At 69.9% G+C, this 54,884-nt stretch carries 49 protein-coding genes; 17 read left to right on the forward strand and 32 right to left on the reverse strand.

What is annotated here, in order from left to right; genetic code table 11:
• Positions 1-164: 164 nt before the first annotated feature.
• From ACP4E5_RS45560 to ACP4E5_RS45590, 7 genes are all read right to left on the reverse strand, one after another.
• Positions 165-950 carry a restriction endonuclease gene (locus ACP4E5_RS45560; protein ID WP_425842259.1) on the reverse strand — a complete coding sequence of 262 codons (786 nt, stop codon included), beginning with the start codon at positions 948-950 and terminating at the stop codon, positions 165-167.
• 1,440 nt (positions 951-2,390) lie between these two features.
• Positions 2,391-4,286, reverse strand: a complete 1,896-nt coding sequence (locus tag ACP4E5_RS45565) for a UvrD-helicase domain-containing protein (RefSeq protein ID WP_361471340.1) — start codon at positions 4,284-4,286, stop codon at positions 2,391-2,393.
• A 3-nt stretch (positions 4,287-4,289) separates the two neighbouring features.
• Positions 4,290-6,176, reverse strand: a complete 1,887-nt coding sequence (locus tag ACP4E5_RS45570) for an ATP-dependent nuclease (protein WP_361471342.1) — start codon at positions 6,174-6,176, stop codon at positions 4,290-4,292.
• Positions 6,177-6,614: 438 nt separating this feature from the next.
• Positions 6,615-6,773, reverse strand: coding sequence for a DUF6417 family protein (locus tag ACP4E5_RS45575; protein WP_425842264.1), 159 nt, complete (start codon positions 6,771-6,773; stop codon positions 6,615-6,617).
• 475 nt (positions 6,774-7,248) lie between these two features.
• The gene (locus ACP4E5_RS45580; RefSeq protein WP_425842268.1) at positions 7,249-7,914 is read right to left on the reverse strand and encodes a 3-oxoacid CoA-transferase subunit B; all 666 of its coding nucleotides are present in this window, start codon (positions 7,912-7,914) and stop codon (positions 7,249-7,251) included.
• On the reverse strand, positions 7,911-8,579 hold the full coding sequence (locus ACP4E5_RS45585; protein ID WP_425842271.1) for a 3-oxoacid CoA-transferase subunit A: 669 nt from the start codon (positions 8,577-8,579) through the stop codon (positions 7,911-7,913). Before ACP4E5_RS45585 ends, ACP4E5_RS45580 begins: the two co-directional genes overlap by 4 nt.
• Positions 8,576-9,775, reverse strand: coding sequence for a thiolase family protein (locus ACP4E5_RS45590; protein ID WP_425842274.1), 1,200 nt, complete (start codon positions 9,773-9,775; stop codon positions 8,576-8,578). Before ACP4E5_RS45590 ends, ACP4E5_RS45585 begins: the two co-directional genes overlap by 4 nt.
• Positions 9,776-9,858: 83 nt before the next feature.
• On the opposite strand from ACP4E5_RS45590, the gene ACP4E5_RS45595 reads away from it, so the two are divergent.
• Complete coding sequence (locus ACP4E5_RS45595) at positions 9,859-10,749, forward strand: LysR family transcriptional regulator (protein WP_425842277.1); 891 nt, start codon at positions 9,859-9,861, stop codon at positions 10,747-10,749.
• Between the two features lie 118 nt (positions 10,750-10,867).
• Here the strand turns inward: ACP4E5_RS45595 and ACP4E5_RS45600 are convergent, their stop codons facing one another.
• A complete protein-coding gene (locus tag ACP4E5_RS45600) occupies positions 10,868-12,973 on the reverse strand; it encodes an acetate--CoA ligase family protein (protein ID WP_425842279.1) in 2,106 nt (701 codons plus the stop codon).
• A gap of 90 nt (positions 12,974-13,063) precedes the next feature.
• On the opposite strand from ACP4E5_RS45600, the gene ACP4E5_RS45605 reads away from it, so the two are divergent.
• Positions 13,064-14,026 (forward strand): acyl-CoA thioesterase, encoded by a 963-nt coding sequence (locus ACP4E5_RS45605; RefSeq protein WP_425842282.1) that lies wholly within the window; start codon positions 13,064-13,066, stop codon positions 14,024-14,026.
• Positions 14,027-14,094: 68 nt separating this feature from the next.
• On the opposite strand, the gene ACP4E5_RS45610 is transcribed toward ACP4E5_RS45605, so the two are convergent.
• The 6 genes from ACP4E5_RS45610 to ACP4E5_RS45635 all read right to left on the reverse strand — a co-directional run bounded on the left by ACP4E5_RS45610 (position 14,095) and on the right by ACP4E5_RS45635 (position 22,925).
• Complete coding sequence (locus ACP4E5_RS45610; RefSeq protein WP_425842285.1) at positions 14,095-16,164, reverse strand: 3-hydroxyacyl-CoA dehydrogenase NAD-binding domain-containing protein; 2,070 nt, start codon at positions 16,162-16,164, stop codon at positions 14,095-14,097.
• A 14-nt stretch (positions 16,165-16,178) separates the two neighbouring features.
• Positions 16,179-17,315 carry an acyl-CoA dehydrogenase family protein gene (locus ACP4E5_RS45615; RefSeq protein ID WP_425842372.1) on the reverse strand — a complete coding sequence of 379 codons (1,137 nt, stop codon included), beginning with the start codon at positions 17,313-17,315 and terminating at the stop codon, positions 16,179-16,181.
• 105 nt (positions 17,316-17,420) lie between these two features.
• Positions 17,421-18,575 carry an ABC transporter substrate-binding protein gene (locus tag ACP4E5_RS45620; RefSeq protein WP_425842288.1) on the reverse strand — a complete coding sequence of 385 codons (1,155 nt, stop codon included), beginning with the start codon at positions 18,573-18,575 and terminating at the stop codon, positions 17,421-17,423.
• Positions 18,568-20,334: an ABC transporter permease gene (locus ACP4E5_RS45625; RefSeq protein ID WP_425842290.1), complete on the reverse strand. Its 1,767-nt coding sequence runs from the start codon at positions 20,332-20,334 to the stop codon at positions 18,568-18,570. The genes ACP4E5_RS45620 and ACP4E5_RS45625 overlap by 8 nt, the downstream gene beginning before the upstream one ends.
• Positions 20,331-21,464: an ABC transporter ATP-binding protein gene (locus ACP4E5_RS45630; protein WP_425842293.1), complete on the reverse strand. Its 1,134-nt coding sequence runs from the start codon at positions 21,462-21,464 to the stop codon at positions 20,331-20,333. Before ACP4E5_RS45630 ends, ACP4E5_RS45625 begins: the two co-directional genes overlap by 4 nt.
• A 27-nt stretch (positions 21,465-21,491) precedes the next feature.
• The gene (locus ACP4E5_RS45635; RefSeq protein ID WP_425842296.1) at positions 21,492-22,925 is read right to left on the reverse strand and encodes an MmgE/PrpD family protein; all 1,434 of its coding nucleotides are present in this window, start codon (positions 22,923-22,925) and stop codon (positions 21,492-21,494) included.
• A 303-nt stretch (positions 22,926-23,228) separates the two neighbouring features.
• On the opposite strand from ACP4E5_RS45635, the gene ACP4E5_RS45640 reads away from it, so the two are divergent.
• The 7 genes from ACP4E5_RS45640 (at position 23,229) to ACP4E5_RS45670 (ending at position 29,706) form a co-directional block, all read left to right on the forward strand.
• Positions 23,229-23,933 carry a GntR family transcriptional regulator gene (locus ACP4E5_RS45640; RefSeq protein WP_425842299.1) on the forward strand — a complete coding sequence of 235 codons (705 nt, stop codon included), beginning with the start codon at positions 23,229-23,231 and terminating at the stop codon, positions 23,931-23,933.
• A gap of 196 nt (positions 23,934-24,129) precedes the next feature.
• A complete protein-coding gene (locus ACP4E5_RS45645) occupies positions 24,130-25,491 on the forward strand; it encodes a cation:dicarboxylate symporter family transporter (RefSeq protein WP_425842302.1) in 1,362 nt (453 codons plus the stop codon).
• Positions 25,492-25,530: 39 nt separating this feature from the next.
• Positions 25,531-26,445 (forward strand): alpha/beta fold hydrolase, encoded by a 915-nt coding sequence (locus ACP4E5_RS45650; protein WP_425842305.1) that lies wholly within the window; start codon positions 25,531-25,533, stop codon positions 26,443-26,445.
• 46 nt (positions 26,446-26,491) lie between these two features.
• On the forward strand, positions 26,492-27,064 hold the full coding sequence (locus tag ACP4E5_RS45655) for a carboxymuconolactone decarboxylase family protein (protein WP_425842308.1): 573 nt from the start codon (positions 26,492-26,494) through the stop codon (positions 27,062-27,064).
• Positions 27,061-27,864 (forward strand): SDR family NAD(P)-dependent oxidoreductase, encoded by an 804-nt coding sequence (locus ACP4E5_RS45660; protein WP_425842311.1) that lies wholly within the window; start codon positions 27,061-27,063, stop codon positions 27,862-27,864. The genes ACP4E5_RS45655 and ACP4E5_RS45660 overlap by 4 nt, the downstream gene beginning before the upstream one ends.
• A 66-nt stretch (positions 27,865-27,930) precedes the next feature.
• Positions 27,931-28,809, forward strand: coding sequence for an amidohydrolase family protein (locus tag ACP4E5_RS45665; RefSeq protein ID WP_425842313.1), 879 nt, complete (start codon positions 27,931-27,933; stop codon positions 28,807-28,809).
• A 132-nt stretch (positions 28,810-28,941) separates the two neighbouring features.
• Positions 28,942-29,706, forward strand: a complete 765-nt coding sequence (locus tag ACP4E5_RS45670) for an IclR family transcriptional regulator domain-containing protein (protein WP_425842316.1) — start codon at positions 28,942-28,944, stop codon at positions 29,704-29,706.
• Between the two features lie 374 nt (positions 29,707-30,080).
• On the opposite strand, the gene ACP4E5_RS45675 is transcribed toward ACP4E5_RS45670, so the two are convergent.
• From ACP4E5_RS45675 to ACP4E5_RS45690, 4 genes are all read right to left on the reverse strand, one after another.
• Positions 30,081-31,556, reverse strand: a complete 1,476-nt coding sequence (locus ACP4E5_RS45675) for a UvrD-helicase domain-containing protein (protein ID WP_425842319.1) — start codon at positions 31,554-31,556, stop codon at positions 30,081-30,083.
• A complete protein-coding gene (locus ACP4E5_RS45680) occupies positions 31,553-32,032 on the reverse strand; it encodes a hypothetical protein (RefSeq protein ID WP_425842322.1) in 480 nt (159 codons plus the stop codon). The genes ACP4E5_RS45675 and ACP4E5_RS45680 overlap by 4 nt, the downstream gene beginning before the upstream one ends.
• Entirely contained in the window at positions 32,029-32,850 is an 822-nt protein-coding gene (locus ACP4E5_RS45685; RefSeq protein ID WP_425842325.1) for a DUF6083 domain-containing protein, read from the reverse strand. Before ACP4E5_RS45685 ends, ACP4E5_RS45680 begins: the two co-directional genes overlap by 4 nt.
• A gap of 169 nt (positions 32,851-33,019) precedes the next feature.
• The gene (locus ACP4E5_RS45690) at positions 33,020-33,283 is read right to left on the reverse strand and encodes a helix-turn-helix transcriptional regulator (RefSeq protein ID WP_425842328.1); all 264 of its coding nucleotides are present in this window, start codon (positions 33,281-33,283) and stop codon (positions 33,020-33,022) included.
• A 132-nt stretch (positions 33,284-33,415) separates the two neighbouring features.
• Between ACP4E5_RS45690 and ACP4E5_RS45695 the strand changes: the two genes are divergently transcribed.
• Positions 33,416-34,504 carry a hypothetical protein gene (locus tag ACP4E5_RS45695; RefSeq protein ID WP_425842331.1) on the forward strand — a complete coding sequence of 363 codons (1,089 nt, stop codon included), beginning with the start codon at positions 33,416-33,418 and terminating at the stop codon, positions 34,502-34,504.
• Positions 34,505-34,931: 427 nt separating this feature from the next.
• Here ACP4E5_RS45695 and ACP4E5_RS45700 read toward each other — a convergent pair whose 3' ends face one another.
• The 3 genes from ACP4E5_RS45700 to ACP4E5_RS45710 are packed head-to-tail and all read right to left on the reverse strand — an operon-like array spanning position 34,932 to position 38,500.
• Positions 34,932-35,696, reverse strand: coding sequence for a hypothetical protein (locus ACP4E5_RS45700; protein WP_425842334.1), 765 nt, complete (start codon positions 35,694-35,696; stop codon positions 34,932-34,934).
• Positions 35,680-37,917 carry a hypothetical protein gene (locus tag ACP4E5_RS45705; RefSeq protein ID WP_425842337.1) on the reverse strand — a complete coding sequence of 746 codons (2,238 nt, stop codon included), beginning with the start codon at positions 37,915-37,917 and terminating at the stop codon, positions 35,680-35,682. Before ACP4E5_RS45705 ends, ACP4E5_RS45700 begins: the two co-directional genes overlap by 17 nt.
• 43 nt (positions 37,918-37,960) lie before the next feature.
• Positions 37,961-38,500 (reverse strand): hypothetical protein, encoded by a 540-nt coding sequence (locus tag ACP4E5_RS45710; protein ID WP_026246429.1) that lies wholly within the window; start codon positions 38,498-38,500, stop codon positions 37,961-37,963.
• Between the two features lie 930 nt (positions 38,501-39,430).
• On the opposite strand from ACP4E5_RS45710, the gene ACP4E5_RS45715 reads away from it, so the two are divergent.
• Positions 39,431-39,733 (forward strand): hypothetical protein, encoded by a 303-nt coding sequence (locus ACP4E5_RS45715; RefSeq protein WP_425842339.1) that lies wholly within the window; start codon positions 39,431-39,433, stop codon positions 39,731-39,733.
• Between the two features lie 123 nt (positions 39,734-39,856).
• Here ACP4E5_RS45715 and ACP4E5_RS45720 read toward each other — a convergent pair whose 3' ends face one another.
• From ACP4E5_RS45720 to ACP4E5_RS45730, 3 genes are all read right to left on the reverse strand, one after another.
• Positions 39,857-40,219 carry a hypothetical protein gene (locus ACP4E5_RS45720; RefSeq protein WP_018533546.1) on the reverse strand — a complete coding sequence of 121 codons (363 nt, stop codon included), beginning with the start codon at positions 40,217-40,219 and terminating at the stop codon, positions 39,857-39,859.
• A 115-nt stretch (positions 40,220-40,334) separates the two neighbouring features.
• Entirely contained in the window at positions 40,335-40,637 is a 303-nt protein-coding gene (locus ACP4E5_RS45725; RefSeq protein WP_425842374.1) for a hypothetical protein, read from the reverse strand.
• 8 nt (positions 40,638-40,645) lie between these two features.
• Positions 40,646-41,026 (reverse strand): hypothetical protein, encoded by a 381-nt coding sequence (locus tag ACP4E5_RS45730; RefSeq protein ID WP_361471367.1) that lies wholly within the window; start codon positions 41,024-41,026, stop codon positions 40,646-40,648.
• Between the two features lie 164 nt (positions 41,027-41,190).
• Between ACP4E5_RS45730 and ACP4E5_RS45735 the strand changes: the two genes are divergently transcribed.
• Positions 41,191-42,441: a hypothetical protein gene (locus tag ACP4E5_RS45735; RefSeq protein ID WP_425842343.1), complete on the forward strand. Its 1,251-nt coding sequence runs from the start codon at positions 41,191-41,193 to the stop codon at positions 42,439-42,441.
• 150 nt (positions 42,442-42,591) lie between these two features.
• Here ACP4E5_RS45735 and ACP4E5_RS45740 read toward each other — a convergent pair whose 3' ends face one another.
• From ACP4E5_RS45740 to ACP4E5_RS45760, 5 genes are all read right to left on the reverse strand, one after another.
• Positions 42,592-43,167 carry a transcriptional regulator gene (locus ACP4E5_RS45740; protein ID WP_425842346.1) on the reverse strand — a complete coding sequence of 192 codons (576 nt, stop codon included), beginning with the start codon at positions 43,165-43,167 and terminating at the stop codon, positions 42,592-42,594.
• The gene (locus ACP4E5_RS45745; RefSeq protein WP_425842349.1) at positions 43,168-44,742 is read right to left on the reverse strand and encodes a helix-turn-helix domain-containing protein; all 1,575 of its coding nucleotides are present in this window, start codon (positions 44,740-44,742) and stop codon (positions 43,168-43,170) included.
• Complete coding sequence (locus ACP4E5_RS45750) at positions 44,739-44,996, reverse strand: hypothetical protein (RefSeq protein ID WP_425842352.1); 258 nt, start codon at positions 44,994-44,996, stop codon at positions 44,739-44,741. The genes ACP4E5_RS45745 and ACP4E5_RS45750 overlap by 4 nt, the downstream gene beginning before the upstream one ends.
• 182 nt (positions 44,997-45,178) lie before the next feature.
• Entirely contained in the window at positions 45,179-45,646 is a 468-nt protein-coding gene (locus ACP4E5_RS45755; RefSeq protein WP_425842355.1) for a DUF2267 domain-containing protein, read from the reverse strand.
• Positions 45,647-46,348: 702 nt separating this feature from the next.
• The gene (locus ACP4E5_RS45760) at positions 46,349-46,786 is read right to left on the reverse strand and encodes an Hsp20/alpha crystallin family protein (RefSeq protein ID WP_425842357.1); all 438 of its coding nucleotides are present in this window, start codon (positions 46,784-46,786) and stop codon (positions 46,349-46,351) included.
• A gap of 146 nt (positions 46,787-46,932) precedes the next feature.
• Here ACP4E5_RS45760 and ACP4E5_RS45765 point away from each other — a divergent pair, with 146 nt between their 5' ends.
• From ACP4E5_RS45765 to ACP4E5_RS45775, 3 genes are all read left to right on the forward strand, one after another.
• The gene (locus tag ACP4E5_RS45765; RefSeq protein ID WP_425842359.1) at positions 46,933-47,580 is read left to right on the forward strand and encodes a type III effector protein; all 648 of its coding nucleotides are present in this window, start codon (positions 46,933-46,935) and stop codon (positions 47,578-47,580) included.
• A gap of 496 nt (positions 47,581-48,076) precedes the next feature.
• The gene (locus ACP4E5_RS45770; RefSeq protein WP_160508150.1) at positions 48,077-48,280 is read left to right on the forward strand and encodes a cold-shock protein; all 204 of its coding nucleotides are present in this window, start codon (positions 48,077-48,079) and stop codon (positions 48,278-48,280) included.
• Positions 48,281-49,243: 963 nt separating this feature from the next.
• The gene (locus ACP4E5_RS45775; protein ID WP_425842362.1) at positions 49,244-50,029 is read left to right on the forward strand and encodes a zinc-binding dehydrogenase; all 786 of its coding nucleotides are present in this window, start codon (positions 49,244-49,246) and stop codon (positions 50,027-50,029) included.
• A 228-nt stretch (positions 50,030-50,257) separates the two neighbouring features.
• On the opposite strand, the gene ACP4E5_RS45780 is transcribed toward ACP4E5_RS45775, so the two are convergent.
• The 3 genes from ACP4E5_RS45780 to ACP4E5_RS45790 all read right to left on the reverse strand — a co-directional run bounded on the left by ACP4E5_RS45780 (position 50,258) and on the right by ACP4E5_RS45790 (position 53,069).
• Positions 50,258-50,749 carry an NAD(P)-dependent oxidoreductase gene (locus ACP4E5_RS45780; RefSeq protein WP_425842364.1) on the reverse strand — a complete coding sequence of 164 codons (492 nt, stop codon included), beginning with the start codon at positions 50,747-50,749 and terminating at the stop codon, positions 50,258-50,260.
• A 174-nt stretch (positions 50,750-50,923) separates the two neighbouring features.
• Positions 50,924-51,334: an EamA family transporter gene (locus tag ACP4E5_RS45785; RefSeq protein WP_425842366.1), complete on the reverse strand. Its 411-nt coding sequence runs from the start codon at positions 51,332-51,334 to the stop codon at positions 50,924-50,926.
• An 808-nt stretch (positions 51,335-52,142) separates the two neighbouring features.
• Positions 52,143-53,069 (reverse strand): DMT family transporter, encoded by a 927-nt coding sequence (locus tag ACP4E5_RS45790; protein WP_425842368.1) that lies wholly within the window; start codon positions 53,067-53,069, stop codon positions 52,143-52,145.
• Between the two features lie 597 nt (positions 53,070-53,666).
• Here ACP4E5_RS45790 and ACP4E5_RS45795 point away from each other — a divergent pair.
• A complete protein-coding gene (locus ACP4E5_RS45795) occupies positions 53,667-54,434 on the forward strand; it encodes an alpha/beta hydrolase family protein (RefSeq protein ID WP_425842370.1) in 768 nt (255 codons plus the stop codon).
• 182 nt (positions 54,435-54,616) lie between these two features.
• On the forward strand, positions 54,617-54,884 hold a 268-nt coding region (locus tag ACP4E5_RS45800), incomplete at its 3' end, for a transposase (RefSeq protein ID WP_483030486.1).

Consider the following 54,884-nt stretch of genomic DNA (forward strand, 5'->3'; position numbering starts at 1 on the left):
CTCCGCAGACACGCGCCGCCGCTACGCGGCGGTTACGGTGATCGCTCCGCAAGCGCGCACCCACGTCCCCAACGGCGCTGTTCACCTCATCCATCCGAACCGTCGCGTCGAGCGAGATAGGGGTGAGAGCCACGTGGTGCAGGAGTCAATGAACGCCGCGCCGGTCACAACAAGGGGACCTCGGGAACCCGACTCACCCGCCCGTCCGCAGGGTTGATCACGTACAGGTAGACGTCGTTCTTCCCCGCGTAGTTCACCGCGGTCTGTGCGTATCCGCTGGTGCTGTAGAAAAAGCGCAGAGGGCGCGGCCCGCCGCGCGGCGTTGGCCCCGCCGCGCCAACGAGGTTTTGTAGTGCCGGCCGCCCCACTGGCGTCTTCTGGTGCTTGACCTGAGCAACGGCCACCTGGGCGCGGGCATCGATGCCCTCATCGCCTGCGGCCTGGGTTACGGCGGCGTCCTTGAAGCCGAGGGCTCTCAGGTGATCTGCGGCCAGGTGCTCGCAGGCCCGCCAGTCGATGTTCTGCGGGGGCACGGTGGGCGTCCAGGCGTTGTGGTGGCCGTACCAGCCTGTGTGGCCCGCCCCTTGGTCCTGCACCCAGCGGCACGACTCGACAGCCAGGCGGGCGTTCACCTCGGCGAGCAGCGCTTTGTTGCGGAGCCTGCATATTTTTTGCTCTCTGTAGGCGGCCGAGTTGTTGCCGGGTCTCAGCGGCTCGTTCAGGGCGTCTTGGAGTGCCTGCTGTGTGTTGGCGATCGAGTTCGCGCAGCAGGCCGCCATGGCGGCCTCTTCAGGGGTTTTGGGGTCGAAGTAGGTGTCGCTCATGGCGTAGAAAATAATGGATGCTTGTGATCTATCGGATAGGTGGTGGGTAGTCAGGGCCTTGCCGGCGTCACGCGCTCGCTGGTCTTCGACGGCGGCAACGGCGCGCGATGGAATCACCTCGCTCATCCTTCCGTGGACCGTGTCTACGCGGCGTCCTTCTTCACGGAGGTCGATCCGTTCAGCACGCTGATAGCGATCGAGACTGCTGAGGGCCGGCTGCACTTCTGGGGAGGCGCAGGCGATGGCGAACCCGAGTCGCCCTCGGCGGGTGCTCCGGACATGGGGGTGCCCCGTCTGCGGGTTTGACGGCGACGCGAGTGAGGCCGAGCAGCGGGTTGGGGGGCTTCGGGTTCCGCGGCTGGTTCCTGTTGGGTTCGCCATAACATCCGTGCCGGATTACGACACAACACACTTGTAAGGCCGCATGTCGTGGCACGGCGCCGTGCCGGGCGGCTCTGTGCGCAGCAGGCAGCCCTTGCGCTCAAGAGCCATGTGATGACCCGCAGTTCGGCCTCAAGCAGGGTCGCGGGGGTTGGGCTGTCGAGTCTTGTCATCGTGCGGCTCGGCTGGAGTGGACATGCTCGGTGGCGGTTGTCCGCGCGGGAATCGAGGCGAGCCCTGTGCGGGCGGTACGCCGGTTCGTCCGTTGTCGCGCACGGCTCGCCGCTCGCTGCGGTTTGCGTCGGTGTCTCAGGCGTTCGACGCGCTGGAGGACTTCGGGGCCAGCGAGGCGCCACAGGGCGCTGGTGCAAGGGCCCGCACCCGCGGTTCAGCAGGATGCGACACAAGCAGCGCGTGCCGTTCACGGTGCTGCCTGTCCAACTACCGACAACGGAGGAACCGGTGATGATCGATACGAGCTCAGCGGGGGGAACCAGCGTGCGGAGTACGGCTACGGTGGATGCAGCTCCGGGCACCGCAGGCGGGGTGCCGAGAGGACGCCGATGGCGAGGCGTGTCATCCCGCGTGGACGCCACCAGGCAGATGGCCGCGCCCGTCATTTCATCTCCTGTCCGGAGCTTCAGTGTGAGACCTGAGCATCATTCGTCCGCTTCCCGGTCCCCCGAGGCTGCGCCTGTATCGCCGGAGCCGCTGCCCGTGCCTTCGCGCGGTAGCGCGGTGGCGCAGCAGACCCCGACCAGCCCGGCCTTGCGTCGCACGGGTATCGGTGGAAGTGCCATCGTGGGCGGGCTGGTGGTGGCGGGCGCCCCATGGTGGGTGATCGCCGTCGTTGGGCTCGTGGCGATCTTGTTGGCGGGTCTGGTCCTGTTGGCGCAGGTCCTTGTTCCGGCGGACTCTGAGCACAAGCGAGACCTGTGGCTGGCGATTCTGTGGTGCCGGGACCGGGGTTCTCGGCACAGAGAGGGCATCCGCAGACTCGGTTCCCGTAGGAGCCGGTGGGACAGACGCTCCCGTCGCACTCGGGCGTAGCTTCCGTGTGGGTCTGCAGTCGGCCCGAACCCGACTTTGATCGAGGCGGGTTCGGGCCGGGTCTTATGTGTTTTCCCCCGCCCAGGTGGCTCATCGTGGGCGCAGGGAGGCGGGCGTGGCTCTGGTGTGCGGGGCTCAGATGCTGGCGTCCACGGTGTGGATTTCCCAGCCGCGTGCCTCGAATGCGCTGAGGTAGGGCTGTGCGCGTGTGCGGTGCAGTGCCATGGCGAGGAAGTGCGTGGGTCGGGTGATGCCGACGAAGAGCAGCTGTGCTGCTTTGAGGACGGGCGGGGAGGCGTTCTTGGGGTCTTTGTTCTGTAGGAGGAGGGCGAGGGTTTCGTGGACGTCGTATTGCTGGCCCTTGCTGTTCAGGCATTCGAGGATCAAGGTGGCGGCGTGTGTTTCGCCCTTGGCCCGCTGGATGGACGAGGCCACGATGCCGTCTCCTGTCCCGCTGTCGGGCTGGATGAGCACGGGTGGTGCGGGTACGTGGCTGAGGTGTTCGTGGAGTCTGCTCGTGGCCCGCAACGGGGTGTTGGTGAGTTGCGGCAGCACGTTCTTGAGCCGGTCCATCAGGTGGTTCCACTGCTCGGCGCTGTCGATGTCGGCGGTGAGCAGGTCGTGCAGGAGGAGGCGGGCCTGGCCTCCGGGGGTTGCGGTGCTGCGTTCCAGGCGTGACAGAGCCGGGAGCGGCTGGTCCACGCTGCGGTTGCAGGCCCGGCGTACGGCATCCCAGGCCTGCCCCGTTGCGGTGGTGCGGTCGTCCTGAAGCCCGGCGCGCGCCAGGCGGAGTGCGTTGATCAGCTCTCGGGCGTTCTTGTCTCTGGTGGGTGTGGTGTGGCCTGGCAGGTAGCAGGAGATGGCCCGGGGGAACTTCTTGGCTTGTCCGGGGACTATCCGCGAGGCCAGCACGCGGGCTGGCTGGGCTGCGAGGATCTGGCTGGGGACTTTTTGGCGGGCCAGGCTCTCGAAGGCGGGGACGACGTGGGTGACGGAGTGGTCGTCGTAGAGGAGTACGGCGATGGTTCCTTCGGGGCCGGCTCCCTGGATGGTCTGACGGCGCCGCAGCGTGAGCTGGCTGGCGAGCTCGGCAATCTGGGTGCCGAAGCGCCTGCTGAGCGGCAGCTGCAGGGCGGTGGGCAGTGGGAAGGCTGACGGTCGCGACGAGGTGGAAGTTCCGTCGGTGAAGATCCCCTGGTTCAGGTCTCCGACGCGCTGCACCACGGATCCGCCGTGGCCGAAGACCAGGTCCAGCAAGTGCTGCTGGAGATCGCTGGTGTCCTGCATCTCGTCGAGCAGGACGAAGGGGAACCGGTGCGCGGTGGCGCGGGCGATCTCGGGGTGGCGGACGAGGTGGCGCTCCGCGATGGCGAACATGTCGCTGTAGCGGAAGCGGCCCCGGTGCGTGAGCTGATGCTTGAGGTGTGTCAGCTGCTGGGCGCTGGGTGAGGTGCTCTTCAAGGGCAGGGGGCCGTAGGGGCCGCTGACGGTGAGCTCGCCGGCGTCGCAGACGTAGGTGGCCCCGGCGACGAGGTCACGTCTGTCGTACGCCCTCTCGGTCCAGCTCTTCAGGGTCCGATAGCGGGGATGGTGGTCCAGGAGCCACAGGGCGTCCTCGGCGTGGGCGTCGTTGTCGATGGCCTGGATCTCGATGCCGAGGGATCGGAGTGCCGGGAGGGCGAGGAAGGTGTTGGTGAAGGTCTGGATGGTTCCGATGAAGTGAGGGAACGTCAGCAGGCGGCGTCCGGCCGGGGTGTCGCCGAGGCGGCGGGTGATCTCGTCCTTGGCCGTGTTGGTGTGGGACAGGACGCAGATTCCGCGGGTCGGCGAGGTCCAGCCCTGGGCCAGGAGGCTGAGCTTGAGGCCGATCAGGCTGGTCTTGCCCGATCCGGGGGCTGCCTGGAGGTCGAGGGTCTCGATGCTCTGCAGGAAGTCCCACTGCTCGCGCTGGGACAGCTCGAGGCCTTGTTGGGCCGCCAGGAGCTCGGCCTTGTCCTTGGCGAAGACGTCCGGGGCGAAGGGGGAGGTCATTGGTCAGGCCTCCGGAGTGCTCAGGTAGTCGAGCGCGGCGATGAGGTAGGGCGGGAGGTCTTTGTCCCCGATGGGGGTGTTCTGCAGGACGCGGGCGGCGTGCTGGGCCGTAATCGCCTTGCTGGTCCGCTCCGTGCGCAGCGGCTTGTAGATGTCGAGGGCGACGTCGGACAGGGAGCGGCCCTCGTTCCTCCAGTCCTGGACTTCCATCGCGGCCTGCTTGTCGCTCGTTTCGAGCTGCTCGGCGGTGGGCCAGGTGGACTTCCCGGCGGCGCACACGGCCTGGTGCATGAGGCCGGCCATGGTCCAGGAGACTGCGGCGAGGTCGTACTCGAAGGTCCAGTGGTCGGAGACGAAGGTGCGCACGTTGCCGTCGTCGTTCTTGCACAGGTTCGCGACGTGCTTGGCGATCTCCTGTTCGTTCATCTCGGCGGAGCACTTCAGCTGGCCACGCATGACCTTGGACGTGTTGGCCGGGACTAGGTCGCGGTCGCGGATGCAGGCAACCTGGACGGGGATCTGTCGGCCCTTGCGCTGGAAGATGCGGCTGTAGCGGAACAGGCCGACGCTGCCGACGTTCACGACGCTCACGCCGTTCTCGTTGAATGAGCGGCCGACGGCCCGGGCCAGCGCGGGCAGCAGGATGGCTTCGGCGTCGCCTTCGACGATGGCCACGCCCCGGGCGAAGAAGAGGTTGGCCTTGGTGACGTCCAGGAAGCGGGTCAGGAAGGCGTAGTCGTCGCGGTCTAGGCGGGTGTGCTCGGGGGCCAGGCTGAAGGTCGTGCCCCGGGACACCAGCGTGAGGTCCTTGACCGGGGTGGCGGAGGCGAGGTTGGGGCTGTGTGTCGTGCAGATGACCTGGACGGGAGCATCCGGTTGGACGGCGCTGGTGTCGCCAGCGCGTTCGCGCAGGAGGTCCATGATGCGGGTCTGGAGCTGTGGGTGCAGGTGTGCTTCGGGCTCCTCGATCAGCAGCAGCGGCGCGGGGGCGCTGTTGTTGAGCAGGAGGAGTTCGGCGGCCATGAACAGGGCGTTGCTGTAGCCGAGTCCGTGTTTGGTCCAGGCTTTGTCGCCGGCGAACAGGCGCAGTTCCAGGCGTTCGAGGGCGCGTATCAGGGTGGCGTCGCCGGCGACGCTGATCTTGCTGTGCAGTTTGTCCGTGCCGATGGAGAACTTCTGCAGGTAGTTGGCGTTGATGTCCTCGCGGGCCGTGCGGATGCCGTCGTTGTTTTCGATGTGGTGCTCGGTGCGCTTCAAGATGCCGACCAGGGTGCTGGCCTTGTCCCCGGTCTCATTGAAGTTGAAGTCGTTGTCCTTCTGCGGCTGCATGTCGGGATAGTCGGCGAGGATCTGCGACAGGCGTGATCCGCGTCCGGCGCGCAGTTCGGCCTCGGCGTCGCGCAGGGGGCGCAGGTAGGTCGCCTTGAGCAGTTCGCGGGCGGTGCCGTCCAGGGCGGGGCCCCGGCCGTCGCGGCCGGTGCGGGTGGTCAGCGACGTGCGGTGGGAGCGTCCGGGGTCGATCATCTGGGCTCGTACGGTGATGTACAGAGCGCAGGTGCCGTCGCTTTCGGTGGTCAAGTGCTCGAGGAAGACGCCGTGTTCGTGCGGGGTGAGGTCCTTGAAGGCGCAGGTGAGGGTGAAGGTGTCGGCCTGGACGCCCGCGTTGACGTGGAAGTCGTCGGTCGTGACGCGGTAGTAGTCGCCGGCCGTGGTCTGCAGGCACAGCCGGATGGCGTCGATGATCGCGGTCTTGCCGCTGCCGTTCTCCCCCACCAACACGTTGGCGGCCGGCCCGAACTCGGCCCGCGGAAGCGGGCCTGTTTCGTCTTCTCGCTGGGGCGCAGCCCCGAAGACGCGGAAGTTTTCGGCATACAGGCATGCCAGATACATGAAGCCCCCGTGTGTCTGTACCTGCGTCCCCCGTGGACACAGGCGATGCGGACTGCTCCTGGCTCCCCTGCCGTTGGGCACCCCGGGCGCATCATAAACACATTTACTTCACGCTTTGAACACATCTCTGGTTTCCTGGGGTGCGCGCTTCCCCGGAACAACCGGACGACTGCGGCCGGTCGCGCTTCTGGCGGCCGCCATGGAGCTGGCAGGCCGTCGTGGTCGTCGCCGTGGGGTTCCGTGTGGCGCTGGCCAGCGCGTTCACCGACCACTTCAAGTGTCAAGGTTCCGCCCAGGCGGAGAGCTTGACGGCCCTGTTGCGCAGCCTTGTCGACGCGAAGGGGCCGGATCCCGGCATCGGACGGAGGCCCCGGCAGGGCGCGCCCCTTCGGTCCCGCATGATGAGCTACCGACTGCCGAGGAACGGCTTGCGCCCGGTTAGCTCTCCGACGGAATACGTGCGGCGATCTCCCGGGCGAACCACTCCGCCTCCTCGGACAAATCGCCCACCCCCTCCGCGGCAACCAACTGCAGCAGACGCAGCAGGTCGTAGGGCCTCATCGAGGGCCAGCATCTCCAAGCGGCGAGCGGCCGCATCCTGGGCCGAGACGAGGTCGCTAATGTCTGCGCTCACTTCACACAGCATGCCCGGACGCTCGCCGCAGATGACGACAGTCTCTATCCCGAGCCCGCGCACACCATGACTGCGCAGGAGTCCCGTGACGGATTGGGCACGGACAAGAAGTTCTTCATCAAGTCACGCTTCGCCGTGTGCTCGGGTGCGTCGTTCACCCAGGAATGAATCAAGGCCAACAAGCCCGTCGCAGCCAGCGCGTTCAGCTTCCTGGCGATCGGCACGGCCGAGGTTCAACCAGGTCATCCTCGGCTTCCAGACCACCGCGATTCGGAGGGCAGCGGACGAGGTCTGAACAAGCCGTCCGAGCACCGGAGTTGGCTCCGAAGCCCAGACGGCTCTGCAGGCTTTCCCGGCAAGCCGTGTGCGGACGGCTTCGAGAGACGGGCCAGGGAATGGGTCTCTCCCATTGGCCGTGAGATCACCCGACGGGCGGACTCAGCCTTCCACCAGAGGCACTTCGACTCGCTCACTGAGCTCTTCGAACGTCATACCGGAAAGGTCACGAACGTACACCGGGCCGCCGTCTCGAGCCGCCGCCAGGTCGAAGGTTGCGATATCGGTGTAGACCCGGTCGACGCAGCCGGCGCCGGTCAGCGGGTACGTACAGGAGCCGACCAGTTTCGAGTCGCCGTTCTTGGCAAACAGCGACATCATCACCCAGATCTGCTTGGCGCCAATGGCCAGGTCCATGGCGCCTCCGACGGCCGGGATCGCGTCCGGCTTACCTGTGTGCCAGTTGGCCAGGTCACCGTTGGTGGCCACCTCGAACGCACCGAGCACGCACACGTCGAGGTGGCCGCCGCGCATCATGGCGAAGGAGTCGGCGTGGTGGAAGTAGGCGGCGCCGGGCAGTTCGGTCACCGGGATCTTGCCAGCATTGGTCAGGTCGGGGTCGATCTCGTCGCCGGACGCCGCAGGCCCCATGTTGAGCATGCCGTTCTCGGTGTGCAGTACGATCCCGGCATTGCGCGGGAGGTGGTCGGCGACCAGTGTCGGCTGTCCGATGCCCAAGTTCACGTAGGAGCCGGGCTCGATGTCCGCGGCGATGGCCGTGGCGATCGCGTGCCGGTCACGGGTAGTGCCGGGGGTGCTGGTGGTCATGCGTGCTCCTGGGGGACGACGCGGTCTACGTAGATGCTCGGGGTGACGACGGTCTCGGGGTCGAGTTCGCCGGCGTCGACGACGCGGTCCACTTGTGCGATCACCGTGCGTGCGGCCGTGGCCATCACGGGGCCGAAGTTGCGGGCGGTCTTGCGGTAGACGAGGTTGCCCATGGTGTCGGAGAGGTGCGCGCCGATGAGCGCGACGTCGCCCTTGATCGGGTATTCGAGGACGTAGGTGCGTCCGTCGATCTCACGGGTCTCCTTGCCCTCGGCGAGCGGCGTGCCAACTGCGGCCGGGCAGAAGAACGCCCCGATCCCCGCGCCCGCGGCCCGCATACGTTCGGCCAGGTTGCCCTGCGGGACGACTTCGAGGGCGATCTGGCCGGTGCGGTAGAGGTCGTCGAAGACCCAGGAGTCGGTTTGACGCGGGAATGAGCAGATCACTTTGCGGACACGCTTGGCCGCCAGCAGAGCGGCCAGCCCGGTGTCGCCGTTGCCGGCGTTGTTCGACACGACGGTCAGGTCGGTGGCTCCCTGCCGGATGAGTGCGTCGATGAGGTGCACGGGCATGCCGGCCATGCCGAACCCGCCGACCAGGACGGTGGAGCCGTCCGCGACGTCGGCCACGGCCTCGTCGTAGGAGTCCAGGACGCGCGCGTTCACTTGGTGGCCTCCGTGTTCTCCAGGACCACGGCGAGAGCCTGGCCCACACCGATGCAGATGGCGGCGACGCCCCAGCGCTGGCCGGACTCGGCGAGGCGCGCGGTGAGGGTGCCGATGAGCCGGCCGCCCGAGGCTCCCAGCGGGTGGCCGAGTGCGATGGCTCCGCCCTTGGCGTTGACGATCTCCGGGTCGATGTTCCAGGCGTCGACGCAGGCCAGGGACTGCACCGCGAAGGCCTCGTTGAGTTCGACGGCGGCCACGTCGTTCCAGGTGATGCCGGCCCTGGCCAAGGCGCGCTGGGCTGCCTCGACCGGGGCGAAGCCGAAGTCTTGCGGGTCGAGGGCGAAGGCAGCCCGGCCGGCGATGCGGGCCAAAGGTGCGGTTCCCAGACGGTCGGCGGCCGCTTCGGTGCCGATCAGCACGGCGGAGGCGCCGTCGTTGAGCGGGCTGGCGTTGCCCGCGGTGATGGTTCCGCCGTTGTCGAGGGAGCGGAAGGAGGTCTTGAGTTCGGCGAGCTTTTCGGCGGTGGTGGCGGGGCGGATGCTTTCGTCGCGCTCGAGGTCAACGTCCTCGACGGGCACGACCTGGTCGGTGTAGAAGCCGGCCTCCCAGGCCGCGGCCGCGAGGCGGTGGGAGCGTGCGGCGAACTCGTCCTGTCGCTGCCGGGAGATCCCGAACCGCTGCTGAAGCTGCTCGTTGCAGTCTCCGAGGGAGGCGGTCCACTCGTCTGGCATCCGGGAGTTGATCAGACGCCAACCGAGCGTCGTGGAGACGGCGGTGGCACTCGCGGCGGGGAAGGCTTTCGAGGGCTTGGGCAGTACCCACGGTGCGCGGGTCATCGATTCCACTCCCCCGGCGACCACCACGTCGGCGTCGCCGGATTCCACCGCACGCGAGGCGTGGATGAGGGCGTCCAGCGAGGAGCCGCACAGACGATTGACGGTGGTGGCGGGCACCGAGGTGGGCAGTCCGGCGAGGAGGGCCGCCATTCTGCCGACGTTGCGGTTGTCTTCACCGGCCTGGTTGGCGCAGCCCCAGATGATGTCGTCGATGCTCGCGGGGTCGAGGGCGGGGGCCTTGGCCAGGACTCCCGTGAGCGCCGTTGCGGCCAGGTCGTCGGGGCGGGTGTGGGCGAGTGCCCCGCCGAAGCGGCCGAACGGGGTGCGGGCTGTGGTGTAGACGAAGCTTGCGGTCATACCGGCACGGTAGGTAGGCAAGATTAATCACGTCCAATACTGTTTTGGCGTTCATATATAAGGCTGCCGATATAATTCAGGGCATGGAGATCCGCCATCTGCGGTCGTTTCTCGTGCTGGCCGAGGAGTGTCACTTCGGTCGCGCGGCAGAGCGTCTGCACATCGCCCAGCCGGCCCTTTCTCAGCAACTCAAGGCACTTGAGAGGGAGGTTGGGGTGTTGCTCTTGGAGCGTTCGACACGCCATGTCGGCCTGACGGAGGCCGGGCGCTTGTTGCAGGAGCGGGCTGCCCAGGTCGTGGCCACGCTGGAACGCACCCGCACCGACCTTGATCTGCTCGCGGCGGGGCAGGCGGGCAATGTCCGCCTGGGTTTTGTGGGCACCGCGACGTACGACGTGCTGCCCCGGGCGGCGCATCGTCTGCGGGCCGAACTGCCCGCGGTCCATCTCGACCTGCGTGGGGAGCTGTTGGGCCCCGACTTGCTTGACGCCGTCCGTGAGGGTGCGCTCGATCTCGCGGTGCTGCGGATGTCGGCCCCGCTGGGCGGTGACGGGCTGGAAGTCCACCACCTGCGCGATGAACCGCTGGTGGCGGTGCTGCCTGCCCATCACCCGCTGGCCGACGCCCCGGAAGTTGGCCTGGCTTCACTGGCGGGCGAGTCGTTCGTGACACATCCGGCCGGGCACCGCTCGACGATGCAGCCGCTCGTCCTCGACGCCTGCCGCCGGGCCGGCTTCGAGCCGGCCGACGTCGTCGAGGTCAGCGAGACGGGCACGCTGGTCGTGTTCGTCGCGGCGGGCATGGGCGTGGCCCTGGTCCCCGAACCCGTTCGCGCGCTGCGGCTGGACGGCGTCGCGTATGTGCCCCTGTCCGGCCCGCCGCAGTTGACCTCGCTCGTCCTCGCCCAGCGCCCGGGCGCGCCCACCATCGTGAGGAGGGTGGGCGACGTCGTGCGGTCGGTGACCTCGGCCTGACGCATCGTCGGGACCAGGCCGCATGCCCCCTCCCGGCTGGGAGGGGGCATGGCCTGCCGTGGGAGCTCAGCTCGAGACACTCCCCGCGCCCAGGTCCGTGTGCGGTCCGATCAGCGGCTCACCGTCCGTCGTGGGCACGGCGCACGAGGGCGTCCAGCGCCACGACTCCCTTGCCGACCATTCCGACCGAGACCGGGTTCGCCTCGGCCTCGAGGACTTCCGGGTGGTCGGTCGCCAGGCGGGAGAGGGCGACGATGGCCTCGGCGAGAGCGTCCGTGTCGCCGGCCGGGGCGCCGCGGTATCCGGTCAGCGGTGTCAGCCCCTTCACCTCGCGGATCATTTCGTGGGCGGTCTCCTGGGTTACGGGGGCCAGCCTGACCGCCGAGTCGGCGAAGACCTCGGCCAGGACGCCGCCGGTGGAGAGCACGATGACCGGGCCCACCTCGGGGCTCAGCCGGTAGCCGACCAGTGCCTCGCCCACTCCCCTGTCCGCCATGGGCTGGACGAGGACTCGGTCGATGGCGATCGCCTGGTCGTAGGCGGCGACGCTGGTGGCGATCGAGCGGGCGGCCGCGCGGACGCCGTCGGCGTCGCGCACGTTCAGAACGACGCCACCCGCGTCGCTCTTGTGGGGCAGCTTGTCCGACAGCGCCTTCACGACCACGGGGTAGTCGAACGGGAGCTCCAGCGGGCGGTCGAGGTCCGCCAGGGCGAGTGCGGTGGCCGGGGTGACGGGCACGCCCTGGCCGTCGAGCAGTTCGGCGGACTCGCGCTCGTCCAGGACCTGCGCGGCGGGCGGGGGTCCGGCCGCGAACCGGCCGTGGCCGTCGATGGTGGCGGGGCGGCGGGCGAACGCGGCGGCGACGACGTCGGCGCAGGACTCCGGGGTGCGGAACGCCGGGACGCCCGCGCTGTTGAGCAGGTGGGCGGCCTCGGCCGCCTCGGGCAGGGCGAAGCCCACCACGGGCACCTGGTGGCCGCCGCGCTCGGCGATGGCGTGGACGGCGAGTTCGGGGTTGAGCCGCGCCGAGGAGCCGATCACGAAGACGATGAGGTCGAACTCGCCGCTGTCCTGGAGGAGTTGGAGCGCGTTGGAGACGATGTCGTGCCGCGCGCCGGCCAGGCCGAGGTCGGCGATGAGGCTCGCAGGGACGGGCGCTCCGGCCTCGCGCATGCGCGCCACGAGCGCGGCACTGGGAGCCGCCACGCTCAGTCCACGCAGAGCGAGCTGGTCGACCATGATGGCGGCCCCGCCGCCGGTGGTGGTGACGACGCCGACGCGCGGCCGGGGCCGGTCGGCTACCGCCGATACCCGCTGCAGCAGGGCGGGCGCCTCCAGCAGCGACTCGAAATTGGCGACGCGGCTGAAGCCGCAGGCGGCGAAGAAGGCCTCCGCCTCGCTGTCCTCGCCCGCCAGCGCGCCCGTGTGAGAGACGGTCAAGGCGGCCGCCTCCTGGGACTTGCCCAGTTTGTACACGGCCACGGGCTTGCCGGCGCGGTGTGCGGCGGCCGCGAAGGAGGCCAGGTCGTCCGCGTGCCGCAGCGACTCCAGGAAAAGCGCGTAGGAGGTGATGCCCGGATCGTCCAGGGTGGCTTCGCAGATGGCACCCAGGGAGAGGTCGGCCTCGCCGCCGGTGGAGACGAGGCCGGCGAAGCCGATCCCGCGCCCGCGGGCCCGGCTCACCAGTGACCCGATGACGCTGCCGGACTGCGAGGCGACGAAGACGCCGCCCTGCGGGGTGTCGGGCTCACCAAAGGCGGCGTTGCCGGTGAGCATCACGCCGGCGCGGGGGTTGACGACGCCGAGGCTGCTCGGGCCGACCAGCCGCACCGGGCCCTTGGCCGCCTGTCCCCTGAGCCGGTTCTCGCGTTCGCGGCCCTCCTCGCCGTCTTCGGCGAATCCGGCCGAGAGGATCGTGGCCACCTGCACGCCGAGCCTGGCGCACTCGCCGACGGTCTCGATGGCGGCCTCGGCCCCGGTCATGATGTAGACGTGCTCGGGGACTTCGGGCAGCGCGCTGAGGCTCGGCCACGCCTTCTCCCCCTGGACGCTGTCGCGGGTGGGATTGATGAAGTAGGCGTTCCCGGCGAAGCCTTCCTGTGCGAGGAAGCGCTGCGGGCGTCCGGTGGTCTTCGCCGGATTGTCCGAAGCGCCCACGATGGCGACGCTGCGGGGATTCAGCAGCGCCTGGGCGAGCGCCTGCCGGGAAGCGGGGTTCTCCATGTCCGTCAACTCCTAGACGTCTCCACGCCGCTGTGTGGCATGGTCCTGCGAACTCTGCGCGATCGTTCCACACTCTATAGAGTGTTGTCTATGGACAAGTTGAGAGACAGTACGGCGGAGGAGACACCGGTCTCCCCGGAGCCGACACACGGCGACGAGTCGTCGCGCGGAGCGGAGGTCAACGACGAATCACTGATGCAGCGGCTCGCGTTGACACCCACAGGCCTGGAGGAGTTCACGGGCGTCCCGCCGCGCTCGTTCGACCAACGGGTCTTCGGCGGGCATCTGCTGGCCCAGGCACTGCTCGCGGCCGCCCACACCACCGGGGCCGACCGCGTCGCCAACTCCCTGCACGGGTTCTTCCTGCGGCCGGGCGTGCCAGACCGCGAGATCCGCTACACGGTCTCCGCCCTGCACGACGGACGCTCCTTCTGCTCGCGGTCGGTACGTGCGGAGCAGGCCGGACGCATCCTCCTGGCCGTCGACGCCTCTTTCGCCACGGCTCGTGACGGGGTCACCGACGCCCATGCCCTGCCGATGCCCGACGTCCCCGCGCCCGAGACACTGGCGCCCCTTCACGAACGCACCGAAGCGCACGGCCACGCCCCCGACGGCTTCAACTGGCGCAGCCGCAGGGACTGGTGGACCTCCTCTCGGCCACTGGACGTGCGCTACGTCGACCAGCACCACCTCGACGATCCCCGCGTGCGCTGTTTCTGGTTCCGGGCGGCGCCCGCGCTGCGGGCCGACCAGAACACGCAGCGGGCGATCCTGGCCTTCGCCTCCGACCGCTCGCTCCTGCCCGTCATCCACCAGTCGCGCGGCGAGCTCGACCGGCGCGGGCACCGCAGCGTGGCGAGCGTGGACCACGCCATGTGGTTCCACAGCGACGTCACAGCCGGCGACTGGCTGCTGTACGTGCAGGACAGCCCCTACAACACGGCCGGAATGGGGCTGGCGCGCGGACTGGTGTACCGGGCGGACGGGGCGCTGGCCGCGACGGTGACCCAGCAGGGGGTCGTGCCGGGCAGCCGGCCCGGGCAGCAGCCGTAGCAGCGCGAGGGGCGGACCGCTGCTGTCACGGTCCGCCCCTCGCGCTGTCCCCTGCTCCCGCCGGGGCTTCAGCCGTCGGTGAGCAGTGCGAGCTTCCCCTCCCGGAAGCCCCACCCGGTCGCCTCGCACAGACGGGCCTGCTCCTGGGCGAGCAGTGCCGGGTCCTGTCCCCGGGCCCAGAAGGTGATGCCGCCCGCGCGGTCGGGGAAGCCGTAGGCGAGCGTCAGCATGAGGTCGATGTCGCTCGCCCGCTCGGCGATGCCCTCCTCCAGCAGCAGGGCCGACTCGTTGGCCATCGCCATCAGGGCCCGGCGCACGATCTCGTCCGTCGTGAACGCCCGTGGTGTGATCTTCTTGCGCTGCCGTGACCGGCTGATGAGGTCTGCCACCCGGGCGTCTGGGATCGGCGTCCTGGAGCCGGGCTCGTAGTGGTACCAGCCGTCTCCGGTCTTCTGGCCCAGCCGGCCCAGCTCGCACAGCTGGTCCGCGACGTCCGGGTACCGTTCACGCGGATCCCGGTCGGCCGCGCGGTGCAGCCGCATCCGCCAGGCGATGTCGAGACCGGACATGTCGGCGACGGCGAACGGCCCCATGGCGAAGCCGAATTCCTCCTGGGCCCGGTCGATCTGCTCGGGGGAAGCACCCTCCTCGACCATCAGCTCGCACTGTCTGCGGTACGCGCTGTAGACGCGGTTGCCGATGAAGCCGTCGCACACCCCGGCAATGATCGGCTGTTTGCGCAGGAGCCGGGCCGTGGTGAGTGCCGCGTCCATCGCCTCGGACGAGGTGCGGGCGCCCCGCACGATCTCCAGGACCGCCGATCGGTGCGCGGGGTTGAAGAAGTGCATGCCCAGCAGGCGGGACGGGTCGTCGAGCCCTGCGGCCAGCACGTTGATGTCCAGGTAGGAGGTGTTGGTCGCCAGCGGGGTGTCCGGTGGCGTCAGGCTCTCCAGCTCCTTGAGGACGAGGGCCTTGATGCCCAGGTCCTCGAACACCGCCTCGATGATCAGGTCCGCCTCCGCGAGTTCGGCCAGGCCGGAGCCCGCCGACAGCAGGTCGCGGCGCTGCGCCGCGTCGGCCGAGGAGAGGCGTCCGGCAGTCACCGACCGCGTGCAGGCGTCGTGCAACGCGTCGACGGCGCGCCGGGCCGTCGCGGGGTCCCGGTCGACGACGGTGACCGCGATGCCGGCCTCGACGAGGGCGCGGGCGATTCCGGCCCCCATGGTTCCGGCGCCGACCACGCCGACGTGCCGGATGTCGGCCGTGCGGTCCGGGCGGTTCGCCTTGTTCGCGGCGGCCCTGGCGAAGAAGAGATGGCGCAGTGCCTCGGCTTGTCGTCCGGTGCGCAGCCGGTTGAACTCGGCGCGCTCATGGGCGAGTGCGCGCTCAGCGGATACGGCCACCCCGGTGAGGACGGCGCCGACGGCCGCCACGATTTCCGGACGGGCCCGGCCGGCGGCGATGACCCGGCGCGCGGCCTCCTCCAGCGCTCCCGGCGTCTCCGTGACGACGGACTGCTGTCGCAGCACCCGCTTGCCGTCCAGCGCGCGGGCGAAGCGGACCGCTTCCTCGCGCAGAGAGGCCGGCACCACCTCGTCCACGAGGCCCTCGTCCCGCGCCCGTTCGGCCGGGATCCGCTCGGCGGAGGCGGCGAGTTCCAGGGCGCGGGAGGGCGGCACGAGGCGGAGTGTGCGCTGGGTGCCGCCCGCACCGGGAATCATCCCGAGGCTCACTTCCGGGAGGCCGACCGTGCCGCCGGCGCGCGCGATCCGGCCGTCGCAGCCCAGCGCGAGCTCGAACCCGCCGCCCAGGGTCGCCCCGGACAGCGCGGCGACCACCGGCTTGGGGCACTGTTCGATCGCGGCGATCACCTGGGGCAGCTGCGGCTCGGGCAGCGGGCCCTCGAATTCGTGCAGGTCCGAGCCGGACACGAAGTGGCGTCCTGCACCGATCAGGACCAGCGCCGCGATCTGTTCGTCGCCGGCAGCCTGTGCGACGCCCGCCAGCAGCCCCGCCCGTACCTGTGCCGTGCTCGCGTTGACCGGCGGGTGGTCGATGACGAGCACCGCCACATCCTGCTCCACGGTGAGCGAGACGGGGCCCCAGCGGTGTGCGGCAGGCGGCTGCGTCGTGGCCATGTTCTCCCCCACGCTCATGCGGCGCGCTGGCTGAAGCGGCGTCCGAAGATCTCCTCGGCGATGCGGTTCTTCAGCATCTCGGTCGAGCCCCCGGCGATCATCCAGCCGCGGGTGCGCCGCATGCAGTACTCCACGAGGGACTCGGTGCTGAAGCCCATCGCGCCCATGGCCTGCATGGCCTCGTTCGCGGCGCGGAAACCCGCGTCGTTCGCCGCGTACTTGGCGACCGAGGTCTCGTAGGCGGAGGGCAGTCCGGCGGCAGCGTTGCGCACGGCGCGGTCCAGGAGCGCGTCGGCCGCGTCCAGGGCGACGGCCACCTCGGCGAACTTCCACTGCAGGCCCTGGAATTCGTTGAGTGTGCGGCCGAACTGCTCGCGGGTGCTGACGTGTTCCTTGGCGAGGTTGAAGGCGAGACGGCCAAGGGCCAGGGCGCGCGAGGCGTTGCCGATGCGCTCGACGTTGAAGCCGCTCATCTGCTTCTTGAAGCCGCCGGGGCCGAGCAGGATGTTCTCCTTGGGGATCCGGCAGTCCTCGAAGTACAGCTGGGCCCAGGTTTCGCCGCTCATGTAGGCGGAGGGGGTGCCGACGGTGAGGCCGGGGGTGCCCCGTTCGACCAGGACGGAGCCGATGTTGCGGGTGCCGGGGCCGAAGCGGACGTAGACGAGGAAGAGGGTCGCGTCGGCGCTGTGGGTGCCCCAGATCTTGGTGCCGTTGATGACCAGGTCGTCGCCGTCCTCGGTCGCGGTGGTCTTCAGTTCGGTGGCGGCCGAGCCTGCCTCCGGCTCGCTCATGCCCAGGGACAGCAGGGCGCGTCCGGCGAGCAGGTCGGGCAGGTACTTCTTCTTCTGCAGTTCGGTGCCGAATTCGGCGAAGGTGCGGATGGCGCCGAAGTTGCCGGCCTGCAGGACGTCCGCGCTCTTGGGGCAGAACTGGGCGATCTCCTGGATCACGGCGACGGCGTCGGCCAGTTCGGCGCCCTGCCCGCCGTCCTCGGCGGAAATGGTGAGCCCCAGCAGGCCCTGCCGGGACAGGAGTTCGGCGACGTCCCAGGGGTAGTTGGGGTCATGGGCCCGCTCGAGTGCGCCGTCGGCGAGGTGGCGGGCGGCGAACGAGCGGACCGATTCGATCAGGTCCTTGCGTTCGGTGGTCATGTCAGTCACTGGTGTCGTCCTTGGCTCGGTGGTGATGTGCGCAGGTGGAGTCCGCGCCCGGTCGAGTCGGGCGCGGCGGTCCGTTGCGTGGCAGGCGGGTCCGGGTCAGCCGATGAAGTGGAACGCCCGGCGCCAGGTCTTCTCGTCGGAGTCCGCGTAGTGCCGCATCTCGTCCTCGGTCAGCAGGTGCAGGCGCGGGGAGTCGGCGGCGGGCAGCTGGTACTCGCCGGACTTCACCGTGCCGATGTCGGTGCGGGCGGGGACGAATCCCTGGGCCGCGGCGAACCGTTGCCCCTCCTTGGACATCGACCAGTTCGCGAAGACCCGGGCGGCCGGGCTCTTGACGCCCCGGGCGGTGAGGCCCAGCGGTGAGGGGGCGGCGGAGACGCCCTCCTTGGGGACGAGCAGCTTGATCGGTGCGCCGGCCAGCTGAGCGGCGAAGGCGTTGTTGAAGCTGAGGGAGGCGATGGAGATCTCACCGCGGGCCAGGGCGTCGACCTCGGTGGAGGTGGAGTCGAAGATGCGCGCCTTCTGGCGTCCCTGGGCGGTGAGGAAGTCGGGGCCGAAGACCTCGAGCTGGAAGCGGGTGAGGGCGGCCAGGCTGCCGCCGGTGGTGATGGCGACGACGCCGAGCTTGCCGTTGTAGCGCGGGTCGGTGAGATCCTGCCATCCGGTGGGCGGGTCCTTGGTGACCACGGCCGAGTTGTAGCCCAACGCGTTGACGATGTTGTAGCCGCTCCAGTAGCTGTCGCTGGTGAGCGCCGTTCCCTTGGCCAGCTTGTCGTGGAAGGGAGTGCGGTAGGGGACGTAGACCCCGGCCTTCACGAACTGGCGTGCCACCAGGGGGTCCGTGATGCGGATGGCGTCCGCTTTCAGTTTTCCGGCTCCCTGTTCGGACAGGGCACGTTCGGCGAGCTTGTTGGTGGGCAGCCGGGTCAGCTGCACCTTGATGCCGGTGTCCTTCTCGAACCGGGCGATGGTCAGGTCCTCGGCCTCCTGGCCGGTGCCGGAGTAGAGGATGACGGTGTCCCCCTTGGCGGCCTCGTACAGCTTCCGGTCGGCGATCTGCTCGCCACCGATCCGCAGTCCGTCCGTCTTGTCGATCTTCGGGCGGGCGAGCAGGTCGGCTGCGGCCTGTGTCTTGGTCACGCTGATGTCTCCGCAGCCGGTCACGGTGACGAGGAGGCCGGCGGTCAGGGCGGCGAGCGTCGTGCGCCGGGAGAGGCGTCGTGGGGTGTGTCCTTGGATGGGGTCACGCACCGTGGGCCCCCTTTCCCGCTCCGAGGCGGCGCGGCAGGTAGCTCAGGACGAACATGATCAGGCAGTAGACAAGTGCGGTCGCGGAGGCTTCGCGCAGTGCCCCGCCGTTCTCGAACTGGTCGTAGATGGCGATGGAGAGAGTTTCGGTGTCGGTGGTGTAGAGGAAGAGCGGCACGGTCAGCTCCCGCATGCTGAGCATGAGCAGCAGCAGGAACGTCGAGGAGACCGCGACCCGCAGCAGCGGCAGCGTCACGAAGGAGATCGCCCGGTGGCGCCGTGCTCCGAGCATGACGGCGCTGTCCTCCAGGTCGCGGTCGGTGGCCTGGATGGCGGCGGCGATGCCGCGGAAGCCCTGGGGCATCTGGACGACGATGAAGCCGATGATGAGCACCCACAGCGTTCCGTAGACCGACACCGGCATGACCAGCCAGGTCCACAGCAGTCCGATGCCGAGCACGACGGCCGGGATGGCCAGCGGAACCATGGATACGGTCTCCAGCGCGCTGCGTCCCCGGGCCTTCGTCCGGTAGACGACGTAGCCGGCGAGGAAGGCCAGGACGGTGCCGCCGAGGGCGGCGAGCAGCGAGACGAGCACGCTGTTGGCGGCGGTCTTGGCGAACACGTCGGAGGTCACGGCCGAGGCGAACGAGGTGATGTTCAGGGCGCCCGGCTCGGTGAGGCTGCCGAAGGAGCTCATGTACGGCGAGGTGCGGATGGCCGACAGGAGCAGCCCCAGCAGCGGGGCCGCGATGGACAGGACGAAGTAGAGCAGGGCCACCAGCAGGGCGGGCGTCCTGAACCGGCCCAGGCTCAGGGTCCTGGCCTTGACCCCCTTGCCCGACACGGTCGTGTAGGAGCGCTTGGCGAGGATGCGGCGCTGGGCCAGCGTGACGCCCACGACCACGGCCACCAGGACGACCGCGACGGCCGCGGCCTCGTTGCCGCGCGACGGCGTGGCGTTCATCAGGGTGTAGATGAAGGTGGGCAGGGTGTTGACGCCGCCGGGCATGGCGAGGACCTGGGAGACGGGGAAGTTCTCGAAGATCAGGACGAAGATCAGCAGTCCGGCGCCGAGGATGGCGGGCAGGGCCAGGGGAAGCGTCACCGAGCGGACGGTGCGCCAGGTCGATCCGCCGTGGATGCCGGCCGCGTCCTCCAGGTCGGGGTTCATCATCGACATCGCGCTGTGCATCATCAAGAACGCGTACGGCGCGTAGTACATCGCCATGACGAGGACGATGCCGGGCACGGAGTAGATGTTGACGGGCCCGTTCATGCCGAGGTCGCGGAAGCCGACGTTGATCAGGCCGGCGCCGGGGCTGCCCAGGATCGCCCAGGCCAGGGCGCCGACGTAGGACGGCAGGAACATCGGCATCAGGCCGATCAGGAAGACGAAGCGCTTGCACCGGATGTCGGTGCGGGCCGTCACGAAGGCGAGGAATCCGCCGATCAGCAGGGCGAGCGCGGTCGCGCAGACCGCGATCACCACCGAGTTTCCTGCGGCGGCGATCACTCCCGCCTGGGCCAGCACGCGGAAGTTGTCGAGGGTCAGGTCGAAGCGGATGCTGCCGGGCCGGGGGACGTCCTGGCTGAAGGCGGCGAGCAGGATGAATCCGGCCGGTACCAGGACGAGGAAGCCGACGACGGCCAGGAGCGGGAGGCCGATCAGCTTGCCGCGGCTGCGGATCCGGCGCTCGGGCCGGGGCGTTGGCTCCGTTCGGGCGGCGGGCGCCTCGGGGTCCATCAGCGGAGTGCTCATGCCGCGCTCACCGCCGCCCGCTCTGGGGTGTCGAGCACGGAGTCGGGCAGCACCATGACGCTTTCCGGGGCGATGCTCACGTTCACGCGGGCACCGTGGGCGAGATGCCCGGTGGCGGGCGGCGGGCAGACGGCCTCCAGGGTCAGTCCGTCGTCCGTGGTGATCTGGCAGCGGATGGAGGATCCCTGGAAGACGGCGACCTCGACGGTGCCCGGGAAGGTGTTGGGCTCCGTCGCATCTCCGTTCTCGGTGCCGGGGGCGAGTTCGACCCGGACGTCCTCCGAGCGCACGCAGACGCTGGACGGGCCGGAGGCCGGCAGCGTGCGCGTGGTGCGCAGGCCGGCCGAATGGACGACGAGCTCGACGCTTCGGGCGGTGGCCCCCGGCTTGACCTCGAAGATGTTGGTCACGCCGAGGAAGGCGGCGAGTGAGGCGCTGGCGGGGGTCCGGTAGATCTCTTCCGGGGTGCCGAGCTGGGTGATGCGACCTTCCTGCATGATGGCGATCCGGTCGGCGAGGGCCAGGGCCTCGTGCTGGTCGTGCGTGACGTACATGCTGGTAAGGCCGCGTTCCACCTGGATGCGGCGGAGTTCGACGCGCAGGTCGTCGCGCAGGCGGGCATCCAGGTTCGACAGCGGTTCGTCGAGCAGGAGCACGCTCGGGGACATGGCCATCGAGCGGGCCAGCGCGACCCGCTGCATCTGGCCGCCGCTGAGCATGCTCGCTCCGCGGTCGGCGAGATGGGCCAGACCGACGATGTCGAGAACCTCCAGCGCCTGGCGGCGCCGGTCGGTCTTGCCGACCCCCTTCATCTGCAAGGGGAATGCGACGTTCTCCAGCACGGTGCGGTGCGGCCAGACCGCGTAGGACTGGAAGACCATGCCGACGTTGCGGCGGAACGCGGGGATGCTGCTGCCGCGCTCGCCGTCGAACACCCGCTTGTCACCGATGGAGATGGTGCCGCGGGTCGGTGTCTCGAGGCCGGCGATGCAGCGCATGGTGCTGGTCTTGCCGCAGCCCGACTGTCCGAGCAGGACGACCGACTCCCCGTCCTCAATCGTGAGGTCCAGGTTCTTGATGGCGACGAAGTCTCCGTAGGCGAGCTCGAGACCGCACACGTCAACCTTCATGAGTGCACTCCTTGGGTCACCTGGCGGTCACGCGCGCTGCGTGGCGTCGTGGGCTGCGTGCCGGCCGCGGGCGTTGCCTTCGCGGACGGCGCGGTCGATGTCGTCGAGGAAGGCAAGGCCGCTGAAACCCCAGGCGGCCTTGATGAGGGCCTCGGCGCCCTCGTCGCCGATCACCGGCACGACCAGGTTCCGTACCTTCTCCTCCAGTGCCACGTCGGGCAGCGGGTTGGCGGGCTCGCCGTACGGGTGCTGGACCCGGTGCGTGAGACGGCTGCCGTCCTTCAGCACGATCGTCACCTCGGCGGGACGGCCGGTCTTGGGGTAGGCGGCGTCGGCGTCCGCATCGAGCGCGACGACGACCTTGCCGGCCAGCTCCTGCGCGGTGGCATCGGCCCGGCTCTCGGCGTCGAAGTCGGTCAGCGTGACCGCTCCGCGCAGCAGCGCGACCGCGACGGTGTAGGGGATGCTGAGCTGGGCCTGGAGCACGGTATCGAGATCGGTGCCCGCGTGCCCGGTGGCAATCTTGAACGTGCCGACGTGGATCTCCTCGACCGTCGCCGGGTCGATGGTGTGCTGGGAGCGCAGCGCCAGGACCGCGTCGATGGCTCCGTGCAAGTGGCGGCAGCAGGGATAGGGCTTGACGTAGGTGTCCAGCAGCACCCATCGCTCACCGAGGCCGTCGCGGACGATGCCGGGGAACCAGTCGGTTCCGGGGGTGCCGGCGAAGGCGGCGAAGTAGCCGTCCTTGCCTTCGAGGGCGGTCGTCGGGCCGGTCAGCCCGGCCTGGGCCAGGTCCGCGCTGACGATGCCGTCGCGGGCGGCCTTGCCGGGGTGCAGCCGCTTGACGTCGGCGGAGCCGCTGAGGAACTCGAACACTCCCCCGGCGTGCGAGGCCGCGATGCCCAGGGCGTTGGCGACGCCGGTCGCGTCCAGGTCCAGCAGCGCACTCACGGCGGCGGCCGCGCCGAGGACTCCGGCGAGCGGGGTGTTGTGGAAGTGGCGGTGCCGGGTGGCCGGGTGGCCGGCGGCGGCGATCCGGCAGGCCAGCTCCATGCCGACCGCGGCGGCGATGAGCACGCGCTCCGGCTCGGCCACGTCGATTCCGCGCTCCTGCGCCACGGCGAACACGGCGGGCAGGACGACCGAGGTGGGGTGCATGCTGCCGGGGGTGTAGCCCTCGTCGGCCTCGATGCCGTGCCCGTTGGTGCCGTTGACGACGGCCGCGCCGAGCGGCGAGAGGCGGCCGTGCCCGATGGCGGTGGCGGCCTGGCCGGGGTAGGCACGTGCGGCGTGCTGTGCGACAGCGGCGGAGACCGGACCGACGGAGCTGGCGACCACGCCGGCCAGATGATCGAGGATCATCCGCCGCACGTGGTGATCAAGATCTGTGGGCAGCGCTGTCCGCTGCCGGCTGACGACCCATTCCGCTACGTCCCACGTCAGCCGTGCTTGCTCGGTCATGCAGTCTCCAGACTCTCGGCTCTGAGAGGGGCGCGCCCCGGGCACGGCGTGAGCCGCGCCACGTCGGCGCTTCCAATGCGGCGGAGGCTACATAGTCTATAGAGTGTTGTCTAGGGTTCCAGGATGCGCCGCCAGGGGTTCCCTCGTGAGGCGTCGCCGGCCGGCTCCGGCGGACAGGGACCGAAGGGTCTCCATGAAGCCCTTCACCGAAAGATCTCTTCTACAGGCTGTACATTATTGACCTGCAAATGACCCGCAAAAGATCATGTGCCGGTTGAGGCCGGCCCCATGCCGAGGAGCTCGATGGTCCGGGACGACAGCGGCGTCGCGCCGCCGATGAGCAGGACCGACTACGTCACCGAGCGCATCCGCGACGATGTCGCCAACGGAGTCATCCGCCCCGGCGAGCTCATCAAGCAGACCGTGCTGGCCAAGCGCTACGGCGTCAGCCCCACCCCGGTGCGCGAGGCCCTGCGCAAGCTCGAGGCGGACGGCGTGATCACCTACTCCCCGCACAAGGGCGCCTCCGTCCGCCAGATGACGCCGGACACGGCCCGCGACCTGTACCGACTGCGGGCCTCGGTGGAACGCACGGCGGCGGCCATGGCCGTGGAGCGCATGACGCCCGCCGGCCTGGAGCAGATCAAGGAGCGGCACGCCCTCCTGGCGGAGGCGCAGCGCAGCGGTGAAGCGACGGCGGCCGAACTCTCCGTCCTCAACCGCGACTTCCACTTTGCGATCTACCAGCAGTCGTCTCCGCTGGTCGTCCAGTACGTCGACGCCCTGTGGGTGCGCTTCACCCCGACTGCCACCATCTGGACGGCACAGCACACCGCCGAGCTGCAGCACGATCACGACCTCATCCTCGACGCGGTCATCCGGGGGGACGCGGCGGCGGCGGGCGAGCTGACGGCGGCCCATGTCCAGCGCGCCGCCAGCATCCGAGAACACGAGCCGGAGCTCCGGGCCGCCGGCAGCGACGTACAGCAGGACTTTCCCAGCCTGTAGCCGACGGCGAGCGTCGGCGGCAGCCCCGTCTCACCGAATGCGCCCCTCACCGGCGAGGGGCGCATTTGTGCTGTTCAGGAGCGGGTCCGAGGCACCCCGGATTGAACTCGGGGGTTGACATCCCGGCCAACACCCCCGAAGGTCTGTACGTCCGACGCACGAATGTACGCCTGTCGCACAGTCAATGGAGACGACGATGCCGCTGCGACCGCTGTTGCACAGCGCCTTTACGAAAAAGCTGTACGTGACCGTCCTTGTCGCGATCGTCCTCGGGGCCGCCCTCGGCCTGATCGCACCCGGGGTCGGAGCCTCACTCGAACCGATCGGCACCGGCTTCATCTCGCTGATCCAAATGCTCATCGCACCCGTGGTGTTCTGCACGATCGTCACGGGCATCGCATCCGCCGGCGAACTGACCGCGGTGGGGCGCGTCGGGGTGAAGGCCCTGGTCTACTTCGAAGTCGTCACGACGATCGCGCTGATCGCCGGACTGATCGTGATGGATGTCTTCGAGCCCGGCCGCGGCCTCAACGCCGACCCGAACGCACTGCACCTGTCGGGGTCGGCCAAGGAGTACCTCCAGACCGGCGAGAACCAGCAGTGGTACAGCTTCCTGGTCAACATCATTCCGCACAGCGTCGTCAGCGCGTTCACCGACGGAAACGTGCTGCAGGTCCTGCTCATCGCGATCCTGTTCGCCATCTCGATCAAGGCACTCGGTGCACGGGGCGAGCCACTGGTCCGGGGCATCGCCCGCGTCGGCGACGCCACCTTCGGCGTCGTCAAGCTCGTGATGTACCTGGCCCCGCTCGGCGCCTTCGGCGCCATGGCCTACACCACCGGCAAGTTCGGCATCTCCACGCTCGCCAGTCTCAGCGGCGTCATCGTCCTGTTCTGGGCGACCGGCATCGTCTTCTGCCTCGTGGTGTTCGGGATCATCGCCCGCCTCTGCGGACTGCGCATCCTCAAGCTCTACCGGCACTTCAAGGACGAACTGCTCATCACCCTGGGAACCTCCAACTACGAGGTCGTGATGCCGCAGTTGATGCGCAAGCTGGAGAACCTCGGCGCACCGAAGCGGATCGTCAGCCTGGTCGTCCCCTCCGGGTACGCCTTCAACGGCGACGGCGTCTGCCTCTACCTCGGCTTCGCCTCGCTCTACATCTCCCAGGCCTTCAACGTCGACCTGACGCTGTGGCAGCAGATCGGGCTGCTGGCCGTTTTCATCATCACTTCCAAGGGCAGTGCGGGGGTCGCAGGCGCCGGGTTCGTCATTCTCGCGGCCACCCTGTCGAGCACGGGCACGGTGCCGGTCGTCGGAATCATGCTGATCCTGGGCATCGACCGGTTCCTGTCGACCATGCGCGGGCTGGTCAGCCTCTCCGGACAGATCATGGGCAGCCTGATCGTCTCCCGCTGGGAACGCGTCCTCGACGTCGACCGCGCCCGTGCCGTCCTCGACCGCAAGCTGCCGGCAGCCGACCCGGCGAGCGACAAGGGCACCGCAGCCGATCTCTCCCGCGACGACCTCCCGACGCCTGCCGGCAATGCGTCCTGACCCGGCGCGTCCGTTCCGTTCGATGAAGGGGAAAGCACCGTGAACCGAAGGAACTTCGTCCTCCTGGCCGTCGCGTCGGCGACGACCGCGGCGTGCGGCACCTCGACCGACACCACCTCGGCCGAGGCGACGCCGGAGCGGACAAACACCAAGGAGACCCGCACCGTCATCACACGCGGCAAGGTCCGGATCGAGACGATCAGCCAGGGCAAGGGGCCGACCGTCGCCATCCTGCCCTCCCTGGGCCGCGGAGCCGAGGACTACGACAAGGTCGCGCCGATCGTGGCGGACGCCGGGTTCCGCGTGCTGCGCCCCCAGCCCCGGGGCATCGGCCGCAGCGAGGGGCCGATGGACGGCTTGGACATGCACGACTTCGCGGCGGACGTCGCGGCGGTCCTGGACCACGAGAAGGCCGGACCGGCCGTGGTCGTGGGCCACGCCTGGGGCAGCCAGCCCGCCCGGATGCTGGCCGAGGACCGCCCGGAACTGGTGTCCGGACTGGTGATGGCCGCCGCGTCGGCCGGGAAGCTGCCTGCGGACTCGAAGGAAAAGCCGTACGGCAGAAACCGCGAAGCCATCGACGGGTCCGGAGATCTGACACTCTCCGACAAACAGCGCCTCAAGTACCTGAAGCAGGCCTTCTTTGCACCAGGCCACAACCCCCGGCCGTGGCTGGACGGGTGGTACCCCATGGCACACGACGCACAGGCACACGCGCGCAATGTGACGCCCGTCGACGCCTACTTCGCCGGCGGCGACGTTCCCATGCTCGACCTGCAGGCCGAGTTCGACGCCGTCGTGGTCCCCCACGTGTTCAAACCCATGCTGGGCGACCGGGTAACCGTCCAGGTCATCAAGAACGCCGGACACGCGCTCGCTCCTGAACAGCCGACGGCGATGGGCAAGGCGATCGCGGCGTTCGCCCGTCGCGTCCACGGCGCGCAGGCCCCCTGATCCACATCTGCTCCAAAGACCATGACGCGAAAGGAAAGTCGCACCAATGACACGCCTGGCCCCCCACAACGGCGACAGTGACGTCACCGAACGGATCCGTGAACGTCGAGGCGGTCGCCTCACTCCCCTGGACCTGATGCTGCTGCACAGCCCGCCCGTGGCCGACGGCTGGAACAGCCTGCTGGGTGCGATCCGCACCCAGGCTGAGCTTCCCGACGACCTGAGGGAGTTGGCCATCCTGCGCGTTGCGGCGCTCAACGGCGCCGCATACGAGTGGAACGCGCACGAGCCGGTCGCGCACCGGGCCGGGATGACCCCCGAGCAGACCGAGTCCCTGCGCGTCGACGCCGACCCCGCACTCGCCCCGCTCAGCGCCGTGCAGCACGCCGTCCTCGCCTACACCGACGCCATGACCCGGGCCATCGACGTCCCCGACGCCGTCTTCGAGATGGTGCGCGCACACTTCGACGACCGCCAGCTCGTCGAGCTCACTGCGACGATCGGCACCTACAACCTGGTCTCCCGGTTCCTCGTGGCCCTGCACGTCGGCCGCCCGGACGCCCATTCCGACACTTCCTCAGCCCCCGCAGCGGGCAACAAGAACGGAGCCGCAGCATGAGTGGTCGCCTTGCAGGCAAGGTCGCGATCGTCACCGGTGCAGGAAGTGCCGGCCCCGGCTGGGGCAACGGGCGCGCCACGGCTGTGATCTTCGCCCGCGAGGGCGCGAAGGTTCTGGTCGTGGACCGCGATGCCGCCCCGCTGGAGCCGACCTTGAAGATGATCGCCGACGAGGGCGGCACCGCCGTCGCGCGCACCTGCGACGTGACGGATTCTGTCGCGGTGGCGGGCATGGTCGAGGCGGCGCGCACAGCGTTCGGACGGGTCGACATCCTGGTCAACAATGTCGGCGGCTCCCGCCATGGCGGCCCCGTCGAACTGGACGAACAGGCCTGGCAGACGCAGCTCGACACGAACCTCTCCAGCGTGTACCTGGGCTGCAAGCACGTCATCCCGGTCATGCGTGAACAGGGTGACGGCGGTGCCATCGTGAACGTGGCGTCCACCTCCGGGCTGCGCTGGACCGGCTCTGCCCAGGTCGGATACGCCTCGGCGAAGGCGGGGGTCATCCAGCTGTCGAAGGTGGTGGCGGTGCAGCACGCCCCCGACCGCATCCGCGTGAACACGGTGGTGCCCGGCCAGCTCCACACCCCGATGGTGGAGGCCCGGCTCGCCGGGCAGCGTGCCGGCGGTGACGTGGACGCCCTGCTCGCCCAGCGCCAGTCGCGCATTCCGCTGGGCTTCATGGGGGACGGCAGGGACACCGCGCACGCCGCACTCTTCCTCGCCTCCGACGAGGCGCGATTCGTCACCGGCACCGAGCTGGTGGTGGATGGCGGCATGACCGCACGCTGCGACTGACCCCGCGCCATCCCCTGCAGGCAGTCCGCCGGGCTGCTGCGGAACGACAATGAGCTGGAACCGCCGATGAGTACACCGTCCAATCCCGGGCCGCATCCCGACCCGCACCCGCCGACGATCGCGCTGCCCGCCGGTGCGTGCGATGCCCACTGCCACATCTTCGGGCCCACCAACCGCTTCCCCTACGCCCCCGACCGCACCTTCACCCCGCCCGAGGCGCCGCTCGCCGACCTGGAGAAGCTGCATGGCCTGCTGGGCTTCAGCCGGGCGGTGATCGTCCAGTCGGCCGCGCACGGCGCCGACCACTCCTCCCTCGTAGCTGCGCTCGAGGAGGGCGCGGGCCGCTACCGGGGCGTGGCACTGGTCCGGCCGGACACCGCTCCGGCCGAGGTCGAGCGACTGCACGCGGCCGGAGTGCGGGGCACCCGGCTGCACTTCGCCTCGCATCTGGGTCCCCCGCCCTCGCCGGAGACGATCGCCGCCATCGTCGACCTGGTGCGCCCCTACGGGTGGCACATCGCGCTGCACGTCACCGGGGACGGTCTCGCCGAGCACGAGGAGGCCGTGCGCTCGCTGCCGCTGCAGGTCGTCATCGACCACATGGGACGGGTCGACCTGCAGCGGGGGCTCAACTCCCCGTCGGTGCAGGCTCTGCTCCGGCTGCTGGAGTCCGGGCGTACGTGGGTCAAGCTGAGCGGCGCCGACCGCCTGGCCACCGCGCCGCCGGACATGAGCGATTCCGCGCGGTTGGCCGGGCTGCTGCTGCGCAGCGCACCGGAACGCGTGGTGTGGGGAAGCGACTTCCCCCACCCGAACACCCACGGGTTCGTGCCCGACGACGGGGACCTGGTCGATCTGCTGGGTGTCATCGCGCCCCGTGAGGCCGATCGCAGGCGGCTCCTCGTCGACAATCCCTCGGAGTGCTTCGACTTCCCGCGCGTCTGATGCCAGTGGCCCCCGCGCATCGCGGCCCGAGCGCACGTTCGGGCCGCGGTACGCGGGGGCCGGGTAGATTGAGGGCTCAGCACAGGCGTCCGCCCCGGGCAGGGGCGGACCGACCAAGGGAAAGAGCCAGGAGTGTCACGGGAAGACCCGGATGTCATCGATTCCGTCGACAAGGCCTTCAAGATCATGATGGCTTTCTCCGCGGAGTACCCGGAACTGACCATCAGCCAGGCCTCCGCGATGACCGGATTCACCCGGGCCACCGTCCGCCGGGTGCTGCTCACCTTCACTCGGCTGGGTTTCGCGGTCCAGGAGGACCGCCGGTTCCGGCTGACCTCAAAGGTGATGCGCCTGGGCTACGGCTACCTCTCCGCGTCCCCGTGGTGGGAGTACGCGGAGCCGCACATGCGCAGCCTGTCGAACACCACACAGGAATCCTCGTCGCTCGCGACGCTGGACGGCGACGAGATCGTCTACCTGGCGCGCGTCCCGAGTCCGCGCAGCGTGGCCCTCACCCTGAACATCGGCTCGCGCCTGCCGGCCTACCCGACCTCGCTGGGCCGGGTCCTGCTGGCCGCGTTGCCGGACGCGGAACTCAACGCCTACCTCGCCGAGGCAGAGTTCAAGCCGCTCACGCCACACACCATCACGGACCCCGAGCTGCTGCGCGAGGCTTTGATGCAGGTACGCAGAGACGGGTTCGCCGTCATCGACGGCGAACGGGAGGAAGGGGTCCGGTCGATCGCGGCCCCCGTCCGCGACCGTCGCGGCGTGACCGCGGCCCTCAACATCTCGGTCAACGCCGCACGTATGTCGGCGGCAGACATGCGTACGCAATACGCGCCGCTGGTTCGCGAGCACGCCGACGCCATCTCGGCCTCGATAAGGCACCAGTAGGGTGGCCGCGATCACCAGGTTCCTGGTGATCGCGGCCACCGGCACGATGAGCATGCCCGTGGATGGGTCAGGCGAGCGTCGCGGCTTGGCTCTCCGAGATGTGCAGGGCGGAGACGAGTTCGCCGTGGAGCACATCGGTACCAGCACGTGCCCGTGGGGCCCCGGGCGCGGATACCGCCGCTCTCCATGACGATGACGGTGTCCGCGTCGATGACCCTGGACAGCCGGTGCGCGATCGTCACGACCGCGCCTTCGGCTGCCCGGATGCGGACGCAGTCGTGGATCACGGCACTGTGGCGGCAAAGGGCACCACCAGCCGCGATGGCGGCGGACGCAGAGCGGCCCCGGATGCGCCCTGCTCACCCAACGCTGGTTCAGCGGTGGTCTTGCAGCAAGGCCGTGCTCGAAGTGTCATCGGCCCAGGCAAGTCCCCCACGATCCAGACGGGAACGGGCGCGAGTAACGGCGACGTACGCAAGGCGGGCTTCGCCGTCATCGATGGGGGGCGATGCGGCAGGCGGCGGGGAATCGCCCCCGTCGGCCGAGACCCGCGGTTCGAAGTCATCGGCGATCTTCACCAAGGCCCATTCACGGCCTTTAGCCTTGTGAGCGGTGGAAACAGTGATATCGGCAGAATCTTCCGGTACAAGGCGGGCAACCGCGGCCAGGATGGCGTCGGGACCGTGAGCGTCGACGAGATCGACCAGCGGCTGCAGATCCCGGCCGCTGGGGTCGTGTGCGGCGTAGTCCTGCAAGTCGCCCCACGTGGTGAACAGCACCAGTTCCGGGTGGTGGGTGCGGCGTCCCTCTTTGAGGTCCTTGGCGGCCTGCGCCAGGGCGTTCAGGCTCTGGCCGCCGCCGGCCAGCGCGACGCGGAATCCGGCGGACATGAACTGCATGACCTGGGCCATGGCACCGACGTTGGTGCGGCACAGCACCGCATCCGGCCGCTGCACGGGGCCGAGTTCGGTGGGGACGGTGTCGGTGCCCCTCAGCCGGAGCGGGGCGCCGGCGAGGGCGAGCCAGCGGTTGGCCTCGGCGGCCAGGTCGGGACCGAAGCGGAACGACTGGGTGAGGGTGATGTGGGAGCCGTCGAAGCCGGCCATGACGTCTTTGGCACCGCGCCAGTGATAGATGGCCTGGGCGGAGTCGCCGACCATGACGAGCTGGGCGTGCTCGCGCTGGGCGAGAAAGACTTGTTCGACGACGGGGTTGGTGTCCTGTGCCTCGTCCAACAGGAGGAAGTCGGCGTCGATACGCGGCCGGGTCAGAGCCCAGATCTTGAGGTAGTGGTCGTGGTCGAAGCGGACCGCGCTGTCGTCGAAGTGCTGCAGGTCGATCCAGGCGCGCTGGGCGAACGGCACGAGGTGATCGGCAAGTTCGGCGTGATGACCGGGGTCCTCGAGGCCGCGCAGGCGCGGAACGTGGCGCTTGGTGAGGGTGGTGTCGGCGCTGTGACAGTAGTGGGCGACAGTACGCAGGGCGGCGTTGGACAGGGCGCGTTGGGAGATCTCTCGGCTGCCGATGCGCAGCGGTCTGGTCAGGCCAAGGGCCTGGCTGGTCACCCAGGCGGGGCGACGCGGGGCGTTGAGACGGCGGGTGTAGCGGTGGCCGACGGCGGCGAAGGCGAGAGCGTGGGCGGTCTTGCAGGTGACGGTCGAGGGGAAGCGGGTGCGGGCGTCGGCGGCAATGGTCCGGTTGTAGGCGAGGTAGCGGCCGCTGCGCGGGGTGCTGTGGGCGAGCAGGGCGAGGGTGCTGGTCTTGCCGGTGCCGGCGCCGGCCTGCAGGGACAGGTGCTCGCCGTTACTGAAGGCGTCGGCGGCGGCTGTCTGTTCGTCGGTGGGGTTCACTCGGTGGGTCCTTGGGGCGGGGTGAGGGCGTGGGCGACGGCGGCCAGGAGCCGGGCGGGCGTGGTGCCGTCGAGCAGGTGACGTACCGCTGTCTCGACGCGGTGGTCCTCCTGGCGGGCGTGGGCGGCCAGGGCGCGGTGCAGGGCGATTTCGAGGTGGCGGCTGGGCGCGTGCCCTGCGCGGCGGGCGGTCGCGCGCAGGGCGGAGTCCGCAGCCGGTGGGAGGCGGACGGTGAGCAGAAGCCGGCCGTACGCATCGGGGTAGTGCGTGGTGATCACGTCGATGGGCAGGTGGGCGTCGAGCCGGTGGCACAGTCGGCGGGCGGCCCGGCCGGGGCTGGAGGCACGGCAGACGGCCATGAGGCGGCGGCGTGTGGGGTCGGCGGCCAGAGGCCAGACCTGGGCGGCCCGTTGGAGTTCGCCGGGGGTCAGCGGCCGGGTGAGGGCGATCTCCAGCGCGTGGTGGCGGGTGGTCATGCCGGAGTGGGGGCGTCGGCGTGCGGGAGGCGGGTGCGGATGTGGGCGGCGTGCCGGTGTGGGGCGAAGACCTGCCAGCCGGTCGCCGTCAGGTCGGGGCGGGCGGTGGCGTGGTGGGGGCAGAGTTGGGCACGCCAGCGGTGCTGTTCACCGGTCGGGGCCCGGGTGAGGTCGTAGACGGCCAGGAGCCGGCTCGCCGCGGTGGCCGCTCCGTGTTCATGGCCGAGGGGCAGCAGCCGCCAGACTCCGGCCGGGGCCTGTGGGTTTAGCACCGGGTGCGGGCAGCGCCGGGAGCCCGGTTCGGGGCGGGCGGTGCAGCGGATGCGTTCGAGGGCATCGTCGGCGAGGTAGCGGCCCAGGAGGAGTTGGACCACCGGGCGCATCTCGGCAGGGGCGGAGGGGCGGGTGGGCGCGGCCCGTGGGGTGAAGGCGGCGGTGTCGATGAGGCGGCGGCTGCGCAGGGCGAGTTGGCGGCGCAGCTCGCCGAGTCGGCGGCCCGTGTCGGGGGGTGTGGTGCGGGCCGGGCACAGGGCGGTGTGCGGGATGCGGCACCAGGCCTGGCCGCCGGCGTGGGGGTGGGCGATGCCGCTGCTGAGGTGCCAGCGCCAGGACGCGGGCACGTGGGCGGTGGGCAGTTCGGCCGGGTGCAGGGCGATGTGCTGCTGGTGGCGGCGGGGGTGCCAGGCGACGGGGTTGCCGCAGCGGCGGCAGCGGCCGGTGCGCGGCAGGCCGCCGGTGCTGTGGAGGGTGGTGCAGGACAGGTGGCGCGGTCGGCGGGAGCCGGTATCCGGGGTTCGGGCGGTGGGGTGGGGGCGCATGGCCGCGACGGTGCCAGGCGGTTGCGGGCCGCGGCCACACATGGGTGGCAGGGGTACCGCGTTCGGCCCAACCCGGGGAAACGCCCGTTCGGTTGGCGAGCTGCCGTGCGCCCGCTGCTCGCTCTTTCGGGTGACACTGACCGGCCCCTTATAGGGCGGTCCAGGCACATCAGGACCGGGGGGTGCCGGGCGGGGTGTAGTCGGAGCACAGGGCGCCGAGCAGCTGGTCGAGGGGGACGTCGAAGGCGTGGGCGAGCGTGTGCCAGGTGGTGATGCTGCCGGTGGTGCGGCCGTGTTCCAGGTCGATGACGGTGCGGCGGGACAGGCCGGTGCGGCCGGCGAGTTCGTCGTAGGTCCACCCGCGTTCACCCCGCAGGCGCGCGAGCTCGATGCGCAGCGCGTTGAGGTCGGGGTCGGGCGGGAAGATCGTCACCCCACCATCCGATGGTGCAGACCTCTGCCCCGTCAGTGCAGAGATCTGCACTTTTTGCTAGTGAAGGGGTGACATTCGACGGCGCGAGGCCCGGGCCCGCGGCGCAGGACAGGAACGGAGACTGCGGGCCCAATGAGGCTCTTGACCCATGACACGGTGCAGCGGGTGTGGACGGTAGAGGTGCGCTCGCACCGGCACGGCCCGGTGCTGAGCTGCTCCCACTGCCCCTCGCCCGGTGAGGCGGTGGCCGCCGGTGGCGCGCGCAGGTCCGCACTGGCCCATCTGGCGCGGCATGCACGCAACGGGGCGCTGCCGGCACATCTGCGGACGTGCCAGTGCCGGGAGCGGGGCTGCAACTGGCACCGGCGCCTCCGTGGCTGTCATGGCCCGGTCCGGCTCGCTCTCACCGGAGAGGGCGGCGGCTTCCGCTGGCGTCTGGCCGACGTCTGCACCGCCTGCGCCGCCGTCACCGCCCATACCGCCCTTGTCCCCGAGGACACCCAGGGCCCCCGCGACAGCCGCCTGCCCCTCCGTACGGCCAGGCCGCCCCAGGATCGCGAATCCGCCCGCATCGATGCCCAGGCACGGGTGCGGGAGATGCTCGCCTATCTGGCCACCGCACTCCCCCGGTACTGCTCCCCCACGGCCCGGCTGCTGGCCCTGCAGTGCATCCTGCGCGCAAACGGTCACGGAGAAGCGAGCCTGCCCCACGGGCTGCTGCGCGGCATGCGGCTGCACCGGCACACGGAGCCGTGGGAGGAGCTGGAGTACACCGGCTGGCTGCAGCGCACTGTGGGCCGCGGTCCGGTGCAGGTCCGCCTCCTCGACCCGGCGGTGCAGACCCAGTCGCACCGCCCGCAGCGCGCCCGCGCAGCACACTGGGCCCTGCACCCCCTCTGCCGACCCGCCGTCCCGCGCGCGCTGCCCGGCGCCGTCCAGCTCGCTGCGCTCACCGTGGCCGCGCACACCCGCCCCGACGGAACCGGCACGGCCGAGATGGACCTCCTCATGCATCTGTGCGCACAGACGTCCCATCAGCTCAGCGATCTGCTCGACCAGTTGACCGCCTCGCGTCTGATCTCCTCCTGGCGCCGCACCCCGCCGGAGGCCGAGGTCACATGGCAACTGCCGTACTCCGGCCGGGCCACCGAGCGCACGTCCCCATCCACGGAGCCCGGCGGGGTGAAGGGGAGGCCGAGGGATCACTCAAGCTGCGCATGAGGGTTGACTCGATGGGCGGCACCTCTGGCACTCGAGCAGATCACACGAGTTGCGCCCGCCCTTCCCGCCGGAGGCCCGTCTCAGCGGTCCGGGCGGTGACGCAGCCGCGACGCCCTGCACGTCCCGTGGGTGTCCCTGGCATCCGTCCCCGCAGCACGCCGCACCTGGCCGGCCTTCGCTGCCGTGGGCGGATCCACGAGAAGGTCACCCGGCGGATGCCGAGCGCCCCTCGAAGTCCGAACCCCGGGTATGGCCTGCCTCTTCCGGGCCGCAACGGACGGATCCGGGACCTTCACCAACCGGCGTACCCGCCCTGACGGGCTCCGCCGGGATGGCTGCGCCGGTCCGGTCGGCCCGGTGCCGAGTCGGGCCGCTGCCACGAGGTCGGCACATGCCCCCGCACGCCCTCCCCCGCGGAGCCCTGAGCTCACGGCGCACGGGGAGCCGGCCTCTGGCCGTTCGTGCTCGCGAGGCCGGCTGCGGTGTGCTGCAACTGCTGGGCCAGATCGGGCTGGTCGTAGCGCAGGACGATCTGGGCGAGGCTTCGCACGAGGTTCTCGCGCTGGTCGGCGGCAAGATCGTGCACGAAGCTCTGCAGGACGTGTGCGACCTGGACCCAGGCGTTGTCCGGGGCGTAGGCCGTGATCTGGCGGGTGAGCTCCTCGAGGGTGTGGATGCTGTCCTTGGCGGAGTCGGGGTGTTGGGTGAGCCAGTAGGCCACGGCCAGCGTCGGTGTGGTGACGAGCTGTTCGTGGAGTTCTCGTGCCGCCTGCAGACGTTGGCGCTGGGCCTGTGCGTGCAGGGCCTCGTCGTATTGACGTCGTTGCAGTGCGGTGGCTGCGGCACGGTCCGGCTCGCTCACGGTGAGCCGGACGTCGGCCCACAGGAGGCGAACGGGAGTGTCCGCGAGGTCGTGGGCGGTCCCCAGCACGGTGTTGAGGTGGGCCTGTGCGGCGAGGACGTCGGTGAGCGGATAGGCGCCGGTGACGGGGCGGGCGAGGGTCAGGACGTGGTGCAGGGCCGCCTGGCCGGGGTTGTGGTGGGGGCGGGCGCTGGGTGTTTCCTCCCAGCGCCCCTCGAGGCGGGCGTCGAAGCGGTAGCCGGGCGTGCTGCTCGGCAGCGGGTGGCCGGTGGGGGTGAGAGGGCCGGTGCGCGGTGTTGGCCAGCCGGCAGGGTTAGCTCTGCGGCGCATGGGGCTCCGGCGGCGCGGCGGGATCCTGCTTCTGCAGGGCTGCGAGGTAGCGGTCGCGCAGGTGCAGTGCTTCTCCGACCTGGTGTGTGGGCGCCGGTGTGGGGGCCCAGCTGAAGAGAAGCTTTTGCATGGCGACGAGGCGGCTGCCGCTGTAGTAGGGGTCGTGGTCCGCGTGCACGGCCTGGCGGAAGATCTGCTCGATGGTGTCGGTCAGGGAAGGGTGTTCCAGGGCGGCCTGCATCCAGTGGCCGAAGGCCTCGATCACGCTGTGCGGCGGTTCGCCGTGCGTGGGCAGGGCGTTGCGCCACATGCCGGCGAGCCAGGTGAGGTCGCGGTCCGTGTCGGTCAGGAGAGAGGGGCCGGCGGGGCCGCGGCGTTGAGCGAGGTGGGCGAAGGTGTCGCGCGCGGCTTGCTGCTGAGACCGGTTCGTGGCGTCTGCCCACTGGCTAAGCTGCCTGCGGATGGCACGGCGTTGGCCGTCCTGGTCCCACAGGGTGTTCAGTGTCTGGCTGATGGTTTCGGTGACTTCGTCGCTGCGGGCGCCGTCGGCGGTGATGGTGGAGGAGGCCAGTTCGGTGAGGCGGCTGAGCATGCTGGTGGGGTGGACGTCGATCAGGCGGCGGCAGGCTCGTATGAGCACGATGGTGAAGGGGTCGCTGAGCGTTCCGGCTTCGCCTCGGGCCCATCTGCGCAGGGCGTTGCGCACGAGGGTTCCGGCGTGGTCGTCGAGGGCGGCCAGCACGAGCATGTCGCAGGCTGCCTGCTGTTGCGTGGTGGACCACTGCTCGCTGAGCTCTTTCAACAGCCGCACGGTGCGGTGCCGGGCGGTGTAGCGCACGGTCCAGTGGCTGACCCGCTGTGCGAGGAGGCGGGAGGCCTGGGCGTCCTCGAGGCTGCCGACTTGGGCGGCGGTCCAGGTGGTGAACTGCTTGAGCAGGTGGGGACGGTCGTCGAGGAAGTAATCGACGACCGCTTCGGCTTTGTTGTGGTGCCGAAAGCGGATCGTGCCGTTGGGCAGCAGATCGGCGTCGGCGGCGTCGGCCAGCGCGATGACACCCAGGCCCTTTTGGCCGGGGCGCGGGTCGGGGTCCTCGTCGAAGTCGGCGGCCAGGCTGGCGGAGGCCTCGTAGACGCTCTGCGAGGCCGCTCCCTCCAGGACCGCGGCCGTCAGCAGGAAGTTGCGGTAGTCGCTGTCCTGATACTCGTTGTGCCAGGCCAGGAGTGTGCTGCGCCAGTTCTCTGCCGCTTTGACGACGCTGCCTACGAGTCGGTCAATGTACTCCCGGTCATGGGCAGTTGCTGTGGTGAGCCGGCCCGCGTCGCGTTCGACCTCCTCGGTGGTGACGATGGCGCCGGCCCAGGCGGCGACCTGTCCCGGCAGCAGGTTCTTGATCCCTCCGGTGATGGCCGAGTGGTCGGTCCATGTGTCGTGGTCGATGAGGAGCGGAGCGGGTTCGAGGAGCTTGGCCAGGACCTCCGCGGGCGGCGGTCCGGCGACCTCGTGCACCAGGCCCTCCGCGCTCTGGCCGCACCTGGTCCAGGCGGTCGCGCTCATCAGCACGACGAGGAACGCCCCCTCGGGCAACTCGTTGCTGTCGTGATCGAGTTCACGGCCGAAGCCCGCGGGCGGCGCCTCGGCCCGCAGGTCCAGGATCCAGCCTGTGTGTTTCTCGGTCAGTCCGGCGACATCGAAAGGGGCACCGGGTTCTCGGCTGACCTGGCGGATGGTGTCACCCACCCGGTGCCGCAGCATCTGCAGTGCGGTGGTGAAGCGGCCGCTGCCGTCCGCGCCGGTCAGGACGACGATCCGCCGATCATCGAGGATCTTCGTGATCGCGGTCTCGTCGTCGGGGCGGGGGACATAGGTGCGCAGACAGTCGTCGATCTCTTTCCTGGTGAGCGGGATGCCGCGCAGCCTGTTGATGCTTCGCTGGATGAGCGTGCCGATCGCGAGCCCGTTGTTGGTGCCGATGCGCAGGAGCGAACGCCACGCGGCGTAGGACTCGGCACGTTCGGGCCGCAGGGCTGCATCGTCCGGGAAGCTCGCCAGTCCGGTGGGGGCGGGCGGGGCTGCTGTGCCCGACGGCGGACCGTCGGGGACGGGGGCCGGCGGCGGACCGTCGGGAGCGGGCGGATGTGCGGGGTCGACACCATGTTGGCCTGCAAGGTGTCCGTCGGCGGAGGGCGGCTGGTGCTGGTTCGATGAGGGTTCAGACGTCACGAAGGGCTCTCCTCGGGGCCGGCCGGGAACGGGGCGTGGCGGGTCAGCGAAAGGAGCCGGGGGTATTCCTCCCGTCCCGGATCCGGATCCCGACGACGTCGCCGGTCTCCTCGACCGTGGTGACGTCCTGGATGGATGTCAGGTGGCCGTTCGGGGTGTCGGCGTCGATCCCGGTCATCTTGCCGCGCACGGTCTCGCTCTTCTGACGTGCGTAGCTCCCTGAGGGCTCCCGGTCCTCTTCGCCCACGAACGTCAGGCGCTGTCCGTAGATTTCTTCGAGGACGCCGCGCAGCTCGCCCAGCAGGCGCAGCAACCCGGCGTCCGCGACGTCCACCGTCTGCGGGTGCTGCCGGTAAACGTGCAACAGGTCGCGCAGCCGGTCCAGATCACTGCGCCGGTGAGTGAGCTCGGTCTCGTCAGCGGCGAGCGGCAGGCTCAGTTCGCCGCGCAGGATGTGGCCGTCCAGCTCCGTCTCGGGTGCTGCGCGCCGGTTGAGCAGGTTGTCCAGGCGCTGGTAGAGGAACGTGAAGGTGGCCGGTAGTCCTGCGCCGAGCATGGTGGATAAGGCGCCGAGGTCTGTCATGAACTCCCCCTGGTATAGGACCGGTTTCGGCAATGCTTGAAATTCTCACCTGCCCGACGCGACCGAGATCAGCTGTCGGCAAAGATGACTGAAAGGTGGTCCACCCCGCCAGTCACACACGTTTCATCCGCCTCTTCCATCTCACCCGCGGGGCATTCCTTCGGGGGTCAGCCGACGTGGGGCGGCCGCGGTTCACCCCCTTTCCCCTCCTCTTTTTCCGCTCCCGTGCGCTGGGCGGGTAAGTCCGGTGCCGTGTGCCCCCACTGCCGGTAGACCAGCTCGTCCGGGTGCCTGGCCAGGCGCACCTGACGCCAGGCGGAGTCGAAGGAAATGCCGCGCCTGCTGCGGTAGACGGCCCATGCCGCCCTCCAGCTGGTAATCGGGGACAGCAGCACACGCCATGAATTGGAACTCATAGAGATCAGCGTCATAGCCGACTGACGGGCTGGGCGGCTGTTTTGAAGTAAACGGCCGCACTGGCCAGGATCACGATCAGAACAAGACGTTCACGCTCTGGCTCACAAGGTTCTTTACCGCCATGCGCATCCCGTGGAAAAGGATCCCTGGATTCGGGCCAGGAGCGATAAATCGCGTGCTCGAAGGGCCGGTCTCTCGGCGCGGGTTGCCCGTCGCAAGAGCGCAATTCAGTCCGTCTGTCGACGCTGTCCCACTGATTCCTCCGGAGCTTCGGGCTCCCGAACGTCACGCCCGGGGCTGCCGGCCCGTCACCGCACTTGCGGGTCGCGGGCGCCCGCTCGGCTCCCGGCTGCGTGAGGGTGCCCGGCGGGTCCGCCGTGTTCTCTTGTATCCGCGTGAACGTCGTGCATCGCCAGCCGCTCTCCGTAGGCTGCCACCGGCACCGCGGCCACGTCGGCACCGAACGGCACAGCGATGGGATGCGATGCCGCACGATCCTCTTCGGGGGGCACCTTGGTCTCGGGACGAGCTGTCGACCCGGAGGACGCCCGGCAGCTGATGGTGCGCAACGGATACCTGCCGACGACCGTGTTCCAGAAGGCAACGGCGCCTTGGCCCTGCATCTGTGACCGCTGTAAGGGGCTCCGCGGCGAGCAGTGGAGCGACGGCTACACGGAAACCGTGCTGCTTGAGGATCCGGCCCGCGGTCGGCCCTGGTCTCTTCTGACGCCCGTGGCGCTGTGGACGGACGTGGCGATGCTGACCGAACGGCTCGGGTTCGACCTCGACGAGCAGCGAGCGACGGACAGGACGTGATCACTGCTCCGTGACGGTCATGTCCAGGGCTGTAGGTTCTCACTTTCGATGTCAGGCGCCGGCGCTATGGCCTGGACGTTCCCCTCCAGTCTCACGACGTGTCGGCAGGCGGCTGTCTCAGATCTATGTCATTTCCTCAGACTGCCCAGCCGGCTGCGCCGGACCTAATGAGCCTGCATCGGCGGCCGTCCGTTCCATCCACTTCCGCACCTTCACTGCTTGCTCGATGCGGTTGACGATGTCCTTCTTGGACGCCGTGTCCAAGGTCTCCGGGATCTTGTCGAAGGTGTCGGGAAGGACGTCGAGGAGACCCCAAATCTCCTCGCCAATGCTGACGGTCAGCAGTTGCTGGCACCTCCATTGCAGCGGCACCTCGGGACGATGCGTGAGCCGCTGCACGAGTGTCGGGAACAGGTAGTGCGTCGCTTCTGTGGCGAGGTGCTCTCGTAGCCAGTCGACCGGGAGCCGCTGGCTGAAGCCATGCATGGCGGCCTCCTGGGCCAGGTCCAGGAGCTGAGCGGTGTCGACGGCTCGGACGGTGCGGGGAAGGGCCGGGGGGCATGTCGCGATGATGCCAAGAAGCCAGTGCGGCGCCGAGAGGTCAGCTGGGCCGGGATGCGATCTGCTGACGGGCAGGGCCCCAGACGTCCTCGAACTCCTCGAAGGTGAGTTGTTCGGGGTCGTGGCCTTCCCATTCCGAGACGGGCAGCTCGGCGGTGATCCCGAATCTGCTGTCGTAGTCACCGAGGCGGCCTGCGTCGCGGGCCCGCAGCCACTCGGCGAGGGAAGCGGCTGCGATCGGGATCAGCTCTGGCCCTTCGAGTTCGACCTGCCGGATCACCCAGCCTTCGGCGTCGACCTCGAAGTAGAACCAGATGTCTTCCTCGTCCCAGTAGCAGCGCATCCATGTGGTCACCAGGCCATGATGCCGGGCCAGAGGCGCCGCCCTACTCCGCTCTGCCTCATGACTGGGCGATGAATCCTGCGGATCGGTCGAGCTGGAAAGGGAACCGACCCAGGTTGGATCCCAGCCTTGATCCCGTCTCGAATGCTGGCAACAACGTGAGCCGGACGAATGGGCTCCGCCTCGACGCCCGCCCAGTTGCTGGGATGGGCCTGACCGCTGGTGACGATCAAGGTCATGCCCGGCTGGCTGCTGCTGGCCGCTTCAACTGCGTAGGTCAGCGGTGTCCAGCAGAGGCCCTGCATGTAGGAGAGCTTCCTGCGGATCCGCCAGCGGTACTCGATCCCGTCAACGGTTATGCGCCGGGAACCCTTCTTGTTCAGCGCCATCTTCGCCTCCTCCGCTGCGGAACTCTGCTGTGTACCGAACGTTGTCGCCAACAAGCGCCTTTCGGGACTACGGATGGGCTGATCAGCCCATAATCGGAGTCAGTGCCGAGCGACCCGGCACATCGCACCCGCCCCGGGTGCACTCACCGCGATCGGAGAGCCTCGTGAAGAACAGCCCGTTGTGGCGAGTGGTTGACAACGAGAGTGGTAGCCAGTCCATAGTCAGCACACCCTCCGAGGCGGTCGCGTTCGTCAACAGCCGGTTCGACACCGATGACGACGACGAGACGTTCAGCATCACCGAGGTCGGTCCTCTCCTTCCGAAGCCGCTCGGGGTCATCACCGCATGGGCCGCCGAGAAGGACGGCGAGCGAACCGACGGGCGTACTGCCCCGATCACCATCAGGCCGGTTGTTACGGACAACGCCGGCGAGTGCGATGACGTGGTGCTCTGGCGCGATGTGTACGTCTCCTGGGACCACGACATGTACACCGTCGAGGGGCCGGACGGCTCCGAGTACAGCGAGGCTTACAGCGCTGCCGAGTTGAGCGCGATCCTCGACGAGTACGCCGACGACTACGAGTACGCGCCTGAAGGGCCTGAAGGGCCGGACAGCCACAGGTGGCCGAAACCGGAGGAGTTGATCCCCTACGGCGCCCAGGAGTGTGCCAAGCGGTTCGGGCACCTCGACGACGACGCCCTGCTGTGGCTCGCTGCCACCCGCATCACGCTCGCGGTGTGGCGCAACACACCCGTCGAGAACTGGCATGCCGGGAAGAGCCCGCTCCACGACGGCACAATGATGCGGATCAACACGGCAACCACCCGACTCGTGCGCTCGATGCTGTCGTTCGAACATGTCGACTGGATCAGTCTCGGTCTCGCGATCGTCGACCCGTCCCGGGTTCTACCGACCGGGCAGTCTGTTCTCGAGCTCGGGCTGGCCTGCCATAACCCTGACGACCCGGCGCACAAGGCTGATCCGCGCGAAGAACTCGCGGAGATGGCACAGGACGCGATCGCTTGGGGGCGGGCGTACTGCCTTCGCGAGAAGACGTTCGGCCTGCGAACCCTGATCGAATTCTTCTGCGCGTCCGACAACGGCTGGTTCGGAACTCCGAGTTGGGGGCGCATCGTCGGTCGGTTCACTACGGCTGTCGACGACCGGGAGAATGCGCGCTGGAACGTGCACCGAGACAAGCCTTGGTTCGACGAATGGTTCACGAACCGCCCGGCCGACATCGCGGACACCACGGAACTCCGTCGGCTGCTCCATGCCGGGCCCGACCTGCTGTCCGAGGAGGCCGCCGAATGGTGCGTGGATGGTGGCATCGGTTTCGTCTGCGGGGACGACCACGCGAACGGCTGCTGGCGGTGCGGCATCCCGCTGGCAACGGAGTCCCCCAATGAGTGAACGTGGGCACCAGCGTAGAGAAGCAGCAGCCCACTGACCGCGCTCTCTCTTGTCTACTGCGACCTGCGAGTCTCAGCATGGTGTCGGATCCGACTTCCATCCGACATCGACCGTGAGATTCCGACACGGAATTTGAGATCCCACAAGGGCTCAGGCGGCGAAGCCGATGTTCATGACGTACTCGTAGGCGCCGTAGTCGGAGCCGAGGTCGGCGGTGATGTCGTCGAACCAGGCCCTGTCCATGGCCCGGCCGTCGCCGGCCGCCCAGGCTTCGACCGTCCGGTCCCAGTGGCGGACGTTGAGGGTGCGGAAGGAGACGTCACGCTGGAGGGGGCGGGCGACCTGGGACTGGTTGAGGGGGTGGAACTCGACGCGGGTACCGCGGCCCTGGCGATTGAGGCGCTGCACGAGGTAGCGGGCCACGTTGTGGCGGCGCACCCGTACGTACACGGTCTCCAGCTGCGCCAGGCTCTTCTTGGACGGGGTGGCTTTGCCGTCGGCCCAGCGTTTGAGGGTGCGGTCGGAGATGGTGAGGCCGGCCGCGCGGGCGGCGGCCTTCGCGTGCGGGGTGCGGGTGAGGTAGTGCAGGCGAGCCAGCATGCCGCGGCGCTGGGTGACGGGGGTGGCGATGAAGCCGGCGAGCGCGTCGAGCTGGCGGGCCGCCGCCTCGTGGCCCTTCATCCCCTGGGCGCCGAACTTGCCGAACTCCAGATTCCGCTCGGGCACTTACGCCCCCTCCCCCGCCTCGGGGGCGGCGTCCGCCGCGCCCGCCGTGTAGATGTCCTTGATTTTGACCTCGGTGACGCCGCGGCCCTCGTCAAAGACACGCCGCCAGTCGCCGATGACGTGGAGTTCGTCGGTGCCCATCGCGCGGACCACGGTGAGGCCTTCCTCGTGGGCCTTGAGGGTTTTCATCCAGAGGTTGGCGAAGGCCTGGCTGCGGATGAGGTGCATCCAGTCGGGACGGTTCAGTTCCCGGTTGTAGGTCGAGGTTCCCATGGTGGAGACGAACTTGGAGTACATGGCCTTCACGTACTCGAGGGTGACCTCGTCCTGCTGGGCGATGGCGGTGTCGCGGGCGTCCTTGAGGGCGATGCGGAATTTCTCCAGCAGTCCCTCGGTGGCGCCGGAGGTGTAGGACTCGTGGATGACCGGGGGTTCGCACAGTCCGTGTTTGGGGCCGGACAGGCGCAGCAGGAGGCGCAGGGTGGGTTCGGTGACCCACAGGGGGCCGGGTTCGTCGCGCTGGCCGATCGGGTTGGGCAGGACGTTCTCGTGGTGCCAGTGGGGTGGGGTGATGAGGTGGACGCCGGCTCTGCGGCGGTCGTGGCGGCCGTTGGTGGAGTGTTCGAGTTGGCCGATCGGCAGGTGGGTTTTGAGGGCGGAGAGGTAGGCGCCGTTGATGTCGAGGGCGGTGATCTCGTGGGTGCCGGGCGGCAGTTCGGCCCGGGTCCATTTGGGGCGGGCCTCCCAGATCTGGTCGGCGTCGTGCTTGGACTTCTTCTTGAGGATGTCCGGCAGCCAGGGGTGGGCGATGACGTCGTAGCGGCCGCCCTTGCGGGTTTCGTCGAGCAGGGCCATTGCGTCCGGGATCGCTTTTTTCACCAGTGCCGCGGTGGCTGCTTCGAGGTCGCCGGCGTGGGCGGTCAGGGCTGTCTGTACTGCGGAGGTGATGAGGCCGGCCGGGTTGTCTGTGGGCTGGAAGGCGCGGCGGGTCGGGGGGGTGGTGCTGGGGCGGTTGTGGTGTGGTGCGCGTGAGGGGGCGGCGGCAGGGCGGGCCGGGGGCGGCGTGGGCGCGGGCTGCGCCGCGGCGGAGGTCTCCTGTTCGGGTGCCGTGGTGCGGCAGTCGGCGGGGTCCAGGTGTTGGGGGAAGCCGGCCACCCGTTGCGTTGCCGGTGTGCCGCACAGGACGCAGGGCTGGGGGGTGGTGAGGGTTTCGACGTCGTCCCCGTCATCCCCGCCGGTGGCGTCGGTGGTGTCAGTGGTGTCGGCCGGTGGTGGCGTGGGGGGCTTCGGGGTGGCGGGCGGCTCTGTGCGGTCGGCTTCGGGGGCGGCGGGCGGGGTGAGCTTCGCGGCCAGGCCGTCCAGGAGGTAGGCGTACCGGGTGCGGGTCTGTCCGGCGGGGTCGCGGCCGGTTTCCCATCCGGCGACGGTGGACGGGCCCACTCCCAGTGTGCGGGCCACCTGTGCCTTGGACAGGCCCGCTTGTTCGCGCAGGTCGCGGCGTACGGCCGGCTCGGGCAGGTCGGCTTCCGGGGTGACGGAGGCGAGCAGGGAGTCGATCGCGTCGAAGTCGCTCACCGCCGGCCGCCCGTGTGCTTGCCGTCCCGCTTGGCCCGGCGTCGTTCCGCGAGTGCGGGGGTGACTGTCTCCTTGACCCGCTGCTCCCCCCAGCCCGTCAGCTGTGCGGCGCGTCCGATCCGCCCGTGCACGGGGCGTCCGGTCACCGGGTCCCGCGCCAGGAATACGCGCAGGGCCTCGGCGACCCGCTCCTCGGCGGCCTGCAACTCGGCCACCGCCGCCATCAGTTCACGCTCGTCACCCGTATCAGACACAGTCCCATTGTGCCAGATTCGGCGACCGGGCACACATTATTGACCATCGGAGATATGTGGAGTGTTCTACATTGGCGTACGGTCTCTCACTCCCCTGTTCCGGCAGGGCGAGAGCGCTCTTCGCAAGGACGCCCGTGGGCTGCCCGCGCGCGGCGGTGGTCGTTTGCCCGCCCGTTGTGCTGTCAGTTCCCGGCGCCTGCCAGGCGGTTGCCGGCGCGGGTCTGGGTGAGTTCGGCGCGGCCGAAGAGGAGGGCGTAGCCGGGTGGGAGGTGGGTGAGGATGCGGTCGAGGAGTTCGGGGCCGGCGAGGGCTGCGACGGCTCTCAGGACCGTTCCGGCGGCCCAGCGGGTGGCGGCGGTGCCGGTGCGGGTGCGGGTGGCGAGGTCCTGGACGAAGGCCCAGCCGGCCAGGGGGGTGGGGTCGGGGATCTGGCAGGTGAGGGTGCGGGCGGCCTCGAACGGGAGGCGGGCGGCGAGGTCGACGCGTTCGTCTGCGGCCAGGCGGCGGCCGAGTGCGGCGAGGACGTCCGTGGTGATCTTCTCGGCCTGCTCGCGGGTGGCGTAGACGCCCTCGTACCTGACGCGTTCCAGGAGCTGTTCGTAGGACGTGTCCGGCCACAGTGCTGCGGTGGAGGGGGCTGCCGGGTGCATCGCGTGAAGTGCCTTTCTGTGCAGGGTGGTTGCCGGTGGTGTGCGGGTCGGGGTCCGGTGGGGTGCGCGGTGAGGGGCAGGAGGTTCCGGGGTCTGGGGGCTGGGAGGGGGGAGGGGGTCTGGGGGGAAGCTGGGAGGGGGTCTGGGGGGGCTGGGGGTCTGGGGGGCGGTTGCGGTCGGAGTGGGGCGGGCGGCGGGGCGGCCGGAGAGGAGGGCGTGGCCGGGTGGGAGGTGGGTGAGGATGTGGCGGGTGAGGTCCTCTCCGGCGGCGCCAGCGGCGGCGCCGGCGTCCCGGGCGGCGGTGTGTCCGGTGGCGCCCTCGGTCCGGGCGGCGGTGGCCCGGACGGGCCGTCCGGGGCTCAGTGGTTCAGCGGCGCGGCGGCTCGGCGGCTCGGCGGGGTGCGGCGGGGTGAGCAGGATCGGGGCGACGGGTTCGGGCAGGCGGGCGGCCGGTGCGGTGCGGACGTGGCCGACCCGGTGCGCGCCCCGCAGCGCCGGCGCGGTGCGCGCCCGCGTGCTCGGACCCGGTGCGGTCGGCGCACGGGCGTGCTCCAGGATGCGTTCGCGGGAGGTGTCTCCTCGTATGACCATGCGTGTCCCTCCGGGGGTGCGGCGGGAGGACAGGGCGGGGCGGGCGGGCGGCGTGAAGGGGAGACAGTGGCCGTGTGCCGCCCGCCCGCGGTGGGGTGCCGTGGCCGGGCGTCAGGCGCTGATCTGCTTGTGGTCCCTGCCCGCGCTGATACTGATCTTGCGGGGCTTGGCCCGTTCGGCGATCGGGATCCGCACGGTGAGGACTCCGGCGTCGTAGCCGGCGTCGATGTGCTCGGTGTCGAGCGTGTCGGCGAGCACGACCTGGCGGGAGAAGGCGCCCAGGGGGCGTTCGCAGAGTTCGGCCTGCACCTGGTCGCCCTGGGCGAGCGGGCGCCGCTCGGCCTTGACGGTCAGCATGTTCCGCTCGACGTCGATGTCGATCGCGTCGGGCTCGACGCCGGGCAGGTCGAAGGCGATCACGTACGCGTCGCCGTCACGGTAGGCGTCCATCGGCATCGCCGAGGGCCGTGTCCATGTGCCGGCCGCGGGGCCGAGGAACTGCTGGGTGATCCGGTCCAGTTCACGGAAGGGGTCGGTGCGCATCAGCATCGTGAATACACCTCCACGTCGGTTCGGGCAGTCTCTGCCATGCGCTGTCACCTGCTTCTCTTGTAGCATGTCGTCTGTTGGATGACAAACGGGAATGTCATCCAACAGACGACATGATGCAGGACGACATGGTGCAAGGGGTGCTGATGACCACCGACGACCATGGCGGGCCGACGGCACCCGCCTCCTTCCTCGCAGCCGACCACGCTCTGAAATCCATCGACAAGAGCGTCCGAAGCGCCCAGGCGGCCCGGCCCGGCCCGGCCGCCGAGACCGACCCGGGCCGGGCCCTGGCCGCGCTGATGCTGCTGCGGCAGCTGCGTGAACAACTCGCCGGCTGGGAACCCGGCCTCATCGAGACCGCCCGCCACGCGGGCGCCAGCTGGGCCGACCTGGCCGACCCGCTGGGGGTCGCCAGCCGGCAGGCCGCCGAACGCCGCTATCTGCGCCTGCGCCCCGGAGCCCCCGGCACCACCGGCGAGCAGCGGGTACGGGCCACCCGCCGGCAGCGGGCCACCGACCGCGACCAGGCGGCCTGGGCCCGGTCCCACGCCGCCGGCCTGCGCACCCTGGCCGGGCAGATCAGCGCGCTCACCGGACTGCCCGCACCGGCCCGGGCCCGGCTGAGCGAAGCACTCGGCGCCGACGACGCGAGCGCCCTGCTGGCCCCCCTCGCGGACACGCACCCGCACCTCGAGCGCCTGCACAGTCCACTCGCCGGCCGGCTCACCGAACTCCTCGGCACGCGCACCGAGTTCCCCGGCCGGCACACCGGAGACAGGACGGACGGATAACAGCGACCAGGCAGCCGGACAGCGGAGACGGAGAGGCCGGGCAGCGGCCCGGGGCGGGCGCAGCTGCTGCGCCGGGGGCCGGTGCCCGCCGGCACGGTGGTCCTGTCTCCCCTGCGGGCCGCGATGGTCCCGTCTTCCCTTTCCCTGCGGGCGGGGCCCGCCGCCCCCGTGTCCGGGCCGTGGCGGGCCATCCTCTTCAGGCCGCCGCCCGGCGCCGGCCGCCCGGCGCGGCTGCCGGGCCGCGCGGCCGGGCCCGGTCCGTGACCCCGCCGCCGGCAGCCGCAGCGCCCACAGGGGCACTGGGAAGTTGACGAGAACCCGCCATACGGCGCCCGGCCCGTGTAACGTCATGCGCAGCTGTCGTGGATCCGAAGTACCGGTTCGCCCGTGAGCACGCGTTCACGGGCGTCTTGCTGTTCAGAGTCTCGGAGGACCAGGACGATCACCTCCGGCTCCCGCACAGGGCGGGACCGTTTTCGAGTCTCCAGGAGGACACATGGCCACCGGAACCGTGAAGTGGTTCAACGCGGAAAAGGGCTTCGGCTTCATCGAGCAGGACGGCGGCGGCCCCGACGTCTTCGCCCACTACTCCAACATCAACGCCTCCGGCTTCCGTGAGCTCCAGGAAGGCCAGAAGGTCAACTTCGACATCACCCAGGGCCAGAAGGGCCCCCAGGCGGAGAACATCACCCCCGCCTGACCCGCAACACCAGCACCACAACGGCCCGCCCCGGACCACCGATCACCAGTCGCCCGGGGCGGGCCGTCGCACATACCCGGCACCACGCTGCCCACCACCTCACCCCCGTGACCACACCCCCTCCCCCACACTCCACCGCCATGACCACAGACCCGCTGCGCCACCCAGACCGCCGCCACGACAAACACCAGCACGGACCGCCGGCCGCCGACGCGGCCACGACGGCCGCCGACGCAGACACGACGAGCACCGACGCGGTCACGACCGCCGCCGGCCCGGTTCTTCACCGTCGCAACCCCCGGGCCAGGCCGAACCGCGGGCGGACCACACCCCCCAACCATGCCTCCAGAACACCGCCACATCCCACATTCGCTAACAGCAGTGCGGCGACCACATCCCGCGAGGGCAGGCCAGGACAGCCGTCCCCACCGGACCGCGGACACCGACCAGTTGACACACACATACCGCCCGTGCGGACCACCACCTCAGGCCCGGCCGGCCCGCCAGGGACACGCGGACAACCGCCGCACCACGCCCGGAGCGGGTCGGCGATGCCCCCCGCCGAAGTCCATACAGGACCGCCAGCAGCCTGATCCGACCGAACCCCACTCCCCGACCCCCGCACGCCGCTCCCCGCACGCCGGGACACCGTGAGCGCGCCCGGCACGGCGCACACCTGGGCGGCCCCATCCACGTCACACCGGGAACAGGCACGTACGAACCCCGGCACCCCCTGCCTCACCACACACCGGACCGTACGCACACCCGGCGGCGGGAATCCCCAGTTCAGCAGTGGTGCTGGGCCCTGCTGTCAGCATCCGCAGTGTGAAGGGCCTCTCGTGCGCGCCATACAGATCGACCGCTTCGGCACTCCTGAGGTCCTCGACATCGTCGAAGTCCCAGAACCCCCGGCCGGGCCCCGGCGAGGTCCTGATCCGCACGGTGGCGACGAGCATCAATCCCGTGGATGACAAGACGCGGGAAGGTGCCATCGGCGAAGGAACGCCGCCCCTGCCTCTGACGCTGGGGTCGGACCTGGCCGGGATCGTGGCCGACGGCGGTAACAGCGCACTGCGTGCCGGCGAGAGTGTGATCGCGATGTCGCACCACCTCGGCTCCGGTCGAGGAACGTGGGCCGACCTGGTCGTACTCCCCGCCCGCGCAGTGGCCGCCGCGCCGCGTTCGATCAGCCTGGTGGAGGCGGCAGCCCTGCCGCTTCCCGGTCTGACGGCATGGCAGACGCTGGACCGGCTGGATGCAAGGGCCGGCGAGCGCCTGCTCATCGCGGGTGCCGCCGGTGCAGTGGGCGGATTGGCGTTGCAGATCGCGCGGTCACGTGGAGTGAAGGTTGCTGCGCTGGTCTCCCGCGCCGCTCACATCGCCTTCGCCCGCGATCACGGTGGCGAACTCGTCACCACCGATCCGCACGCTCTCGCAGACCGTGCTTACGACGCCGCCTTCGACACCTTCGGGGCGTTCGTCACGGAGGCGGTGGCCGACGGCGGCCGCTATGCATCGATCGCCACCCAAGCAGGCCCGGCCCCGGACCTGTCCTCCCGCGGCGTGCGCACCACGGTCAACCAGGTGCGCGAGGACGGCGAAGGACTCACCGGGCTCGTCGAACTCGCCGACAGCGGTTCGTTGCGGGTGCGTGTGCACTCCGGCTTCTTCGGACTCCAGGAAGTACGGGCTGCCCACGAGCGGTTCCTCCAGGGCGGCCTGGACGGCAAGACCGTCCTGGTCTTCTGATCCGGATGTGATCCTCACACCCCGGTCCGGGCCCCGGAGCCCCGGGGCCTCCGGGCGGCACGGGTGCCGTGCGCCCGCGGGGCACGCGGTGAAGTGGTGCCGGCGCGCCGGGCTCACTCACCGGTACCCCGTCTTCCACGGCGACCGACGATTGGCGGTTGGCGATGGGCGATGTCGCTTCCGCAACAGGCCCTGGACCAGGTGCCGGGCGGGCCGGGAGGGCGGCATTCAGCCGGCGGCGCGGCCCGCATGGCTCTGCGCGACGGTGAAGTGCCGCTCCCCGCCGGGCTGTTCGAGTTCGCCGAGCACCGCTGCGGCGAGGCCTTCGACACTGATCCGTGAGATGCCGTCGGGGCCGGTGAGCAGGGTGGCCGTGCCGCGGCGGCAGCTGCCGGTGCGCGTGCCCGGTTCGAGGACGGCCGGCGGGCTGAGGCAGGTCCAGTTCACGTTCTCGTGCTCGTTGCAGGTCCGCAGCTGCGCCGTGCCGGCGCCTGCGACGGCACGCCACTGGGCGGGGACATGTGCCGGGTCGTCGATCACCAACAGGCCGGGGCGGCCGGGCGACTTCAGCGGGCCTGCCCCGCCGACGACCAGCAGCCGGACACCGGCCCGGGCGGTCGCGTCCAGAACGGCCGAAGCCAGTGGCCCGATCGTCTCCTCCTGGCCCGGGGGCGGGCCGGACGGCCAGGACGGCGGCGTCGGCTGCCTCGAGTGCCGCATCGAAAGCTCCGCCGTGCTGTTCGGAGGTGCCGGCGTCCACGGTCACGGGGGTGATGCCGGGCGTGGTGGTGTCGAGCGGGTGCCGGGACGCGGCGGTGACGCGGTGTCTGCGCAGGACCGCTTCGGCGACAAGGCGTGAGCCGACCATTCCGGTGGCACCGAGGACGGTGATGTTCATGCGCGGGGGCCCTTCTGCGTGCGGGATGCCGGGGTCATCTGTGTGCGGGATGCCGGGATGCCGGGATGCCGGGGTGCCGGGGTGATCTGTCCGGCCGCCAGGGCCGCGAGGGCGAGGGCGAAGCCGAGGACCTGGAGTGGATCGAGACTCTCGCCGGCGAGAAGCACGCCGAGAGCGGTCGCGACCAGGAGGGAGAGCAGGCCGAGCAGAGCGGTCGCGGTGACCGGCAGAACGCGCAGGCCCCTGAACCAGAAGGTGTACGCGATCAGTCCGCCCGCACCGCCCAGCCACAGGTACCCGGCCACGGCCCGGATGCCGACACCGCCGGGTACGCCCTCGACCAGCAGTACCGGAGCGAGCAGCACCAGGCCGCCCGCGGTGAGTTGCCATCCGGCGAACCCGACCACGCCGACGCCTTCGCGACGTGACCTTCGAGGCGATGTCCACCCAAGCAGAACCTCGCCGTCGCCCTGCTGTCCCCGGGGGCCCTGCGGCCGGGCACCCCCCGTGACGGCCCTCGCGGCGACGGACGGCCCGGCCCGGCCCGCAGCGCGTACCTGGCCCGGAGCGACTTCAACCCCACCCCGGCCGCCACCGCACTGCTGACCGTACTGCGCACCACCCCCACCTGACGGCGGCGAGCGGCACATCAGGCAGGAAACGGTGCCGCGGCACGGTCCGCAGAGCCGCCCCGACGGACGGAACACCGCCTGCACACCAGCCCTGGAGACCATCGACCAGAACGTGACGGAGACGGGCAGCTGCGGACCCGTCGGCCATGGAGCACCGGCAGGCGGTCACCGAGGCAACACCCGAAGCAGCCACCAACCGCCGGCGGCGCGCACGCCGACATCCGGATGCCCGCACATGCGGGCTCGGCCCTGTTCCGCACCCGGGCATCCCGACACAGCGCCCAGGGCACCACCACCGCCGCCGAGCCCCCTCCTGCCCACGAGCCCCTCCCCCACCTGCCACCGCGCGACGCTCCCGGTGGACAGGAGCTCAACAGCGTGAAGCGGAGCAGTCGTTCCCGGATCCACACGCCCCGTCGGACCGTACCGGCGGCCCGCGCCGCCGCACAGCGACTCCCACCGGCTGACACAGTACGCACAGCGAATGGGCAGTCACCGGCCTGCGCAATGCCGGCGGTGGTGATCCCCCCCGTTCCCGTGGCGCCCGTAGGCGGGCCCGCTTCCTGGGCACGGATATCGGGCTTCACGACGGCCGATGAGGGGCGGGCGAAGCGGTCTGCTGCGTTCTTCCCACCAGCAGGGAGCCCGCGACGACGAGGGCCGCGGCGGCCACGGGACGGGCGCCGAGCCCAGCGTGCAGGCACAGCGCGGTGAGCAGGAAGGCGAACAGGACCGTGGCGTAGTTGGAGAAGCTCAAAACCAGCGGGGACAGGATCCGCGACAGGCGCATCACGGCGATGACGGCCAGCACGTTGAAGACCACACCCGCGGCGAACAGGACGAGATCGCCGGCCCGGGCGGACGGCGGGAGGCGCACGCCGCGGTTGAGGACGGCGAACAGTGCCAGGGACACGAGATTGGTGGCCAGGAGGAGTTGGAGGGAGCCGGATCCGAGCCGGGCCGCCCTGCGGATGAAAAACCCGCTGACGGCGTAGGAGAGCGGCACCACCAGCATGATCAGGTACCACAGGGTCTGCGCGCCGCGGGCGGGATCGGAGACCTGCGGGACGATCAGGATGCTGACGCCGCCGAAACCGAGCGCGACGCACGCGGCGGTGGCGGCGCGGATGCGGGTGTGGAACCAGGCCGCCCCGACCAGCAGAGAGAACAGCGGTGTCATGCTGCTGATCAGCGAGGTCTCCGCCGGGGTGATCGTACCCAGCGCGAGGTAGAGGACGAGGTAAGGGACGAAAATCAGCGCCAGGGCCGTCAACACCAGCGTGGACCACCGGGCCTTCAGCCCCTCGAGGGCCCGGGCACGCACGGCAGGCCCGAGGCAGGCGGCCCCACACACCGCCACGGTCGCGAAGTTGAGGGCGAGCGGAAAATCAAAGGTGCCGTACCCGCGGCTGATGCTGACCCTGCCCAGGAACGACTCCATCGCCCAGGACAACCCGACGAGCAGCACAGCACCACCAGTTGCCACCGGACCCGTCACACCACTGCGCACGGCCCGCTCCCACCGCCTCACCAACACACACCCTCACCCTCGGGGACAGCAGAACATCACACATACGGCCACCCACCACGCCACCACGGCACACCGGAACACCGGCACACCGGAACATCGCGCCGCCCACAGCCGACCGGGACCCGAACGGATACCAGCCCGCCCACCGCCACCACCCCGCACAGGCAGGCCGGGCAGGCCGGGCACCAGCCACACGGAACGCACTCCGCGGAACCCGCGGCCGGCTCAGCCCGCTCAAGGAGGCCCCCGTCGTCATCGGCGCCGGGAACCCCGACACCGGGATACCGACACCGGGCTGACGACGAGACGGACCGCGATCTGTCCGCCGCCCCACGAACACCCCACGCCCCCACCCGGCCACACCACCCCTGATGCAGAAACAGCGGGCCGCCTCCCAGCAAAACCGCAGGACCGGTACCGGCCGAGACAGCCAGGCTCACCCGCACGGGACCGGCCAGTCGAAAGCGGTGACCAGTACATGGCATGCTGCCCACCGGCCCGCGGTGGCGCCACCCGACGCCCCTCACGCCCCGCCCCGTCCCCTTTGACCGGTCTCTGCCGAGGTGAGCACCACACATGAAAGAACACGTCAGATTCCCCAGCACCACCGGCCCCCAACTCGCCGGAGTCATCGACCTGCCCGAAGGCAAAACCCGCGGCTGGGCACTCTTCGCACACGGCTTCACCCTCGGCAAAGACTCACCAGCCGCCTCCCGCGTCAGCAAACAACTCGCCCACGAAGGAATCGGCACACTCCGCTTCGACAACCTCGGCATCGGCGACTCCGACGGCGACTGGGGCGACGGCTCCTTCACCATCAAAGTCCACGACACCCTCCGCGCCGCCACCTTCATGGCCGAACGCGGCACCCCCATCGACCTCCTCGTCGGACACTCCTGGGGCGGCGCCGCCGCCCTCGCCGCCGCCCCCACCATCCCCCACCTACGCGCACTGGCCACCATCGCCGCCCCCATCGACCCCAGCCACGTCGAACGGCAATACGACTCCGTCCTGGACCGCGTCCTCAGCGACGGCTCACACACATGGTTCACCGGCGGACGCACCCTCAACCTCAAACGCGCCTTCGTCGAAGACGTCCGCAAAGCCCACCTCCGCGACCGGATCAGTGACCTGAACCTTCCCCTGCTCGTCGCCCACTCCCCCACCGACACCACCGTCGACATCAACAACGCCGCCGAAATCTTCCAACAAGCCCGCCACCCACGCACCTTCATCTCCCTCGAAGGCGCCGACCACCTCCTCACCGCACGCGGACAAGCACAACGCGCCGCACACATCATCAGCGCCTGGACCAACCAATACCTCAACAAACCCCACCCCTGACCAACACCCCCCGCACCCGCATGAGAACGCCCGCCCTGCAGCACAACACCAGACGGGACCGAAAAGGGCAGGCACCCACTGCCGCTTGAAACAACCGCACACACCCGCACACCAACCCCAACCAGCCAACACCCACCAGACCACACAAACACGACACACCCACACAACAACACAGCGCCACGATGAAACACATCACCACGCCAGAACTCCACAGACGCCCCCACCCACTACAGAAAAGGACTCGAAGCCAGCACCCCGTCACAGCCGCCGAACTCGGTATCCATCCCGTCACGTTGTCGAAGTGGCTGCGGCAGGACGACATCGACCACGGGCGGCGGCCGGGAACGCCGTCGAGCGAATCCGCCGAGCTGCGGGCCGCCGGCCAGCCACATCCACATGACGACCCGCACACACCTTCAACCCCTGAAACCAAAAACACCAACCACCCGG

The sequence above is a fragment of the Streptomyces fractus genome (assembly GCF_049844455.1).
GTDB lineage: Bacteria > Actinomycetota > Actinomycetes > Streptomycetales > Streptomycetaceae > Streptomyces > Streptomyces fractus.

Coding starts and splice junctions, on each gene's coding strand:
- ACP4E5_RS45640 (WP_425842299.1), top strand. CDS start 23,229: ATGGTCCGGGACGACAGCGGCGTCGCGCCGCCGATGAGCAGGACCGAC.
- ACP4E5_RS45560 (WP_425842259.1), bottom strand. CDS start 950: ATGAGCGAGGTGATTCCATCGCGCGCCGTTGCCGCCGTCGAAGACCAG.
- ACP4E5_RS45680 (WP_425842322.1), bottom strand. CDS start 32,032: ATGACCACCCGCCACCACGCGCTGGAGATCGCCCTCACCCGGCCGCTG.
- ACP4E5_RS45580 (WP_425842268.1), bottom strand. CDS start 7,914: ATGACCACCAGCACCCCCGGCACTACCCGTGACCGGCACGCGATCGCC.
- ACP4E5_RS45575 (WP_425842264.1), bottom strand. CDS start 6,773: ATGCGGCCGCTCGCCGCTTGGAGATGCTGGCCCTCGATGAGGCCCTAC.
- ACP4E5_RS45595 (WP_425842277.1), top strand. CDS start 9,859: ATGGAGATCCGCCATCTGCGGTCGTTTCTCGTGCTGGCCGAGGAGTGT.
- ACP4E5_RS45635 (WP_425842296.1), bottom strand. CDS start 22,925: ATGACCGAGCAAGCACGGCTGACGTGGGACGTAGCGGAATGGGTCGTC.
- ACP4E5_RS45645 (WP_425842302.1), top strand. CDS start 24,130: ATGCCGCTGCGACCGCTGTTGCACAGCGCCTTTACGAAAAAGCTGTAC.
- ACP4E5_RS45630 (WP_425842293.1), bottom strand. CDS start 21,464: ATGAAGGTTGACGTGTGCGGTCTCGAGCTCGCCTACGGAGACTTCGTC.
- ACP4E5_RS45655 (WP_425842308.1), top strand. CDS start 26,492: ATGACACGCCTGGCCCCCCACAACGGCGACAGTGACGTCACCGAACGG.
- ACP4E5_RS45795 (WP_425842370.1), top strand. CDS start 53,667: ATGAAAGAACACGTCAGATTCCCCAGCACCACCGGCCCCCAACTCGCC.
- ACP4E5_RS45695 (WP_425842331.1), top strand. CDS start 33,416: ATGAGGCTCTTGACCCATGACACGGTGCAGCGGGTGTGGACGGTAGAG.
- ACP4E5_RS45665 (WP_425842313.1), top strand. CDS start 27,931: ATGAGTACACCGTCCAATCCCGGGCCGCATCCCGACCCGCACCCGCCG.
- ACP4E5_RS45770 (WP_160508150.1), top strand. CDS start 48,077: ATGGCCACCGGAACCGTGAAGTGGTTCAACGCGGAAAAGGGCTTCGGC.
- ACP4E5_RS45755 (WP_425842355.1), bottom strand. CDS start 45,646: ATGCACCCGGCAGCCCCCTCCACCGCAGCACTGTGGCCGGACACGTCC.
- ACP4E5_RS45685 (WP_425842325.1), bottom strand. CDS start 32,850: ATGCGCCCCCACCCCACCGCCCGAACCCCGGATACCGGCTCCCGCCGA.
- ACP4E5_RS45765 (WP_425842359.1), top strand. CDS start 46,933: ATGACCACCGACGACCATGGCGGGCCGACGGCACCCGCCTCCTTCCTC.
- ACP4E5_RS45760 (WP_425842357.1), bottom strand. CDS start 46,786: ATGCTGATGCGCACCGACCCCTTCCGTGAACTGGACCGGATCACCCAG.
- ACP4E5_RS45780 (WP_425842364.1), bottom strand. CDS start 50,749: ATGCGGCACTCGAGGCAGCCGACGCCGCCGTCCTGGCCGTCCGGCCCG.
- ACP4E5_RS45605 (WP_425842282.1), top strand. CDS start 13,064: ATGGACAAGTTGAGAGACAGTACGGCGGAGGAGACACCGGTCTCCCCG.
- ACP4E5_RS45625 (WP_425842290.1), bottom strand. CDS start 20,334: ATGAGCACTCCGCTGATGGACCCCGAGGCGCCCGCCGCCCGAACGGAG.
- ACP4E5_RS45700 (WP_425842334.1), bottom strand. CDS start 35,696: ATGCGCCGCAGAGCTAACCCTGCCGGCTGGCCAACACCGCGCACCGGC.
- ACP4E5_RS45710 (WP_026246429.1), bottom strand. CDS start 38,500: ATGACAGACCTCGGCGCCTTATCCACCATGCTCGGCGCAGGACTACCG.
- ACP4E5_RS45565 (WP_361471340.1), bottom strand. CDS start 4,286: ATGACCTCCCCCTTCGCCCCGGACGTCTTCGCCAAGGACAAGGCCGAG.
- ACP4E5_RS45610 (WP_425842285.1), bottom strand. CDS start 16,164: ATGGCCACGACGCAGCCGCCTGCCGCACACCGCTGGGGCCCCGTCTCG.
- ACP4E5_RS45600 (WP_425842279.1), bottom strand. CDS start 12,973: ATGGAGAACCCCGCTTCCCGGCAGGCGCTCGCCCAGGCGCTGCTGAAT.
- ACP4E5_RS45570 (WP_361471342.1), bottom strand. CDS start 6,176: ATGTATCTGGCATGCCTGTATGCCGAAAACTTCCGCGTCTTCGGGGCT.
- ACP4E5_RS45615 (WP_425842372.1), bottom strand. CDS start 17,315: ATGACCACCGAACGCAAGGACCTGATCGAATCGGTCCGCTCGTTCGCC.
- ACP4E5_RS45720 (WP_018533546.1), bottom strand. CDS start 40,219: ATGCATGGCTTCAGCCAGCGGCTCCCGGTCGACTGGCTACGAGAGCAC.
- ACP4E5_RS45725 (WP_425842374.1), bottom strand. CDS start 40,637: ATGCGCTGCTACTGGGACGAGGAAGACATCTGGTTCTACTTCGAGGTC.
- ACP4E5_RS45730 (WP_361471367.1), bottom strand. CDS start 41,026: ATGGCGCTGAACAAGAAGGGTTCCCGGCGCATAACCGTTGACGGGATC.
- ACP4E5_RS45590 (WP_425842274.1), bottom strand. CDS start 9,775: ATGACCGCAAGCTTCGTCTACACCACAGCCCGCACCCCGTTCGGCCGC.
- ACP4E5_RS45660 (WP_425842311.1), top strand. CDS start 27,061: ATGAGTGGTCGCCTTGCAGGCAAGGTCGCGATCGTCACCGGTGCAGGA.